Raw genomic sequence first — 49,888 nt, 5'->3', positions numbered from 1 at the left:
TGAGGATGGTTTCGAGGGCAACCCGACTCCGATTCAGTACACGGTTGAGGATGTCAATGGCAACGAGACCGGTGCCACGGTGACCATCACGTATGTGCCGGTCACCCCGACGCCGGACCCGAGCGAGGACCCGACTTCGGATCCGAGTCAGGACCCGACTTCGGATCCGAGTCAGGACCCGACTTCGGATCCGAGTCAGGACCCGACGAAGGATCCCAAGCCAAATCCGGGCGACCCGGGCGACCCGAACGATGATGGGAAGCCTCTGCCGCGGACTGGTGTGACTGGCTTCACGGCCTTCGCGCTGGTGAGTGGGCTGGTACTGCTGTCGGCAGGAGGTGTGATCATGTGGGCAGCTCGCAGGCACGACGCACCGTGACCTGAGGCGCTGAGGTAGAAGCTGCGGGGTGAAGCATCGCACGATGTTTCACCCCCGCAGTGACGTCTTCGTCTCCGGACCTCAGGAGGACATATTCACTCGTCATTCTGTAGCGCAGGTCACGCGGTAGGCTCCTGCTATGTCGGAATCGTCAGCATCGCGCGCTCAGTCCATCCGATCCGCAAGCAAGCGGCTCGACTCCTTCCACTCCGCCTCCTACTTCTCCGCGGCGGTGGCCCAGGCGCTCGCCGAGGCCGGGCTCAGCCCCCGCAACCAGTACCTCGCGGTGCGGAGCGCGCCTCTGGGCGCCGCTTCGCCGGAACTGGTGACCGCGACCTTCTACAGCTTCTCCCCGGCCTTCGTCGCCGCGCGCGTCCCCGCGTGCTGGGACGAGGCCGCGCCGTCGGAGGTGTGCGCGGCGCGCCTGGCGGGGGTCGAGGCGATGTGCGCCGAGCTCTTCTCCGCCTCGGCGGCAGGCTCCGCGGACTCGCTCGAGGAACTCCGCGCCGCGGCGGAGCGCGTCCGTGAGGCCCTTGCCCCGGTCCTCGCGGCACAGGATCTCAGCGGTCGCGCGCTCTACGCCGGGCATAGCGCCGCGCTGCGGCCGGAGGCCGTCCGCGCCCACGACGGGACGCTGCAGGTCTTCCTCGACCTGTGGGCGGACATCACGCTGCTGCGCGAGTACCGCGGGGACGGCCACCTCGCCTCGCTCATCTCCGGCGGGCTCACCGGACTGGAGGCGATCGTGCTCGACTCCGCGACGGGTAGGAGCTTCACCCCGACCGCGATGCGGAAGTCACGCGGCTGGAGCGAGGAGGAGTGGCGCGCCACGGCGGAGGTCCTCGCGGACCGCGGCCTGCTCACGGACGGCACGGACTCCGCCGATCTCGCGGAGGAGGGTCTGGAGCTCAAGGCGGCGATCGAGGATCTCACCGACGACTCCGTGGCCGCGGCCTGGGAGGTGCTCGACGACGCCGCGCTCGCCGCGCTCAAGACGGACGCGAAGGCGCTCGCGGTCCGGGTGGCCGAGTCCGGGACGATTCCCCGGAAGCTGTTCGGCCACGGCTGAGCTCAGCCCTTCGCCGCGTACTCCGCGACGACCTCGGCGGCGATGGTCCTGGCCTCCTCGGACGTGGGCTCCTCCGGGCGGAACGCCGCCCGCCGGTAGTAGGCGAGTTCGCGGATCGAGTCCTGGATGTCTCCCAGGGCGCGGTGTCCGCCGGTCTTCTCCGGGGACTGGAAGTAGGCGCGCGGGAACCAGCGCCGGCTGAGCTCCTTGATGGAGGACACGTCGATGATCCGGTAGTGCAGGTGGTCCACGAGCTCCGGCATCTGCTTGACGAGGAACGCCTTGTCCGTGCCCACGGAGTTGCCGCCCAGCGGTGCCCTGCCGGCCTCCGGCACGTGCTTCCGGATGTAGGCGAGCACCTGCGCCTGCGCGTCCTCGACCGTCGTCCCGTCGTCCAGCTCCGTGATGAGTCCGGATGCCACGTGCATCTTCGTGACGAAGTCGTTCATGTTCTCACGTGCCGCCCGGGACGGGCGGATGACGACGTCGATCCCCTCATCGAGGGGCTCGAGGTCGAAATCGGTGACGATCGCCGCCACCTCGATGAGCTCGTCGACCTCGAGGTCGAGGCCCGTCATCTCGCAGTCGATCCAGACGATTCTCTCTGCAACCATGCCCACGATCTTATGCCCCGATGAGACGGTGCCCGGCACCGGCTGAGTAGTACTGTGAGCGTATGACGCTCTCGCGCTCCGGCGCCGCCCGCCCGCTCCGCATCCTGCTTCCCGCGCTCCTCGTCCTCGCCTGGCTGGGTGCGGCCGCGGTGGGAGGGCCGTACTTCGGCCGGGTCGACGAGGTGTCCTCGAACGACCGGACCGCCTACCTGCCGTCCTCGGCGGAGGCCACCGTGGTCCAGGAGCGCCTGTCCGACTTCACCTCGGCGGAGGCGGTGCCTGCGGTGGTGGTCTTCACCTCCGAGGACGGCGGAGCACTCTCCGGGCCTGCGCTCGCCGCGATCGGTGAGGCGGTCGAGGACGCGGGAGACCTTCCCGTCGTCGCTGCCGATGTCTCGCCGGCGATCCCCTCGGAGGACGGCCGCGCCGCGCAGGCCTTCGTACCGGTGGACGTGGCCGCGGACGCGGGGGAGGCGGTGACCGCGCTCGGTGACGAACTCCGCGCCGAGGTCCCGGCCGGAGTGGCCGTCCACGTCACCGGCCCCGCGGGCTTCTCCGCCGACCTGGGCGAGGCATTCAGCGGCATCGACGGTCTGCTGCTGGGCGTCGCGCTCGCCGCGGTGCTGGTGATCCTGCTCCTCGTCTACCGTTCGCTCCTCCTTCCGTTCGCCGTGCTGGGAACCTCCGTGTTCGCGCTCTGCGCCGCACTCCTCACCGTGTGGTGGCTGGCGAAGTCCGGTGCGATCCTCCTGTCCGGCCAGACGCAGGGCATCCTGTTCATCCTGGTCATCGGCGCCGCGACGGACTATGCCCTCCTGCTCACGGCCCGTGCCCGGGAGGCGTTCGCGCACGAGGCGCGTTCCTGGGACGCCGTGCGGACGGCGGTGCGCGGCACCGTCGAGCCGGTCCTCGCCTCCGGCGGCACCGTCATCGCGGGGCTGCTCTGCCTGCTCCTCTCGGACCTGCGGTCCAACAGCGCGCTGGGGCCGGTGGCGGCGATCGGCATCGCCTTCGCCATGCTCTCCGCCCTCACGTTCCTGCCGGCCGTGCTCGTCCTGCTGGGTCGGGCGGCCTTCTGGCCGCGCATGCCGCGCCCGCCTGCAGCGGACAGTGCGCAGGCGGCCGGCGGGATCCGGTCGCGCCCTGCGCAGGCGACCGGCGCACGCCTCCTCACGGCGGATCGTCGTGCAGCTGCCGGTCCCGGCGGCGTCGGCACGGCACCGGCAGGCGACCTCGGCACGGGCCTGTGGGCGAGAGCGGCCCGGTTCGTGGGCCGGCGTGCCCGGTCCGTGTGGATCCTCACGACCCTCGTGCTGCTGGTGGGTGCGGCCTTCGTCCCGCAGCTGCGCGCGGACGGCGTGCCGCAGTCCGACCTCGTGCTCGGCTCCTCCGAGGCGCGCGAGGGGCAGGAGAGGCTCAGCGCGCACTTCCCCGGTGGGGCGGGATCCCCGGTCTACGTGCTCGTCGAGGAGGGACGGAGCGCCGAGGCCGCTCGGATCCTCGAAGGTGCCGCAGGGGTCGACTCCGTCGCGCTCACCGCCGCCGAGGCCCCTGCGGGCTCTGTGCCGGTGGATGCCGTGGGCGCACCTGCGCCGACGGTCTCCCGCGGCGAGGTGCTCCTGCAGGCGACGCTGGCCTCGGCGGCGGACTCCGCCGAGGCGGAGGAGACGGTGCGTGCTCTCCGCGCGGCCCTCCACGCACTCCCGGGGGATGTGCGCGTGGGCGGGGTGACGGCGACCGCGATCGACACGAACGACGCCGCCGTCCACGACAGGACCCTCATCATCCCCGTCGTCCTGGGTGTGATCCTGCTCATCCTCGTCGTCCTGCTGCGCTCGGTGCTCGCACCCGTGCTCCTCATCGCGACGACGGTCCTCTCCTTCGGCACGGCGATGGGCGTCTCCGCGCTCGTCTTCAACCACGTCCTCGGATTCCCGGGCGCGGACCCCGCGGTGCCGCTGTACGGCTTCGTCTTCCTCGTGGCGCTGGGCATCGACTACAACATCTTCCTCATGACCCGGGTGCGGGAGGAGGCTCGCACCCGCGGCACCCGGCGCGGGGTTCTGCGCGGCCTGGTGGTCACGGGCGGAGTCATCACCTCCGCCGGGATCGTGCTGGCGGCGACCTTCGCCGCTCTGGCCGTGATCCCCATCCTGTTCCTCGCGCAGCTCGCCTTCATCGTCGCGTTCGGAGTGCTCCTGGACACGTTCGTCGTGCGGACGCTGCTGGTGCCAGCACTGGTGTGGGACATCGGGCCGCGGGTGTGGTGGCCGGGCCGGGAGCGGGCGGGCGCACACGCGGACGGAGCCTCTGCGGCGGACCCGCCGGCCGGCGCGGCGTCGCAGGCTGAGCGCCGGCGAGGAAGACGCTGACCGCCTCCTCGTAGGGGACTCGGAGGGTGCTTCGCTAGACTCGGAACGCTGTTGACTTCTACGAAGGGACGCGCGTGCGCTACGTGCTGCCGGCCGTGCTGATTGTGCTCGGCCTCCTCTCCGGGACACTGGGCGTGCTCCAGAAGACCCTCTGGGCGCCCTCGGACACCCTGGTCGCGAGTGCTCAGCTCGACGATCCGGGGCCCGTCCTCGTGGTGGAGCCCGGTGTGCTCAACCTCTACGGCACTCCGGCGGAGCTGGAGGTCACCGCTGCGGACGCCGAGCAGGAGATCACCATCTCCCGCACCACCAAGGAGAACGCGGACGCCTGGGTGGGAGCCTCCGACGTCAGCCGTGTCACCGGCATGGCGGACGAGGACGCCCTCGCCGTCACCACCACGAAGGGAGGGGAGGGAGCGCCCGCCGAGGACGCCCCCGCCGAGGGCGAGGAGGCTCCCCCCGAGGAGCAGGAGGCCGATGCCGAGGCACTGGCCACCGTTCCGGCGCCCGGCTCCTCCGACCTGTGGGAGTCCACCGTCTCCGGCACCGGCAGCGCCTCGCTCACCTTCGACGAGGAGGCCGGACGGACGGCGTTCGTGATCGGCACGGACGGGGAGCAGCCCGCCGCGGCCGAGGTCTCCATCACCTGGCCCGCAGACGACTCGACGCCGTGGGCTCTCCCGCTCCTCATCGCGGGCGGAGTGCTCATCGTGGGAGGAGGGATCATGGGGTTCTTCGCGATACGCAGGACCCGGTCGGAGGCGGAGCGCCGCCGCAGCCGCCAGGAGCGGCGCCGCAAGCTCGCGGAGACCGGTGCGGCCTTCGCGATCGTCCCCGTCATCGCGCTCGCCGGCTGTGCTCCCGAGGAGCTGCCCGTGGCAGAGCCCGCGCCCTCTTCCACCACCCCCGCGGCCGCCGTCACGGACGCCCAGCTCACGGAGATCCTCTCCCGGATCTCCGCGGAGGTCTCCGCCGCGGACGAGAAGCTGGACGAGAAGAAGCTGTCCGCACGCGCCTCGGGCCCGTTCCTCGCCCAGCGCGAGGCCGCCTATGAGGTGAAGGACAAGGCCGGGGACAAGGCCAGCCTGCCGCCGGCGGTGGCGACGGACGAGGTGCTGGTCAACCACACCTCGGCGACGGACCAGTGGCCGCGCGTCACCAGCGCGGTCACCCGTGACGCCGAGTCCGGCACCACCCAGCTCCTGGTCCTCGCGCAGAAGGACGCGCGCGCCGACTACACCGTGTGGTCGCAGACCGCGCTGCAGCCGGGCACGGAGCTGCCCGAGGTCCCGGACGCCCGCGCCGGAGCGGAGCTCCTCCCCCCTGAGCAGGACGGTCTGCGCCTGGCGCCGGAGAAGGTGGCCGAGGCGTACGCGGACGTGCTGGGCAAGGGCGAGGAGTCCGAGTCCGCGAAGACATTCACGGAGGACGCCTTCCGCAAGCAGGTGGCAGACAACCAGAAGAAGCAGCGCGACGCCCTTGAGGAGGGCGGCGCGAAGATCGACTTCGAGTACACCGGCAGCACGGACGAGCTGACGGCCATGGCCACGGCGGACGGCGGCGCCATCGTCACCGGGGTGATCGGCACCAAGACGACCATCACGCCGGACAGCACGGAGTCGACCACCGGATCGCTCACGCTGCCGTCGCCGGCGAAGGAGGTCACCGGTGAGGAGAAGACCTCGAAGAAGCTCGAGCAGACCACCGAGCTCGTCATGACCTGGGTGGTCCCGTCGGGTGAGGACGATCCCATCACCATGGTGGGCATGAACGAGGTCTACACCGGGGCCAAGCTGGTCTGAGGCGCCCGCCTCCGCGCCCGCAGACCCTCGCCCCACAGGCAGCAGAGCTGCACACGACAGAGAATGCAGAGTTCGCAAGGAGTGAGACACGTGAGCCAGACTCCCGGATCCCTGGGACCGGATCCGCACGCACAGCAGGACGGAGCCGCACCGCAGGGGCTCGATCTCTCCGCCGTCCGCGGCCGCCCGCCGGAGGCTGGGCAGCCCGGAGCCGCCGCAGCCCAGGGCGGCCCTGCCGGCGGCGCGCTGCCGGACAACGCCGTCGAGGTCCCCGGCCTGGTGTTCGACGTCGACGAGGCGCAGTTCGAGGCCCTCGTCCAGCTCTCCGCCCAGGTCCCCGTGGTCATCGACCTCTGGGCCGAGTGGTGCGGACCCTGCAAGCAGCTGTCCCCCGTGCTCGAACGCGTCGTCGAGTCGTACGAGGGACGCGTGGTCCTCGCGAAGATCGACGTCGACGCGAACCCGCGCATCCAGCAGGCGTTCGGCGTGCAGTCCATCCCGACCGTCGTCGCGCTGCTGGCCGGTCAGCCCGCTCCGCTGTTCCAGGGTGCGCAGCCGGAGGCGCAGGTGAGGCAGGTCCTCGACCAGGTCGTCACGGTCGCCGCTCAGCAGGGCATGAACAGGATCGCGGTGCCTGCCGGGGGAGCGGCTCCGGCAGAGGACCCCGGCCCGGCCCACCCCGAGGCCCTGGCGGCAGTGGAGGCCGGTGACCTCGCCCGTGCGGAGGAGCTCTACCGGGCGGCACTCGCAGAGGCGCCCGCGGACGAGGACGCCAAGCTGGGCCTCGCCCGCGTCGAGCTCCTCAAGCGCACCGGGGACACCGATCCCGCCGCGGCCGTCGCCGCTGCGGACGCGGACCCGAGCAGCATCGACGCCGCGCTCGCCGCGGCGGACGCTCAGCTGGCGGCCGGGGACGCGGAGGCCGCGTTCTCCCGTCTGCTGGCACTCCTGCCGGGAGCCGCGGCGGAGGACAAGGAGCGCCTGCGCGTACGGCTGCTCGACCTGTTCGAGATCGTGGGTCCCCAGGATCCCCGCGTCGTGAAGGCGCGCGGTCGTCTCATGCGCGCGCTGTTCTGAGGCGAGTGCGATGATCCGATTGGCGATGGGCATAGTCTGCGCGCTGTGCGGACTGGGTCTGGCCGGCCTCTCCTTCTCCGCGCTGTCCGTGGTGGGCACGGAGAAGGAGACGACGACCAAGGCGTTCTCCGCCGGTGACGGGGCGTACGCGCTCGTCCTCGACGAGGCGATCGTGCCCTTCGAGCACACGGAGGCCACGCTCACCGTCACCTCGGATCAGGAGCTGTTCCTCGGGGCGGCCAACGGCGTCGACGTGGACGACTACCTCACGGGCGTGGCCCATGAGGAGATCACGGACGTCGACTTCCCCAAGACCGCCCATCACCGGCTCATCGCCGGCGAGCCGCAGCCGGAGGCCCCGGCACCGGAGCGTGACTGGTGGACGGCGGAGGACACCGGCACCACGGTGAGCCGGTCCTTCGACCTCGACGCCGAGCCGCAGGTCATCGTCGTCACGCCCGCGGAGCCCGCGGGCACTCTCGAGGGCGCGCAGGTCACCCTGTCGATGAAGGTGGGCGAGGTGCTGGGCATGGCGCTGCTGGGCTTCGCCGGAGCCGCGGCGTTCCTGGGTCTGGCCGCCTTCGTCTTCCTCCGCATGTGGGTGAGCCGCTTCCGCCCGAGGCCCAAGCGCGTGAACGGTGCAGGCCCGTCCGGCGTACTAAGGCGCCGGCGCGCGGAGTCCGCGGGAGCGGCGAGGCGCGGGCCCGGGAGCGAGGCGGGAACGGACAGCGGGAACGGCGATGGCCTCGGCGACAGCACTCGACGCTCACGGAGACGCGGCGGCGCGGCACCGGCTGGCGGCGTGAGCACGCTGCGGGGCCGCTCCCGCCGGTCCGTGAGAGCGCTCGCGGGCCTGAGCGCGGGGGCGCTCGTGCTCAGCGGCTGCGGTACGGACTTCCCGCAGCCCACACGCCCGGAGCTCACCCCCTACGAGCGCCCGGCGCTGGAGCCCGGTCAGGCGGGCCCCTTCCTCGCTTCCTACTCCGAGCGCCTGGACGAGGCGCTGCGTGGGGAGCCGGAGGCGCTCGAGGCCGTGCAGACCGGGCCGCTCCTCGAACGCACGCGGGCGGAGATGCTCATGGCCGAGCACAGCGACTCGACCCTGGGCGCGGCCTCCTACGCCGATGTGCGCGCAGGCGGTCCGATGTTCGAGTCCTACCCGCTGTGGTTCATGGCCTTCGCCACGCCGCGCGACGAGGACATCGACGACGCCGAGGCCATGCTCGTGACCCGGGACTCCGCAGCCGGCGAATGGACGGTCGCGCAGTCCGTCTTCGTGCCGCAGGAGTCCGTGCCCACCGTGCTCGCCGATGAGCGCGGAGCGGTCGAGGAGGCGCCGCCGGAGCATGAGGAGGCGGCGGCCCGGGTGGTGGACGGCGCCGTCTCCTACCTCACGGACGGGAAGGCGCCGGAGGGAGGTCCGGACTACGCCGCGGCGGGCTTCAAGGACTTCCGGGACTACGTGGGCGGCCTGGGCGCGGAGGACACTGGATTCGAGGATCTCGAGGTCGAGTGCTCGCCGTACGACGGCATGCCGCTGAGCGACTACGCACTGGCGACCGAGGGCGGGGGAGCGAGCTTCGCGGAGGTCCGCTGTCAGATCACGGTCAACGTGCCGGAGGACTACTTCGTGGACCTCGGCGACGAGATCGAGGCCGTCATGACGACCGACGACGAGGGCTCCACCATCCGGATCGACATCAGCCAGCCCATGCTCGTCACGACGGAGGGCGCGAGCGCCGAGGTCGCCTCGCCGGGCTGGTACATGCTGGCCAGCGCCACCTCGGACTGAGCGCGCTCGGACTCGGTGCGTGGCCGGCCGCTCCCGGCCGGGTCACTCCGAGCGCGCTGCGGACCCGGCGGCCACGGTGCGCTGCACGCGGTAGAGCCACCAGAGGCCGATGAAGGGCAGTAGGAGGGGGACGAAGCCGTAGCCCACGCCGAACATGGACCACACGCTGGGGTGGTCGAAGTACTCGGCATGGGTGAGGCTGAGTGTGCCGACCACCAGCACGCCCACCGCCTCGAAGACGCAGGCGGCGACGGCGATGTGGTGCGAGGTGCGGCTGCCGATCACCAGGCAGACCGTCGCGAGGATGTACACCGCCGCGGAGAGCGCGGACAGCGTGTAGGCGAACGGGGCCTCGGGGAACTTCTGCGGCAGCAGCTGGTAGGTGGCGCGGCCGGCGGCCGCGAACGCGAGGATGCCGTAGACGGCTGTGAGGACGCGGCCCGGACCGGTGTGGGTGGCGGCGTAGGGCGACCGCGCGCGGCGCAGGGCCCGCTTCTCCTCCCGCGCCGCGGCGCGGGCCTGCCTGGTGCTCAGCTGCTGCACGTGCGCACTCCTCCTAGATCCAGATCTGGTCCATGCGGACCACCATGACCGCCACCGTGACCCCTGCGGCTGCGAGGACGGCGGGTCCCCACCGTGAGAGCTCCGCATACGCCCAGCCGCCGGCCAGCGGGACGACCACGATGGCGGTGAGCAGGTAGCCGAAGAACAGGATGCCGTCCGTCTCCGGGGAGTCGCCCCAGAGGACGATGGACACCACGGCCTGGGCCAGCAGCAGGAGCAGGATCAGTGCGGTGCCGATGAGGGTCCAGCGGCCCGCTGCGCGGTTGCGCGCGGCCAGCACCAGCGACACGACGGCGAGGAGCAGTGCGCAGCCCACCAGGGTGTACGTCAGCAAGGGAATCACCCGGACATTCTACGGGACCTGGCACTGCCGCCGGGCGGGCACCGGGTGCCGCCACGGCGCGTCCGCGAGCGGTTCCGTCCTGGGCACGGCGGCGGGGAGCTCTAGTAGAATCGCGCCGGTGCGAGCATATTTCGACCACGCCGCCACCTCGCCCATGCCGGAGCATGTGCTCAACACCTATGTCCGGGAGCTGCGCGAGTGCGGCAACCCCTCCTCCCTCCACGCTGAGGGCCAGGAGGCGCGGATGCGCATGGAGTCCGCCCGGGCACGTCTGGCCGCGGCCGTGGGTGCGCAGCCCGCGGAGGTCGTCTTCACCGCCGGCGGCACGGAGGCGGACAACCTGGCGCTGCAGGGCCTCCACGCCGCTCGCAACCGCGAGGCGGTGCGTCCGCGGATCCTGGTCTCCGGCATCGAGCACCACGCGGTACTCGAGACCGCCGAGCACATGGAGTGCGGGGTTCCGGAGTCCCAGCGCGCGGAACTCGTGGTGCTGCCGGTAGACCGCACCGGCTTCCTCGACCTCGCCGCTGCCGAGGCCGCACTCGCGGAAGCTCCCGAACGGACCAGCCTCGTCTCCGTCATGCTCGCGAACAACGAGGTGGGCACGGTGCAGCCCGTCCATGAGCTCGTCCGGCTGGCACACGCCCACGGGATCCCGGTGCACACCGACGCCGTCCAGGCGCTCGGTCAGGTGCCGCTGGACTTCGCCGCCCTGGGCGTCGATGCGATGAGCCTCTCCGCGCACAAGGTGGGCGGGCCGGTGGGGACGGGCGCGCTCGTGCTCGCGCGAGGGCTCAGCCCCGTGCCCGTGCTCCACGGCGGGGGACAGGAGCGCGGCGTGCGCTCGGGAACGCTCGACGTCGCCGGTGCGACGGCCTTCGCCGTCGCCGCCGAGACCGCGGTCGCCCATCTGAGAGACGGCACCGCCGCGCGGATGGCACAGCTGCGCGACCGCCTGCTGGACGGCATCGCCGCGACGGTCCCGGACGCGGTGATCACGGGGCGCTGGAGGGGGGCGGGTGCTGTCGCCGGGGCGGGCAGCGGCCTGGGCACGGAGAGGCCCGCGGTCTCCGCGGCGGACTCTGCGGTGGAGAGCGGGAGCGCAGGGCTTCCGGAGGGCCGGCCCGTCTGCCTGCCGGAGGGCTGGCCCACCCGCCTGCCGGCCAATGCGCATGTGATCTTCCCCGGCTGCGAGGGTGACTCGCTCCTCTATCTGCTGGACATGGAGGGCTTCGCGACCTCGACCGGCTCGGCCTGTCAGGCCGGGGTCTCCCGCCCCTCCCACGTGCTCCTGGCCTGCGGCTTCTCCGAGGACGACGCCCGCTCCACCCAGCGCTTCAGCCTGGGGCCGGAGACCACGCAGGAGGAGGTGGACCGGCTGCTGGCCGTGCTGCCGGAGGTGGTGACGCGAGCGAGGAAGGCGGGTATGGTGTCGGCGACGCCGCGGTGGGCGGAATGACACCCGCGAAGGGCGCGGCGCCCGCGGTGTGCGGGTGGACTGCAGGCGGTGCCCGCCGTGCGGGGTGCACCTGCTGCGCCGCCCATGCCTGCCGCGCCGTCTGTGCAGACCGGCCGACTCGTACACACCCCAGGAAGGGGCCCTGCTCATGAAGATCCTCGCGGCGATGTCCGGAGGCGTGGACTCCGCAGTGGCGGCGGCCCGCGCCGTGGACGCCGGCCATGAGGTGGTGGGAGTGCATCTGGCGCTCTCGCGGATGCCGGGGACCCTGCGCACGGGTTCACGCGGCTGCTGCACCATCGAGGATTCGCGTGACGCGCACATCGTGGCCGGCCAGCTGGGCATCCCCTTCTACGTCTGGGACTTCTCCGAGCGGTTCAAGGAGGACGTGGTCGACGACTTCATCGCCGAGTACGCCAACGGCCGCACCCCCAACCCGTGCATGCGCTGCAACGAGCGCATCAAGTTCGCCGCGCTTCTCGACCGCGCGCTGGCTCTGGGCTTCGACGCCGTGGCGACGGGGCACTACGCGGAGATCGTCCCGGCCTCCGACGGCACCCCGGAGCTCCATCGCGGTGCGGACCTCAACAAGGACCAGAGCTACGTGCTGGGAGTGCTGACCGCCGAGCAGCTCGCGCACTGCTACTTCCCCATCGGGGCCTCGGCCTCCAAGTCGGAGGTGCGGGCGGAGGCGGAGCGCCGCGGCTTCCCCGTGGCGAACAAGCCGGACTCCTACGACATCTGCTTCATCCCGGACGGCGACACCAAGGCGTGGCTCGCGGACAAGATTCCCATGCGCCCGGGCCTTATCCGGGACGAGTCCGGCGAGGTGCTCGGCGAGCACGAGGGTGCGACCACCTATACGGTCGGCCAGCGGAAGGGTCTGGGGATCGAGAAGCCGGCGGCGGACGGGAAGCCCCGGTACGTCGTGGGGGTGGATCCGCGGGAGAACACCGTGACGGTGGGCCCGCGCGCCTCGCTGGCGATCGAGGAGCTCGAGGGCATCCGCACCAGCTGGGCGGGGCGGCCGCCTGCGGACATGGGTGCCACCGAGGAGACGGGGATCGACTGCGAGGTGCAGATCCGCGCGCACGCGGATCCGGTTCCCGCGCGCGCCTGGCTGGGAGAGGCGCGCGAGGAGGTTCCCGCCGCCGAAGCCGACCCCCTGGGCCCCGTCGTCCCCCGCCCGCGCCCGGCGGGTCAGGTGCTGCGCGTCCGCGTCGAAACGCCGCTCACCGGGGTGGCTCCGGGCCAGACGATGGTCGTCTACCGCGGCACGCGCGTGCTCGGCCAGGCGACGATCGACCGCACCGTCCACGCCTGAGGCGCGCTCGCTTCTCTTCGGTGTGACGCCCGCAATGTGCCTAGGCACCCGCTTCTTCCTCCGCGCGCCCGCTTCTTTCCGGGCTGGCACCCAGTTCTCGCCTGGACACCCGCTTCTCTTCGTAGAAAGGCGGGTGTCCAGGCGAGAAGCGGGTGTGGTCACTCTGTGTCACAGGTGCCGTGGCATTCACGGACGTGTCACTTCTGTCCACAGATGGGCATACAGGTCTTGTCGATGAATGCGGAATGATGCAGTTTGATGCCATGTACCTCATTCTGCGCAGGAATCAGCTCACGGCGATGGGCATACGGGAGAAGGAGCTCCGGCGTGCGCTGCGCTGCTGCCTGGTACGGGTGCGGCGCGGCCGCTACACCCTCTCTCAGCTGTGTGAGGATCCTGCCCACAGTGTTCTGCACGCGGCAGCAGGCGATCCGGCGGTGACGCTGGCGCGTGAGGAGGGCGGACTGCGCGGGGAGACGGAGGCGCTGCGCAGGCAGATCGCCACCCGCCGTGAGGATCTGCCTCCCGGTGCGGTGTTCTCGCACCTGAGCGCGGCACTCATCCACGACCTGCCCCTGGTGACGGTGCCGGGGACCACCGTGGAAGCGGTGCAGGCGGGCAGGGCACGGCGCCGTGCGGGGTGGCGCATCTGGGACAGAGAGGTTCCGCCCGACCAGCGGGAGGTGAACGGCGGCTACCGGGTCACGACCCGGGTGAGGACACTCGCAGACGTCGCGCGGGATCATCCTCTGCTCCTCTCCGTTCCCATGCTGGACAGCGCCTTCCGTGAGGAGCCGGCCCTCATCGCTTCCTTCCGTGAGCTCACGGCGCGGGAGGTGCCGCTGCGATTCCGCTCCGCGGCAGATGCGGCATTCGTCCTGTCGGACCCGCTCCGGGAGTCTCCGGCTGAGTCCGTGTGCGCCGTGCGCTTCCTGGAGTACGGGCTCTGCGGCTTCGAACCGCAGGCGCGGATCGTCGGCGCGCAGGGGGAGGAGACGGCGCGCGTGGACTTCCTGCACCGTGAGTCGAAGGTGGTCGTCGAAGTCGACGGGGAGGCCAAGTACACCCTTGGCGGCAGGGACCGCGACGACTCCTTCAGGGCGGAGCGGGAACGGGAGTACGCGATCAGGAACCTGGGCTACCGCGTGTACCGGCTCCGGTGGAGCGACTTGTTCCGTGCCAAGGTCTTCCTGCAGATCAGGCACGCGATGATGACGGAGAGCGCAGCGGCGGGCTAGACGCGATGTGGGGGCTGCACACATGGACTCCATGCGGAAGGCAGGCGGCCGGACAGCGGGTGGAGCATCGCGGTGAGAGTGGATCGCCGGGCCGCGGAGCGAGAGAATGGGGCGGTGAGGGGCAGCACCGCGAGAGCTGCCGACCGAGCGGAGGCCGCGTGAGCGCACACACTGAGGGCAGAGGGGGCCCGGAGCAGGATCCCGGCGTGCGGATCGTGCCGTACGGCTCCTGGGAATCACCCATCGACGAGGAGGTCGTGAGCACCTGGTCCGCCACGGTGGGCCAGGGGCGATTCGGGGCGGTGGCAGGCCGCCCCGGTGTGTGGTTCACGCAGCGCCCTGCGGACTCCGGCGCTGCAGGCTCCCGCACTGTGAGCTCCGGCCCTGCGGGCTCCGGCGTCGCGGGCGCCGGCACTGCCGGCGCGGACGCTGCGCGCTCCGGTGCACGTGGGACTGCGCTGTTCTGGACCTCGCTCGTCGATCACACCGCGCCCATCCGCCTCACTCCCGCCGGCATGGATGTGGGATCCGCGCTCAGCGTGGTGGCCGCCGGCCCTCCCACCGCAGGAGCCGGCGCTGCCACTCCGGTCTGCGGCGCGCCCGCAGCGGAGGCCGGTGGCGAATGGGCGGTGATGCAGGGGACGGGCGACGTGGTCTGGGTCGACGCGGGCACACAGCGGCTCCGCGCCCTCAGCGGCTCTGCGATCGAGGAGCACGTGCGCACCGGCGTGCCCCTGCCCATACCGCTGCTCCTGCCGGACGGTGCATCTGCGCCGCACTGCGAGGAACCTCGCCCCGGATCCGCGGAGCGTCCGGGACCGTTCCGCTACGGCGACCTCACCGTCACGCAGGGGGTCCTCCTCGCCGTCCGTGAGGATCCCCGCGCCGGCTCCGTCGCCGTCGTGCGGCTGGACCCCACCGGGACGCACCCGCCCCAGTTCCTCGTCGAGGCTCCCACGCGCTTCGCCGCCTGGCCCAGGCTCTCACCGGACCGGTCGCTGCTGCTCGTCGCGGGGTGGGACCCGCCCCGCACGCCCTGGGAGGAGACCGCGCTCTTCGCCGCCTCGCTCAGTCATCTGCCCGCATCCGCGACTCATGCACCCCGGCCCCCCGTGAGTCTCCCGCCGGAGCCGGAATTCCCTCCGGCCCATGCGCGTCAGATCTGGAGGCACCCGGATGCCGCGGCGCTCCAGCCCGAGTGGGTGTCCGGCCGCAGCATCGTCTTCACGGAGGACTCGCGCGCCACCTGGCGTCCTGTGCTCATGGATGCGAAGGCGGCCTTCGCCCGCGCCTCGGGAGAGCCCGGGGTGCCGCTGGCGGACGCGGTGCCCTTGCTCCCGGACGAGGCGATCCGGGAGGCGCTGGCGGATGAGGAGCGCAGGCTCCGCCGCACGGACTCCGCGCCGGAGCTGACCCCGCTGCTGGGAGAGGACGGTGTGGGCGGTCCGCTCCGCAGCCTCGGCGAGCGGTGGTTCCTGCCCGCAGGCGGGGGCAGGCGGCTGCTGGCGCAGTGGCGCAACGGCACCGCGGCACTGCTGTGGGCATATCCGGAGACCGGTGACGTGCGGGCCATCGGCAGTGACCTCGACTGGCTGCGGCTGCAGGATCTGGACGAGGAGCGCGGTCTCGCGCTGGTGACGGGCGGGGGCGGACGCAGGGCGGACGGTCTCTACCTCTGCAGCCTCGTCTCCGGTGAGCTCGTCCCCCTGGTGCTCGAGGCCGCCCCCGGCTCCCTCAGCCCCTGGGTGCCGCTGCCGTTCGCGGACACGGTGGGCGGGGTGCCGGTGGTGATCTACCCGCCGCGGAGCGGGGATCACAGGGCTCCTGCGGACACAGCGCCTCCCTTCGTCGTGCGAGCGCATGACCATCCGGCTGACCAGGCGGTTCCGCGAGTGCATCCGCAGATCGCCTACCTCACCTCCCGCGGGATGGGCGTGGCGGTGGTGAACGGCACGGGCTCCTCCGGCTTCGGCAGGGCGTATCGCGACGATCTGCGCGGCTTCGAGGGCGAGCGGGAGGTGCAGGACCTGCTGGCTGTGGCTCGCGGCCTCGCGGCGGAGGGACGGGCGGACGCGGACCGGATCGCCGTGTGGGGTGCTCGGCTCGGCGGAGTGGCTGCGCTGCGAGCGCTCGCTGACCCGGACACGCCCTTCGCCTGTGGTGTGGTGCAGGAGGCTGCGCCCGCCGCCGAGGCGCCTGCGGGGGAGGGGCCGCAGCGCCCGGTCGCGCTCCTGTGGGGTGAGGCGGGTGCCGCCTCGGCGGAGACCGCTCACGCGCTCGCCGCCGATCTGCGCAGGGCCGGCCTCCCCTTTTCCCTCCATTTCCTGGCGCAGGGGAGCGCACCGGACGCGGCGGCCGTGACGTACGGATATGCGTTCTGCGCTGCGATCATGGGATTCTCCGCCGCCCCGGGCTCTGTCAGGTCTGTCCTGCAGGGCCGCGGGAGAGGCGGTGCGGGCGGCGCCGCTGCCGCACACGGGTGAGTGGTCCGCGCACAGGCGCTGGAGCGCGGCGGGAGGGCAGGCGCAGGACGGATAATCTGCGGGGTGCTGTGAGGCAGGTCTGCCGGAGGGTGCAGCGCGTGGCTCACCCCGGGCGCCGTCCGATGTGCAGCGGTGTCCGGACCTGCTGGTTGAATGGCGTGTGCGCCGGGACGGGCCGGGCACATGCCGGCGGACACGATGACACGGGAAGGGACGAGTGCTGCGATGAGCATGTTCTCCACGACGGGGATCTGGGCGGACGAGGACCCGCGCGAGGCGGTCTCCCGTTCCGTCACGGCGGTGGAGGGAGCGCCTGACGCTCCTCCCATACCCTTTCCGCTCATGGCGCAGCCGGCTGCGGGCGGCACGCGGTGGGCCGTGGATGCGCTCGGATTCGCCGCACAGCTGCTGCTGGAGCTGCCGGTGGACATCGGCCCGGCGGGGTGGAGGCTGCTGGGTGCCCGGGCGGCCACCGGCACCCGCGCCCTCGACTCGCGCCGGGAGGCCTCCCGCCTGGGCCGGGCCGTGGACGCGCTGAGCGAGTACGCGGAGCGCTCCGGCCTGCCGGTGCTCCTCTCCGCACCGGGGCCCTGGACGCTGGTGCGCAGACTGGGCCTGCCGGACGAAGCGCCGGTGCTGGGGGATGCCGGCGCACGCAGGGACGTCATCCAGGCCTATGCGGAGGGCCTGCGTCAGTTCCGCTCGCGGCTGTCCGCGCTCACCGGAGGCCGCGTCCGCGTCCGTCTCGTCGAGGAGGAGCTCGACGCTGTGCTCACCGGCACGGTGCCCACGGTCTCCGGCTATCGGACGCTGCCCGCCGTGCCGGACGCCCAGGTCACGGCGGCGCTCCGCTCGCTCGTCGCCCGCACCGGCGAGGACACGCTCCTCTCCCTGCCCCGAGCGGACTCCGTGCGGATCGCGGGCAAGGAGATCCCCCACACCCGGCTCGCCCGGGAGGCAGGGGTGTCCGCGCTGGCGGTGGGCGGCCTCGCGCGCGGGGGCGCACTGCGCAGTCCGCAGAATCCACAGGACCGGCAGGACTCACAGGACCGGCAGGAGCCGCAGGTCCCGCGGAGCGAGGCGGCGGTCCGCGGCCCGCAGAACGCGCGCGCGGTGAGGCGCTGGGAACAGCTCGCGGAGTGGACGGAGGCCGGCGGTGAGCTGTGGCTGCGGATCCCGCCGGAGGCGGCCGCCGCTCCGGAATCCGTGAGCGCCTGGGTGCAGGCGGTGCGCGAACCCTGGGAGGCGGTGGGGATGAGCCCTGAGGGTCTCTCGGGCTTCGGTATCCTCACGGGTGACGAGCTGCCCCTGGGCGCCCACCCGCTGCTGCCGGAGGAGGCGGGCCCGGAGCGCAGCCGCAGGCACCTGCGGATGGCGGAGTCCCTGGCCCGCGCCTTCGCGGACCAGGCCGGCTGACCGGCGCGGAGCAACACGAGCGAGCGCGGACCTACACGAGGAGAACGAGCGATGAGCGGTCAGTCGGAGAACCCGGTCCACGGGGACGGTCAGGTGCCCGCGGACGCCGTGGAGAGTGCGAAGGCGGAGGACGCCGATGCGCTCGCCCGCCGCGTCCATGACCTCACCGCGCGGATCGAGGAGCTGCGCGAGGCCTACTACCAGCAGAACGAGTCGCCGGTGCCGGACGCGGACTACGACGCCCTCGTCCGGGAGCTCGAGGAGATCGAGGCCGGGCATCCGGAGCTGCGCCGCGACGACTCGCCCACCCAGCACGTGGGCGGGTCCGTGGACACCACGACGTTCGAGGCCGTGGACCACGTGGCCCGCATGTACTCCCTCGACAACGTGTTCTCCCACGAGGAGCTGCGCGCCTGGTTCTCCCGCGAGCGCAATGCGGTCCCGGAGGGCACCCGGTGGCTCACGGAGCTGAAGATCGACGGCCTGGCGGTCAACCTGCTCTACCGCGACGGGGAGCTGGTGCGGGCGGCGACCCGCGGCGACGGCACCACCGGCGAGGACATCACCCCCAATGTGCGCACGCTCGCGGACGTCCCGCAGCACCTGGACGCGGAACACCCGCCTGCCCAGGTGGAGATCCGCGGCGAGGTGTTCTTCCCCGTGGAGCGCTTCGCAGAGCTCAACGCGGCCCTCGTGGAGGCCGGCCACAAGCCCTTCGCCAACCCCCGCAACGCGGCCGCGGGGTCCCTGCGGCAGAAGAACCCGCAGATCACCGCTCAGCGACCCCTGCGGATGCTGGTCCACGGCATCGCCGCCTGGATCCCCGCGGACGATTCCCACCCGGAGCCGGAGACGCAGTCCGAGGTCTACGAGCAGCTGCGGGCCTGGGGGCTGCCCATCAGCGAGTATTACCGGGTGTGCGAGGGCCCGGACGAGGTGATCGAGTACATCGAGCACTACGCGGAGCACCGCCACTCCGTCACGCACGAGATCGACGGGGTGGTCATCAAGGTCGACGACCTCCACACACAGGAAGAGCTCGGATACACCTCGCGGGCACCGCGCTGGGCGACGGCCTTCAAGTACCCGCCGGAGGAGGTCACCACCCGGCTGCTGGACATCCGCGTGCACGTGGGCCGGACCGGCAGGGTGACGCCGTACGCCGTGATGGAACCGGTGCTCGTCGCCGGCTCGACGGTGGAGCGGGCCACTCTCCACAACGCGCACGAGGTGAAGCGCAAGGGCGTGTACATCGGCGACCTGGTGGTGCTGCGCAAGGCCGGCGACGTCATCCCCGAGGTGCTGGGGCCGGTCGCGGATCAGCGCGACGGGTCCGAGCGTCCCTTCGTCATGCCGGACACGTGCCCCGCCTGCGGTGCGGAGCTCTACGAGCAGAAGGCCGGGGACAAGGACCTCCGCTGCCCCAACGCCCGCTCCTGTCCGGAGCAGCTGGTGGGGCGCGTCATCTACCTCGCCTCGCGCTCCGCGCTGGACATCGAGGCACTGGGGGAGCAGGCGGCCTACGCGCTCACCAAGCCGGACCAGTACATCCGTGCCGGGGACGATCCGCGTGCGGACGGCGGGGCGGAGTCCGGGGCCGAGGCCGCGCCAGAGGTTCAGGCCGCAGCCGGTACCTCACCCGCGGACGGCGGGGCTCCGGACGCGGACCCAGCCGGAGGCGTGGCCGCGCCGCTCACCTCCGAGGCCTTCCTCTTCGACCTCACGGCCGAGGACCTGCGCGGGGTGCTCACGGAGCAGACGGTCCGCGAGAACGGCGAGGAGCGCTCGGAGCTCGTCCCCTACTTCTGGACCCGGCCGGAGCTGTACAAGACGAAGGCCCGCCGCGGTGAGGTGAAGACCCCCTCGCGCCCGCGCAAGAACACGCTCACGCTGCTCGAAGAGCTCGAGAAGGCCAAGCGCAACCCGCTCTGGCGGGTCCTCGTGGCGCTGTCGATCCGGCACGTGGGTCCGGCCGCGGCACGGGAGATCGCGGCGGCCTTCGGCTCCATGGAGGCCGTGCGCGCCGCCTCGGTCGAGGAGCTGGCGGCGGTGGAGGGCGTAGGCGAGGTCATCGCCACCAGTCTCCTGGAGTGGTTCGAGGTCGACTGGCACGTGGAGATCGTCGAGCGGTGGAAGGCCGCGGGGGTGGTCATGGACGACGGCGTGCTGCGCGGGGGTGCGCCGGGCTCTGCCGGTCCGCGCGCGGGCGGCGACGCGGGCACGGACCCGGAGGCTGCGGCGGCGCTCGTGGGCGAGATCGAGGGCGTCGCGGAGCCCGCGGCCGCGGTGGTGGCCGAGGCCGCCCGCCGGCAGGTCCTCGCCGGGCTCACGCTGGTGGCCACCGGTTCCCTGGAGAGCTTCACCCGCGACGGCATCGCGGAGACGATCCGTGCGACCGGCGGGAAGTCCGCGAGCTCGGTGTCCAAGAAGACGGACTACGTGGTGGCCGGTGCGAAGGCGGGGTCCAAGCTCACCAAGGCCGAATCGCTGGGCGTGCCCGTCCTCGACGAACAGGCCTTCCTGGAGCTGCTCGCCCACGGACCGGCGGCGGAGGAGGGCGAGGAGTCCGCCAAGGGCGAGGCAGCTGTCGCAGGGGAGAGCACCGGCGCCGGCTGAGTCGAGCGCCGGAGCGAGGAGTCCGCGGGCTGATCTCTCAGCGCTCATTCAGCGGCGACCTGCCTCTCATTCAGCAGTGGGTGGGAGAGTGGGGCGCATGAACATCGGAACGCGTCTCCTCATCTCCGCGGCTCTCGCCGTCGGTTCGACGGTGGGGGCCGCCGCACTCGGAACCACGCTCCAGCGTGACGGTGCCGCCGGACTCGCCGCGGAGTCCTCCGCCGTCCAGAGCGCCGCTGAACTCGACGAGGACAGCCCCACGGCACGGGCGGACGGCGTCCGCGCGGAGCTCCTGGCCGCCGCGGCCGCGGGCGACATCTCCTGGGAGGCCGCGCACCGCGTGAGCGACGACCTGGGCTCCTACATCCTGGGCGAGCGCGACGCGGCGGCCATCGCCGTCTGAGCTGAGGCTCCTCCCCAGATCACAGCCGTGCGTGCCGGTGCGAGGCGGGCCAGCAACTAGACTGTCCTGCGGACCAGTACGGACGAACAGATGGGGTGAGGATGGCGGAATCAGCCGCGATCACCGCTGAGCAGGTCAGGCACCTGGCTGAGCTGGCGAGGATCGCCATGACGAGCGAAGAACTGGAGCGCACGGCGGGGGAGCTTGAGGAGATCCTGTCCCACGTCGCGCGGGTGTCCGAGGTGGCGACGGACGACGTGCCGGCCACCAGCCACCCCATCGCGCTCACCAACGTCCTCCGTGAGGACGTCGTGGGGACCACCCTCACCGCGGAGCAGGCGCTGGCCGGCGCACCGGCCTCGGACGAGGGCAAGTTCCTCGTCCCGCAGATCCTGGGGGAGGAGTGAGCATGAGCGAGACGAACCCCCAGAGCGGCGCCGCACAGGGCGGCACGGGGCTCACCTCCCTGACTGCCGCGCAGCTCGCCGCAGGACTGGCCGCAGGCGAGTACACGTCCACGGAGGTCACCCGGGCCCACCTCGACCGCATCGAGGCCACGGAGGAGCAGATCGGATCCTTCCTCACCGTGACCCCGGACGTCGCGCTCGCCACCGCTGCTGACGTGGACCGCCGCCGCGCCGCCGGAGAGCAGCTCCACCCCTACGCCGGTGTTCCCGTGGCCCTCAAGGACCTCGTCGTCACCGAGGGCATCCGCACCACCGCGGCCTCGAAGATGCTGGCGGACTGGGTGCCGCCCTACGACGCGACCGTCTACGCGAAGATCAAGGCCGCGGGCCTGCCGGTCCTGGGCAAGACGAACCTCGACGAGTTCGCGATGGGCGCGACGACGGAGCACTCCGCCTTCCACGTCACGCGCAACCCCTGGAACACGGACACGGTGCCCGGCGGCTCCTCCGGCGGGGCGGCCTCGGCGGCGGCGGCCTTCCAGGCACCGCTGTCCGTGGGCACGGACACCGGCGGATCCGTCCGCCAGCCGGCGGCCTTCACCGGCACCGTGGGTGTGAAGCCCACCTACGGCTCCGTCTCCCGCTACGGCATCATCGCGATGGCCTCGAGCCTGGACCAGGTGGGGCCCATCGGACGCACCGTGGCCGATGCCGCCGCGCTCCACCAGCTCATGGCCGGCCACGACCCGCACGACTCGACGTCGCTGCGCGAGCCGGTCCCGGACTTCCTCGCAGCGGCCGCCGTCGGTGCCCAGGACGGTTCGCTCAGGGGCACCCGTCTGGGTGTGGTGAAGCAGCTGACCGGTGAGGGCTACGCCGCCGGCGTGCAGGCCGCCTTCGACCACGCACTCGCGCTCGCCCAGGCGGCGGGCGCGGAGATCGTCGAGATCGACATGCCGTCGCTGTCCTACGCGCTCGACGCCTACTACCTGCTCATGCCGTCCGAGGTCTCCTCGAACCTGGCCCGCTACGACGGCATGCGGTTCGGCCTGCGGGCGGAGCCGGAGTCCGGACCCATCACGGCGGAGACCGTCATGGCCGCCACGCGTGCCGCAGGGTTCGGCGACGAGGTCAAGCGCCGCATCATCCTCGGCACCTATGCGCTCTCCGCCGGCTACTACGACGCCTACTACGGCTCCGCGCAGAAGGTGCGCACGCTCGTGCAGCGTGACTTCGCCGCGGCCTTCGAGCAGGCGGACGTGCTGGTCTCGCCCACCGCGCCCACCACGGCGCTGCCGTTCGGCAAGGAGGAGTCCGGGGACCCCATGGCCCTGTACCTGGGAGATGCCTCGACCATCCCGGCCAACCTCGCCGGCATCCCGGGCATGAGCCTGCCCGCCGGCCTGGCGGACGGGATGCCCGTGGGCTTCCAGCTCCTGGCACCCGCCCGCGAGGATGCCCGCCTCTACACGGTGGGCGCCGGCGTGGAGGCGCTCGTCTCCGCGGACCGGGGCGCACCGGTCTGGCAGAGCGCCCCCGTGACGTACTCCTCCGAGGCCGCTGCCGCGACCGCCACGAACGCCTGAGGAAGCAGATATGAAGTACCAAGACGCAGTCGCGAAGTTCGACCCGGTGCTGGGCATCGAGGTGCACGTGGAGCTGGGCACGGCGACGAAGATGTTCGACGCCGCCCCCAACACCTTCGGCGGCGGCCCCAATGAGAACACCACCCCGGCCTCGCTGGGCCTGCCCGGCGCCCTGCCCTCCGTGAACGGCAAGGCGGTGGAGTACGCCATCCGGATCGGCCTGGCACTGGGCTGCGAGATCGCGGAGTCCTGCCGGTTCGCCCGGAAGAACTACTTCTACCCGGACGTGCCCAAGAACTTCCAGACCTCGCAGTACGACGAGCCCATCGCCTTCGACGGGCAGCTGGACGTGGAGCTCGAGGACGGCACCATCGTGCCGGTCCGGATCGAGCGTGCGCACATGGAAGAGGACGCGGGCAAGAACACGCACGTGGGCGGCTCCGCCGGGCGCATCCACGGCGCGGACCACTCCCTCGTGGACTACAACCGCGCCGGCGTGCCGCTGGTGGAGATCGTCACGCGCCCCATCGAGGGTGTGGGCGAGCGCGCGCCTGAGGTGGCGGCGGCCTACGTGCGCACGCTGCGTGACATCTTCCGCGCACTGGGGGTCTCCGAGGCCCGCATGGAGCAGGGCAACGTCCGCGCGGACATCAATGTCTCGCTGCGTGAGTCCCCGGAGGCCCCGCTGGGCACTCGCACGGAGACGAAGAACGTGAACTCGTTCCGCTCGATCGATCGAGCGGTGCGCTTCGAGATCTCCCGCCAGGCGGACCTGCTCTCCGCGGGCGAGGCCGTGGTCCAGGAGACCCGCCACTTCCACGAGGACACCGGCGGCACCAGCTCCGGCCGTCCCAAGTCGGATGCCGACGACTACCGCTACTTCCCGGAGCCGGACCTGGTGCCGCTCGCCCCGCCGCGGGAATGGGTCGAGGAGATCCGCGCCGCGCTGCCGGAGCTGCCCGCGGCCCGTCGCCGTCGCCTGCTGGAGGAGTGGGGCATCAGCGAACTGGAGATGCGCGACATCATCAACGCCGGTCTGCTCGACCAGGTGGAGGCGACGGTGGCGGCCGGTGCCAAGCCGGACACCGCGCGCAAGTGGTGGATGGGTGAGATCGCACGTCTGGCCAAGCAGCGCGAGGTCTCCCCGGAGACCCTGACCACGCCCGAGGCCGTGGCCGAGCTGCAGCAGCTCGTGGACGCCGGCAAGCTCAACGACAAGCTCGCCCGGAAGGTGCTCGCAGGAGTGGTCGAGGGGAAGGGCTCCCCGGCCGAGGTCATGGCCGCCGAGGGCCTCGAGATCGTCCAGGACGACGGCGCGCTCGAGGCCGCGGTGGAGGCCGCACTCGCGGACAACCCGGACGTGGTCGAGAAGATCAGGGGCGGGAAGGTGCAGGCCGTGGGCGCGCTCATGGGCCCCATCATGAAGGCCACCCGGGGCCAGGCGGATGCCGGCAAGGCGCGGGAGCTGATCCTCGCCAAGATCAACGGCTGAAGCGCACGTCCGCCGCCCGGCCGGGTGCCGAGCGGCGGACGTGCGCTGTGTCGCGGGCGTGTGCAGCGCCTGAGTGCGAGCAGAGATGCGAGACCGGGCCGTGGGCAGCTTCCCGGAAGCCCACGGCCCGGTCTCTGTCTGTGAGCAGCGGTGTTCCCTCAGCGCAGGGAGACGGCCGCCGCTTCGGAGAAGATGCCGCCCTGGAACTCCAGCTGACTGGGAGAGACATCTTCCGGCACGTCGAACACGAGCACTCCATCAGCGGTGTTGCCCGGGTTGATCTCTTCGAGGAAGAGGGCGTCCTCGTCGGCGTAGATGCCTGCCTCCGAGTCCGAGTTGTAGGAATTGCCGTTCTCATCGCTGAGCGTGATGTTGTCCTCGAAGAAGTACTCGGGGGTCGAACCGGCGTTCTTCACCGAGAGGTCGACGACGACGAACTGGCCCTGAGCGCTGGCCCCCAGGTACTCGTTGCCCACCTCGGCCACTCCTTCCTCCACCGCGTTGACCGTGACCTCCCAGTCACCGGAGACCACGGTGTCCCCCAGGCCGTACTCGGCAGCCGGTTCCTCCTCGGCGGCCTCGGGCTCTTCTGCGGCTTCCTCCGCCGCTGCGTCGTCCGCTCCAGCGGAGGAAGCGCCGCCGGTGTCGGCGGCGTCGTCCTCGCCCCCGCCGCCCAGTGCTCCGCCGATGATGATGACCGCCAGCACCACGAGCAGCCAGAACCACCAGCGCTTCAGCAGCGGCTTCTTCGGCTTGCCCGCCTGCGGCACGGGTGCGGGGTGACCGGGCTGGGCCTGCCACTGCTGGGACTGCTGGGATGCCCACTGCGGGGAGGGTGACCCCGCACCGGGAGCGGGGGACGGCGCCTGCGCTCTCGGGGAGTGCTGCGGGTCGTGGGGCGGCTGAGGGTTGTGGGGGACGGACATCGTGCTCCTTCAAGAACGGTGATCGGCGCTCGCAGCGCTGTGCCCCCGTGCCGACGTGGCGGGACACAGGGGTGCTGCTGTTGACATGAACAGCATTCCGCGGTCAGTCGTCCGCGGGCATCGGCCGATAGGCTCGACGCGTGCCGCCGATCGGCTGGGATCGTCACCCGGACGGATGACCGTCCGGTGCCGCCCCCGGGGATACGGTGTCGTCTGTGCCAGATCAGCAGTTCCCACCGCAGCCGGCCGGCCGGCAGTCGCCTCCTTCCGCATCCGCGGGGCCCCGCCAGGGCCCTCCGTCGGGGGTGCCTGTCGACTCGCACGCGGTCTCACCCTCGCCTCGGACCGGACCGCGTCCGGACGTGCGGCACTCGCCGGCGGAGGTGCACGGGTCGGAGAGCTCCGCGGAGCGGCGGAAGCGCAGGAGGCGGGGAGAAGCACCGCCGAGGGGACTGCGCCGCGCCGGGAAGGTGGGTTCCGGCATCCTCGTATTCGTCCTCGGCATCTGCGGTTCCGCGATGGGGCTCGTCTCCGTCCCCGCCGCCATCAACGAGGACGGCGGCCTGAGCGACGTGGGAGTGCTCGTCTTCCTGCTCACCACGATCGCGTGGGGTTCCGTGTTCCTGCGTTCGCGGCTGCCGTGGGTGCCGTTCGCCGCCGGATGCGTGCTCGCGGCGGGCTGGAGCGATTCCGTGCTGCTCCTGGTGGGCATGTTCCACCTCGTGGTGCGGGGCAGGCGCGTTCATGCGGTCATCGCCGCTGCGGCGGGCGGGGTGCTGGTCGCGGCGGGCGTGCTCCGTCTGTGCCTCGGCCCGGTGGCGAGGAACCCCTTCAGCCTCTTCTTCACGGAGGACCCGGACAATGTGTTCGTCCGCAGCGCTCCGCCTCTCGCCGACGAGTCGCTCCTCGCGATGAACCTCATGACGGTCCTGGCCGGCGTGGTGGGACTGGGCGTGAGCATCGGCTTCGGCATCCTGCTCAGGCGCACGCGCCGCATGAAGGACGTGGAGACGTTCGCGCAGCGGGAGACGGCTCGGAACGAGTCGCTGTCCGCGGAGCTCGCACGCCACTCCGAGCGTGAGCTCCTCGCCCGTGAGCTGCACGACACGCTCTCGCACCGGCTCTCCGTTATCTCCCTGCACAGCGGTGCGCTGGAGGTGAACGGCCCGGGGCCGGATGCGGCGGAGACGGTGACGGCGCTGCGCCGGGAGGCCAAGGCCTCGCTCGCGGATCTGCGTGATCTGGTGGGCGGTGTGCGCGAGGGCACGCTCGGCCGGCAGGGGCCGCTCGCGGAGCAGGCGACGCCGCCCAGCCTCGCGTCGATGCGTTCGCTTCCCCAGCTCGTGGCCTCCGTCCGGGCGACGGGGACCGCGGTGCGGCCCATGATCATCCTCCAGGACGTGGAGAATGCCCCCAGCGTCCTCGACCGGGCGGTCTACCGGATCGCGCAGGAGTCCCTGACGAACGCCATGAAGCACGCTCCCGGTGCTCCGGTGACCCTGGAGGTCGAGGTGTCCGCGGGCGGCGGAGCACGCATCCGGGTGGAGAATCCGATCGTGCAGCCGGCCTCGGCGTCCGGCCCCGGCCACCGTGACCTCGCCGCCTCCGGCTCGGGATCGGGCCTGGAAGGCATCCGCGAGCGCGCCGCGGTGCTGGGCGGCACGTCGGAGCTGGGTCCGCGCGGAGACTTCTTCGTCGTGGACGTGACGCTTCCCCCATTCGGCCGTTGAGCGCAGCCCGGACGGCCTCGTCTAGAGTCGTCTGCATGCCTGAGAACTCATCTGCCGTGCGAGTCCTGCTCGTCGACGACGACCCGATGGTCCTCACCGGTCTCGAGCAGATCCTCCGCGCACCCGCGGACATCGAGGTGGTGGCACGGGCGCAGGACGGTGAGACCGCTCTGGGGCAGGCGGCGCTGCACTTCCCGGACATCGTGCTCATGGACGTGCGGATGCCCGGCATGGGCGGCATCGAGGCGACCAGCCGGCTGGCGAACAGCGCCAGACCTCCCCGGGTCGTGGCGCTCACCAGCTTCGACACGGACGACTATCTGTTCCGCGCCCTCGAGGCCGGCGCGGCGGGGTTCCTCCTCAAGGACATCGGGCCCGCCGAGCTCGCGGAGGCGATCCGGACGGTGCACCGCGGGGAGGGGATCCTCGCGCCGCAGGCCACGCGACGCATCATCCGTGCCTATTCCGCGAAGAAGGATCAGCGCGCCCGGCGCGAGGCGGCGGAGCTGGTCGCCTCCCTCACGGCCAGGGAGAGGGAGGTCGCGGTGCTCGTGGCGCAGGGGCTGTCCAACAGGGAGATCGCAGCGGCGACGTTCTCCAGCGAGGCGACGGTGAAGACTCACCTGGCCAAGGTCAACGCGAAGCTGGATGCGGACAACCGGGTTCGCGTCGCCGTGCTCGTGGAACGGGCCGGTATCGTGGGTGCATGAGAGCGATAGTCCCCACCCTCTGGGCCGATGGCAGCGCCGCCGCAGTCGCAGACTTCTACACGTCCGTCTTCCGGGATGCGCGTGAGACCAACCGCACCCACTATCCCACGGAGGGCCTCCCGGACTTCCAGCAGCACATGGCCGGCGAGATCCTCACCCTCGACCTCGAGATCCACGGTCTCCGGATCTCCGTCATCAACGCCGGGGACGAGTTCCGGCCCAACCCGGCGGCCGGCTTCATGGTCAACCTGGACCCCGCCTTCCTGGAGGATCCGCGCGGCTACCTCGACAGCCTCTTCGCCGCGCTCTCCGAGGGCGGACGCGTGCTCATGGAGCTGGGGGAGTACCCCTTCTCCCCGCGGTATGCGTGGGTGGAGGACCGGTTCGGGGTGAGCTGGCAGCTCATCCTCACCGATCCCACCGGAGAGCCCCGGCCCACCGTCCTTCCGGCCCTCATGTTCTGCGGACCCGCGCAGAACCGCGCGGTCGAGGCCGGTCGTGCCTATACGAACCTCTTCCCCGGGTCGCGCCTCGGCACCGCTGTGCACTACCCGCAGCAGACCGGGCCGGCGACCACGGACGGCGTCATGTTCTCGGAGTTCCGCCTGGGCCCGGCCCAGGACGATCCGCGGGAGGAGTTCTGGGTGACGGCGATGGACTCCGCCGTGGAGCAGGACTTCACGTTCACGCCCGGCTTCTCCCTCCTCGTGGAGGCGGAGGGGCAGGAGGAGATCGACCGGCTGTGGGCTGCGCTCTCCCGCCACCCCGAGGACGAGCAGTGCGGCTGGTGCCGCGACGCCTTCGGCCTCAGCTGGCAGATCGTCCCGGCGGACCTGGGTGAGCTCATGCGGGCGCCGGGCGCGCACCAGGCGCTGATGGGCATGAAGAAGATCGAGATCGCCGGCTTCGGCACCCACGGACTCCTCAGCAACCCTCACTAGAATCGGCAGGAGGTCCGCGCGCGAGGAGCAGACGAGCAGCTGGAGGACACCATGGCCGCATCCCACCCGTGGCGAGCTCTGTGGAAGGAGCACTGCGCACGCAGCATGCCGGTGTACCGCGTGCTCGTGCCGGACTCCGTCCCGCATTCGGTGAGGGCGGCGTGGAGCGCCCGGGGCTACTCCACCGGCGCCTCCCGCCAGACGGGGCCCATGCGGCTGCTCCGCAATCCGGGAGAGACCCGCAACCTCATCCGCTCCAACCTGGTCTTCAAGGGTCTCACCGGTGCGGGAGCGGCCGGCACAGGCATCGCCGGTCTGAGCACCCTCGGTGTCTCTCTCGCCGCTGACGCCGTCGCCACGGGCGGACTCGTCACCACAGGCGTCTTCGCCGTACTCACCGGTGTGACCGGCGGCGTCACCGGCACCACCTACCTCCGCGACCCCAAGCGCCTCTCGAAGAAGGACCGGCAGAAGGCTCAGGAGGCGCGGTGGATCACCCCGGCGACCCTGGGATACGTACCGGGAGGCCGCTCCGCGCAGGACACGGACGAGCAGAGGCTCTTCCACCTCGCCGTCACCCTGGCCGCACGGATCGCCGCGACGCGGTCGTGGACCCATCCCGTCCTCTCCGATCATGTGGCGAGGGTGGACCTCGACAGCATCATCGGCACCCTGGGCGTGCGGCTCGCGGAGCTCTGCGAGGTCCGCATCCAGCTGGAGGAGATGCGCGACTCCGCCGAGGCCGGCCGCGTCGCCGCCTATCTGCGGCGACTGGCGGGCGCCTTCGCCTCGGTGGCGGACCGGGTGGTGAGCATGCACGAGTACCTCGAACATCTGCGCAGCCTCGACGCCCAGCTCATCGCGCTCGACCATTCCGAGCGCACGCGTGAGATGGGGGAGCGGGTGCTCGACGTGGTGGCCCGCACCGCCGGCGACGACGTGGTGGGCACCCACTTCCGCGATCTCAACCTCGAGGCGGAGTCCCACGCGGAGTCCATCCAGCAGCTCCTGGGGGAGCTCGACGAGACGGCGGACGAGTTCGACGATCTGGACTCCCGCATCGCCCAGGCGGCGAAGGGGCTCCCGGAGCGCTGACCGGAGCGTCGGGCGGCGGGTAGCACCTGTGGCTCGGCTGCGGGGATGACGACAGAGCGCGGGCCGCTCTCTCCTATGGTGCGAGATTCAGAGCAGACGGGCCGTGTCCCCTGCTTCGATGGGAATACCTGCTCGGCGCAGAGCAGGGACCCGACGAGAGGACCGTACGTGGAACTCCCCATCGATCTGCTCCACTGGACCCTGGCGGTGCTGCCCATCGCCGCACTCGCGTTCTTCATGATCCAGCTCCGCTGGACCGCCCAGCAGGCCGGGGCGATGGGCGTGATCGTGGTCGCCGTGATCGCGCTTGCCTTCTTCCGCACCCCGGCGGAGACGCTGGGCGTGGCCGGCGCGAAGGGCGTCTGGGACGCGATCTTCATCCTGCTCGTGATCTGGCCGGCGCTCCTCCTCTACCAGTTCATGGTGCGCTCCGGCGGCTACGAGGCCATGCGCCGCGGGATCACGGCGATGAGCCGCAACGAACTCTTCATCGTCGTCGCCCTGGGCTGGGTCTTCACCTCGTTCCTGCAGTCCGTGGACGGCTTCGGCACACCCATCGCGATCGTCGCACCGCTGCTGGTGGCCTTCGGACTCAAGCCCGTGTACGCCGTCGCGATCCCCATCATCGCCCACGTGTGGGCCAAGTTCTTCGGCACGCTCGGCGTCGGCTGGCTCGCCACGCTCCAGGTGGTGGACCTCGATCCCGGCACCGCGATGGCCACCGCCGTCGAGTCCTCCGTCATGCTCACCCTCACGGCGCTCATGGGCGGCCTCACGGTCGTCTGGATGTACGGCCGCTGGGCCGCCGTGCGCCACGGCTGGCCGCTCGTCCTCATCCTCGCCGGCATCCAGGGTCTCGGGCAGTTCCCCGCCCTGCTGGTGGATCCCGTGCTGGCGGCCTTCCTGCCGGCCACCGCCGCGCTGCTCGCGCTCTGGCCGCTGTCCCGGTGGAAGCGGTTCGCGGAGCCGGCGCCCGGCATCGTGGATCGTCCGGCCATGGCCTCCGAGGCGCTCGCCTCCTCTGCCGCGGGCACGGGCCCCCAGCCGCCCATGTCCACGGCCATGGCCTTCTTCCCCTACATCCTGCTCAGCGTCATCGCCGTGCTGACCTCCGTGATCACCCCTCTTGCGGACCTGCTGGGCCGCTTCACGGTGGGCTTCCCCTTCCCTGCCGTGGGTACCGGATACGGGGTGGAGACGGAGGCCGAGTCCGCCTTCTCCGCGCTCGCCCCGCTCAGCCACCCCGGAGCGGGCCTGCTGCTCACTGGGCTCGTCACCTGGCTCGTCTTCTCCGCCCGCGGGTACTTCCGCTCCTGGCAGGTGCAGAAGGAGACGCAGGATCCCGGCGCGCTCCGCGGTCTGCTCGCCTCCGCGATCCCGGCCTCGGTCCCCATCGTCACCTTCCTGGTGATGGCCTCGATGATGAACCACAGCGGGCAGACGGCCACCATGGCGCTGGGCATCTCCGCCGTCGCACCCGCGGCCGTGTACGCGTTCCTCGCCAACGGGATCGGCGTGGTGGGGGCGTTCGCCACCTCCTCGCAGACCTCGTCCAACGTGCTCTTCTCCGCGCTGCAGGTGAACATGGCGGAGCTCAAGGGCCTGCCGGTGTCCACGGTGCTCGCCGCCCAGTCCGCAGGAGCTTCGATCGGGAATGCCGTCGGCCCTGCCAACGTGGTCATGGGCGCCTCCACGGCGGGCATCATCGGCCGTGAGGGCGACATCCTGCGCAAGACCCTGCCGTGGACCCTGGCGGCGGCAGCGGTGACGGGCATCGTCACGGTGGTGATGGTGTATGTCTGAGAGAGGAAACCGCATGACCCATCTGCTCCGCAGCAAGACCTTCTACCTGGGAGTCTCGTTCGTGCTCCTGCTCGCCTCGCTGCCGCTCATCAGCGCCGGTGCCATGGCCGAGGCCGAGGGTGCCGGCACCTCCGCCCTCCTCTGGGCGGGGACGGCCAGCGGCGCCCTGGGCACCCTGGTGCTGCCGCTGCAGCGCTTCCTCACCGGCACGGACCGGACCGGGGACGAGGACGAATGAACGCCCGCACCCTGACAGAGACCCACACCCGGACAGAGACCCGCACACACTGAGATCGAGGAGGATCCCCATGGCCCATCACGCAGCTCCCCGCACCGGTCGTCCGCCCGTCGTCGCCGCGCGCGGCATGGTGACGGCACCGCACTACCTGGCCTCGGAGGCGGGCAACGCGGCCCTGCGCCGGGGCGGGTCCGCCGTGGACGCGGCGATCACCGCCAATGCGGTCCTCGCCGTCGCCTACCCCCACATGGCCGGCCTGGGAGGTGACTGCTTCATGCTGATCGCAGGCGGTGCGGTCCAGGGCGTGGAAGCGCTCGAGGCCAACGGCCCGGCCGCCGCGGCCGCCACCCGGGAGTTCTACCGGGACCATGCCGACATCCCCGTCCGCGGTCCGCTGAGCGCTCTCACCGTTCCCGGCGCGGTCGACGGCTGGCGCCTGGCCCACGAGCGGTACGGACGCCTGCCCTGGAGCGCGCTCTTCGACGACGCCATCGCGCTGGCGGAGGACGGAGTGGCGGTGAGTCGCTCGCTCGCGGACTGGATCGCTGCGGACTGGGACCTTCTCCGGGCGGACGCGCGGATCGCTGAGGTGTTCGCCTCCGGCGAGCAGCCGCTGCGCGAGGGCGCGGTCCTCCGCCAGTCGGCGCTCGCCGTCACCCTCCGGGCACTGGCCAGTGGAGGCGCACGCGGCTACTTCTACGAGGGGGAGTTCGCGCAGCGCTTCGCCCGGGCGCTCGAGGAGCAGGGCTGCCCGCTGCGGGCGGACGACTTCGCCGGCTACACGGCGCGGTGGGTGGAGCCCATCTCCACGACGTACCGGGGCAGGGAGGTCTTCCAGCTCCCGCCGGCCACACAGGGCATGGCGGCGCTGCAGATCCTCAACCTGCTGGAGGGCTTCGACCTGGCGAGCATCCCTGAGGGCGGCGCGGACTACTACCACCTGCTCGTGGAGGCGGTGAAGGTGGCGTTCGCGGACCGCGACGAATGGCTCAGCGACCCCGCGCACGTCGAGATCCCGCTCCGGACCCTGCTGTCCAAGGAGTATGCGGAGGAGCGGCGCGCCCTCATCGACCTCACCCGCGCCCTCGACGGGTCCGCGGTGGAGCCGGGGCTGCGGCGCGGCGACGACGCGCAGAGGCGCACGGCCTCGGGAGACACCAGCTACTTCGCCGCCGCCGATTCCGACGGCATGGTCGTCTCGATCATCCAGTCGCCGTACCACGACTTCGGCGCCGGCATCATCGCCGGGGACACGGGTGTGATCCCGCAGAACCGCGGCTCCTTCTTCTCCCTGGACCCCGCGCATCCCAACACCCTGGAACCGGGCAAGAGGACGTTCCACACCATCATCCCGGCACTCGTGATGGAGGACGGGAAGCCGCTGCTGGCCTACGGGACGATGGGTGGGGAGGGGCAGCCGCAGACGCAGGCGGCGGTGCTCACCCGCATCCTCGACTACGGCTACGACGTGCAGCAGGCGCTCGAGGCTCCCCGCTGGCTCTACGGGCGCACCTGGGGTGAGGACTCCTCCGATCTGAAGCTGGAGGCCCGCATCGACTCCGGCACCGTGCGCGAGCTGCGGCTGCGCGGGCAGCCGGTCGCGATCGCACCCGCATGGGACGGATCGCTGGGGCACGCGGCGGCGATCCTCGTCAACCGGGAGACGGGCATGTACGAGGGCGGGGCGGACCCGCGCGGGGACGGGCAGGCCGTGGGGCACTGAGACGCAGGGTACGGCGCTCCGGCTGACTTGCGAGCCGGCCCACAGCGAGCCGCGTGCTTTCGACAGATGTCGAAAGCACGCGGCTCGCGTTTTGACTCCTGACTGAAGACCGCGCGAGCGGGGTCTGATTGCATGAGAGCACCGTGTGTCGGAGGTCACGCGGTCAGTGCGAATGAGGAGTCTCAGACACATGACGAAGCCCAGAATCGGTGTCATCGGCGTGGGGTCCATGGGCAGCATGGTCCTGTGGCAGCTGGCGAAGGCGGGAGTCGAGGCTGTCGGCTTCGAGCAGTTCGGGATCGGCCACGACCGCTCCGCGGCGGGCGGAGAGTCCCGCATGTTCAGGACGGCTTACATGGAGGGCGCCGACTACGTCCCGCTCCTCAAGGCCTCGCGGAAGCTCTGGGAGGAGCTGGGGGAGGAGACGGGCCTCGAGCTTCTCACCCTCTGCGGCGGACTCATGATCGGGCCGCGCGATCACCCCAGGATCGCCAATGTCATCCGCTCGGTGCGCGAGTTCGCGATCGACCACGAGATCCTCGAAGCGGAGGAGACGATGCGCCGGTACCCGCAGCACCGGCTCGGCGAGGGTGAGATCGCGGTCCTGGACCGGGAGGCGGGCTTCATGCGCCCGGAGCTGGCAGTCTTCGCAGCCGCGGAGCGGGCAGAGACCCTGGGCGCGGTCATCCACCGGCACACTGAGGTGGAGGCGATCGAGGAGACGGCCGCGGGCGTGAGGGTGAGCGCCGGAGGGCGCAGCCACGAGTTCGATCGCGTGATCGTCACGGCCGGACCGTGGACGGCGCGGTTCTTCCCGGCACTGGAGGAGAACCTCGTCCCGCGCAAGATCGTCATGACCTGGTATCTCTCCTCCGAGCCGGCGCGGTTCGCCTCCGAGAGCTTCCCGGTCTTCGGCAGGGTGGGCGGTCCCATCGACATCTTCGGTGTGCCCGCGCTGGAGGGGACGATGACGAAGATCGGCAGCGTCGACACCTTCGGCGACGTGCCCGACCCGGGCGCTCTCCACCGCGATGTCGAGCTCGCAGAGCTTCGCCACATCAACGGCGAGGTGGAGCGCTGCATGAACGGCCTGCGACCGGATCCCGCACGAATCTCGGTGCACATGGACGGGTACACGACGGACGAGCACGCAGTGGTGGGTGCGGTCCCCGGCAGCGAACGGCTGTTCGTCATGGGCGGCTACTCCGGCCACGGCTTCAAGCTCGCACCAGTCATGGGGGAGATCGGGAAGGATCTCGTCCTCACCGGATCCACAGCGCACGGCATCGATCACCTGGCACCGGGGCGCTATCTGTCCTGAGTGGTGTGCTCGTCCAGCGAATGCGGGGATCGCCCCCGAGGAATCGAGGAGTCATGAGAACGACCATGTACACACGTGCCGCGGGCGTCGCAGCAGCGTTGGCCCTGGGCATCGCCGCAGCCGGCTGCGGCAGCACCGATGGCGGTGGAGGAGGCATCACCCTGCGGGTGGCTGGGCAGAACAACGAGGAACACCCCAACACCACGGAGCTCGAGGCGATGGCCGAGGCCGTGGCGGAGGGGACCGACGGTCGGGTGACGATGGAGATCTACCCGAACAATCAGCTGGGTGACTACACCCTCATGTACGAGGAGATCAGTCAGGGAACGGTGGACATGGGGCTCATCTCCACGCCCACCCACCTGGACAGCAGACTGGAGATCCAGTTCCTGCCCTATCTGGTCACCACGTACGAGGACGTGCACGAGCACTACACCCTCGACTCCGTCCTCGGGCAGTCGATGCGGGAGATTCACCAGGATCAGGGCATCGAGCTGCTGGGGCTCTTCGCGGAGGGCTTCGGGGGGATAGCGACGAACAAACCGGCGGCAGACCCGGCCGACCCCACCGTCGACAAGGGCGTGCAACTGCGGGTCCCGGAGATCGCCATCACCGCGAAGAACACGCAGGACCTCGGGTTCAGCACTGTCTCCATGGCATACGCCGATGTCTACCAGGGGCTGCAGACCGGCGCGGTCGAGGGCTGGACCGGGGGCCATCCGCTGGTGAACTACCTTCAGTTCCGGGATGTCATCGACCACTACTACCAGTACAACAACTTCTTCGAGACGACACATGTCCTCATCAACCAGGAGACCTTCGAAGGGCTGTCCGTCGAGGACCAGGAGGTCATGCGCGAGGCCGGTCTGCAGCTGACCGAGAACAGCTACGAGATCGCGGAGTCGATGGAGGAGGAGTACCGCGGAAAGCTCGCAGACGAGGGCACCGAGGTCGTCGAGTTCAGCGAGGAGGAGCTGCGCTCCCTCGCCGAGCATTCGCGCACCCAGTCGTGGCCGGCCCTCGACGACCCGCAGCAGGTGGAGCTTTTGGAGAAGGTCGCTGAGTCCATGGGCCTGGACTACTGAGAGCTGGCCCCGAGCGGTTGGAGGTGGTGCATATGAAGACTGCATTGGCAGCAGGCGCGCGAGGGCTCCTCGCAGTGCAGCGATGGATCATGTTCCTGTCCTGCGCGCTCATCATCGTGGGGCTCTTCAGCGAGGTCGTGCTCAGGTACGCCTTCGGGACGAGCATCCTGGGGATGAACGAGCTCATCGTCATCCCCGCCCTCTGGATGTACTTCATCGGTGCGTCGTATGCCTCCCATCAGGGCAGCCACATCTCTGCGAACGTGCTGCAGGTGTACCTGCGCGGGGAGCGGGCGCGGGCGGTGCTCAGGCTGGTGATCGCGGTCATCAGCCTGGGTCTGGCCCTCGTGTTCACCTGGTGGGGTGTGCTCTACCTCGTCAGCAGTGCGGAGCGAGGAGGGACCACTAGCGTGTTCGGGCTGCCGCTGCTGCTCTCGCAGAGCGCCGTCACCTGCGGATTCGTGCTCATGACCCTGTACGCGCTCACCGAAGTCCTCAGAGCGGCGCGCGAGGTGCGCGATGCAGGGGAAGACCGTGCGCTCGCACGGGAAGAAGGAGAGGACTGACCATGGAGATTCTCATCGGACTGCTCCTGCTCATCGTCATGCTGGTGGTGGGAGTGCCAGTCTTCTGGACGTTCCTCGGTGTGGCGATCTTCCTCGTGGTGAGCCTCGACTACGACCCGATCTTCCTCCTGCCCTACGGCTACAGTCAGCTGAACTCGCCTCTGCTCCTTGCGATCCCTCTGTTCATCATCGCAGGGAAGCTGATTGAGCGCGGAGGGTTGGGCGATGTCATCGTCGAGTGGACGGAGGTCTTGCTGGGGCGTATCAGAGGTGGTCTGGGAGTCACGACCGTCGTCGCGTGCGCCATCTTCGGTTCCATTTCCGGCAGCGCACTCGCCGCTCTCTCCACCATCGGCTCGATCATGTTCTCCAAGCTGCACCGCGCGGGGTATCCGCGAGGGTTCGCGGCGGCACTGGTGGCGAACGCCTCCATCCTGGGCCTGCTCATCCCTCCCAGCGGCATCATGATCCTTTACGCCTGGATCGCCAACGTCTCCGTACTGGCCGCGTTCCTCTCGACACTGCTGCCGGGGATCATCCTCCTGGTCCTGCTGAGTGCGATCAATCTGATCTTCATGCGAGGCAGGATGCGTCGTGGGGTCTCGGTGGGAGCGAAGGCGGGGGCGATGGGCAGGATGGGAGAGACGCCGGTCTCCCCGCAGGTCCCGGAGCGGATGCCGTTCGGAACGCAGGCGAAGGCGTTCGGGGCGAAGACGGTGAAGGGGATTCCTGCACTCGTCCTCCCGGTCATCATTCTGGGCGGAATCTACGGTGGTGTCTTCACTACCGTCGAAGCCGCTGTGGTGGCTGCGCTGTATGCGATTCCGGTGGGTCTGTGGGTGTACCGCCGCCTGCGCGTCTTCGAGCTCAGGGAGGTGCTCATCGAGGCGGCGGGCACCACCGGCGTGGTGATGGTGATGGCCTACGCGATGATGATCCTCAGCCGGGTCTTCACGATGGAGAACCTGCCTACGGCAGTGGGGGACTTCCTCTTCGCGATCTCGGAGAGCCCCGTCGTCATCCTCATCATGATCAATGTCTTCATCATCATCCTGGGCATGCTCATCGACGATGTGAGCGGCACGCTGCTCATCACGCCCATCCTGCTGCCAGTTGCGGTGGGGATCGGAGTGGACCCCATCCACTTCGCGGCGATCCTGGGGGTCAACCTCGGCATGGCGAACATCACTCCGCCCACGGCCCCGCTGCTGTACTTCGGCAGTCAGCTGGGCAACGCACCCATCAACGAGATGATGAAGCCCACGCTGGTCATGATCTTCTGCGCCTGGATTCCCACCCTCATTGCCACGACGTACATCCCGGAGCTCTCGCTCTGGCTGCCACAGATGATCCTCGATTACTGAGCGCACGCGCGACCGACCGTGGATCGGCGCGGGCGAGAACGGAGCAGACATGCAGCGAGCCGAGTTCGGCGTCATCGGAACCGGCACTCTGGGTGCCATGGCGCTGTGGCACCTTGCCCGGAGCGGACGGGAGGTCGTCGGCTTCGAGCAGCACTGGCCCGGCCACCAGAGGGGTGCAGCCGCGGGCGATACACGGTGGGTGCGCACGGCTTCCGAAGAAGCAGGCTGCGTGCCTCTCATGCAACGCGCCATCCCGCTCTGGCGGGAACTCGAGGAGGAGACGGGGCAGCGGCTCCTCGATCTGTGCGGAGGCCTGTACGTGGGTCGCGCGGACTCGTCCTTCATCCGAGGCGTGGCGCAGAACTGTCAGGAGTTCTCGCTCGCGCATGAGGTCCTCACCGCAGGGGAGATGCGTCGGCGGTTCACGCAGTTCGCCGTCGTCGACGACGAGGTGGGCATCTTCGAAGAGGCGGCAGGGCAGGTGCATGCGAGCCTTGCAGTCGCTGCGGCCGCCGGTGCTGCCCAGCGGCGCGGGGCGCGTCTGCTCAGCCGCACCCGCGTCGAGGCGGTGGACCTGACGGCAGACGGCGTTGTCGTCCGAGCTGCGGGCGAGGACTGGTGCTTCGACAAGGTTCTGATGGCCACTGGGCCTTGGGGCCGCGACCTGCTCCCGGATCACATTCCACACCTGGAGGTCGAACGCTTCCTCGTGTCCTGGTATCCGCTTGCTCCTGCGCATGAGCGAGGAAGCGCGCGTGAGCCGATTCTGGAACGCCAGGGTGCTGAGCACATCTTCGGGAGCTGGCCCTCTGTCGACGGACTGACCGCAAAGGTGGGCTTCGCTGCCCCTGTCGATCGGCTTGCGCACGCTGCGGACATGCACCAGGAAATCGCTGCCTCGGTAGTCGAGCTCACCGACGCTTATGTGCGCCGATGGCTGCCTGGGCTCCTTCCGCACAGTGTGCGCCATGCGGTGGGTATGGATGCACATGTCTCGGACCGAGGATTCCTGCTCGGCCCGAGTGGGCGTGACCCTCGGGTCGTGCTGGCGCTGGGAATGGCCGGGCACGGATTCAAGATGAGTCCGGCGACGGGATCCGCTGCTGCGGACTACCTCATGCATGGTGAGTCCCACGCAGACCTCGCCGCCTATCTGCCTGAGCGGTTCCCGGTGCTCCCCTTCCTCGACTATCGGGTGTGAGTCAGGAACCGCACCGGCGGGGGACACGGCTGATCACCGGACACGGTCGCGGAGCACGAGCCAGAGATGGAGCATGAGCCGATCGTGTCCGGAGCTGAGATCCGTTCCGGTCGCCTCCTCGAACTGTCGGAGTCGGTAGTAGACGGTCGTCCGGTGGAGGTGCATCTCCAGTGCCGTCGCGGCGGCGTTCCCTCCGGCGTCCAGAAAGGACCGCACAGTCGCGAGCGACTCGGCAGGCTGCGCGTCCACCGTGCTGCGCAGAAGTGCAGGCAGACCGGCGGACGGGATCTGCGCAGGCACCGCGCAGTGCAGGAGACCCCAGAGAGGATGATCGTCCCAGAAGATGCGCCGGTCGGTCTGTGCCTCCGTGAATGTGAGGGCAGCTCGGGCCTGGTCGTAGGAGACACGGGCATCTTCGGGAACCACAGGCCCTCCGATTCCGATGCGGGTGCCGGTTGCGGCATCGGGGCGCAGGGCCTCAAGACGCCGGAGCAGAGAATCGGTGACGATGCGGGCGGCGCCTCCGTCGGCCTCGACGGTGTCGAGGAGCGCGAACACGTGGTCTCCCACGAGGGTGAGCGATTGGCAGTCCCGGGCTGAGGTGCTCTGACTCCATGCGCGCCGCAGAGTGGAGAGGACGTCGGGATCCGTCGCCGCTGCCTGTGCTCCCGGAGCGGAGCCGATGACCACGGCGACAGCATGCCGACCAGTGCCGAAGAGACCGCGGGCGCGCAGCGTGTCCAGGGCAGCGGTGCGACAAGTGGATTCCTCGGAGAGGAGAGAACGCAGTGCTTCGCCTATCTCCTCATCCGTCTCCACCCGGCGGACCGCACGATCCAGCATCAGTTCCACGAGTTCCTCCTCCGCCTCCCGGCATGCGGCATAGTCGCTCTCGGAAAAGGCGTCGTCGTGGATGATCCACATGAGCCCGAGCAGTTCGGTTCCCGCGCGCAGCGGATAGATGAGCCGGTCGTTCTCGAACCCGAATCTGTGCATTGCCGGCAGCAGATACGGTTCCGTCCACGTGCGCAGACCATGGGAGAAGACGTATTCGCGCACAGGCCCCGGAGTCTGCCGTTCGACCAGGGTGCGAAGGCGGATCATGTCCTCGTCACCGAACTGGTGAGAGCTGTGCCCGATGTAGTTGAGATCCTCGTCGTCCACGGCGACGCTGCGGCGGATGCGATGGGCGAGCCTTTCGATCACATCCATGATCGTGTCTCTGTTCGACATATGTCGAAGGTACCGCGCAGGTCACCGCGATGGAACACGGCGTCCCTGCGTTGCGGCCACTGTTCGCGGGTGGGGACGTGGTGATCAGCTCCCCGCGGGTCCGTCTGCACGCGCGAACGGCGGTCGAGGCGAGCGGCGCTGGTCCTCGAGAACCTGCCCTGCCTCGAAAGCGGGAGAGCCTGGCCCGCCAGATCGACGTCGCTGCGGTCTGCGACGAGGGTCGGTCTCACGGAAGCCCTTGAGGTGCTCGCGGAAGCGCCCAGCGCCTATATGATCCCTTCATGCCACACGACAGCAGCGCGCCGGCAGGCGCTCCCGGCGGCAGCGCAGCCGCCCAGCAGGACGCCGTGACGGAGAAGCGCATCCTGCGCAAGGTCACGCTCCGCCTCATCCCGTTCATCATCGCGATGTACTTCATCAACTACCTCGACCGGACGAACCTCAGCATCGCGGGTCCGGGCGGCATGAACGAGGAGCTGGGGCTGACAGCCACGCAGTTCGGCTTCGCCGCCGGCGTCTTCTTCTTCGGCTACCTCCTCCTCGAGGTGCCGTCGAACCTCGCTCTCCACAAGTTCGGCGCGCGCGTCTGGCTGGCCCGCATCCTCATCAGCTGGGGCATCCTCGCCTCCGTCATGGCGTTCGTGCCCAACGCCGGCTGGCTGTACGTGGTGCGGTTCTTCCTGGGCGTGGCCGAGGCCGGCTTCTTCCCGGGCATCGTCCTGTACCTCACCTACTGGTTCCCCAACAGCGTGCGTGCCCGGGCGACCGCCCTCTTCATGCTTGCCATCCCGCTGTCCAACGTCGTGGGTGCGCCGTTCTCCACCTGGCTCATCGAGGTGGGCAACTCCCTCTTCGACTTCTCCGGCTGGCGCTTCATGCTCTTCATCGAGGGCCTGCCCGCCGTGGCGCTGGGCATCATGTGCATCTTCTACCTCACGGACCGCCCCAAGGACGCGAAGTGGCTGACGGCGGACGAGCGCACCTGGCTGCAGGGCCGCATGGACGCCGAGGCCGATGCCACCGCCGCCTCCCACCACACCGGTGTGAAGGCCTCCCTGGGCAATGTGCGCGTGTGGGCGCTGGGCTTCGTGTACTTCGGCTCCGTCTACGGCCTCTATGCCCTCAGCTTCTTCCTGCCCACGATCATCACCGGGTTCTCCGAGCGGTTCGGCACGGAGTTCAGCCTGGTCCAGGTGGGTCTCATCACCGCCATCCCCTACGCGTTCGGCGCGGTGGCGATGTTCCTCTGGTCGCGTCACGGCGACCGCACGGGGGAGCGCGTCTGGCACGCCGCACTGCCGCTGTTCGTGGGCGCCGTGGCGATCTCCGTGGCCCTCTACCTGACCTCGCCGTTCACCACCATGATCGCCGTCACCGTCGCCTGCGTGGCGATCTGCTGCGCGCTGCCGTGCTTCTGGCCGCTGCCGCAGGCGTTCCTCACGGGCGCGGCCGCGGCAGCCGGCATCGCGCTCATCAACACGATCGGCAACTCCGCGGGTTTCCTCGCCCCCTACGTCACGGGCTGGCTCACGGACCTCACCGGCACCTCGAACGCGGGCATGTGGGCGGTGGGCGGCGCCATGGTGGTCGCCGGCATCATCGTCCTGGCGCTGCGCGGCGGCGCGCCGGTGCAGAAGACCGTCCCGGCGGAGTGAGTGCAGGAGTAGCCTTACCGGGTCCGGCACCGTGGATGGGCGCCGGCACCCGCCCCCACACGTGAAGGAGACCTCGTCCCATGGACAGCGCGCGGATGGACACGGCACGGACGGACACAGCTCGGGCGAGCGCCGTGCGGATGGGGCCGGCGCAGATCGCCGAACAGCTCGGCCCCCGCCTCGGCGACGGCGTCCTGGTGGTCGACCCGGACGTCATCAGCGCACACTCCAAGGACGAGGCCCTGTTCTGCCCGCACGACGGCGCGGTGGCGCTGGTGCGGGCGAAGACTCCGGAGGACGTGCAGGAGACTCTGCGATTCGCCCACGCGCACCGCGTCCCCGTGGTGCCCCAGGGCGCGCGCACCGGCATCTCCGGCGGCGCGAATGCGAGCGAGGGTGCGATCCTCCTCAACGTCTCCGCGATGAACGCGGTCCTGGAGGTCAACACCGCCGAACGCACCGTGCGGGTGCAGCCGGGCATCATCAACCAGGACCTCAAGGACCACCTGGTGCCGTTCGGGCTGTCCTACCCGCCGGACCCGGGCTCGGTGGCGATCTCCTCGATCGGCGGCAACATCGCCACCAACGCCGGCGGGCTGTGCTGTGTGAAGTACGGCGTCACCAGGGACTACGTCCGCAGCATCGACGTGGTGCTCGCAGACGGCACGCGCACCACCTTCGGCCCGCAGACGGCGAAGGGTGTGGCCGGTCTGGACATGCGTGGGCTGTTCATCGGCTCCGAGGGCACACTGGGCGTCGTCGTCGAGGCCACACTGCGGCTGATCCCGCTGATGCCGGAGCCCGTCACCGCGATCGGCATCTTCCCGGACGAGCGCTCCGGCCTGCAGACGGTCGCGGACTTCATGGCAGCCGGCGGGCAGCCCAGCCTCTTCGAGTTCCTCGACGGCACGAGCATCCGGATGCTCACCGCCTACGGGGACTTCGGTCTGGACGAGGAAGCCGGCTCGATGCTGCTGGTGCAGTTCGATCAGACGCCGGCCGAGGCCTCGGCCATGCTGGAGCAGTTCCAGGCCGTCGCCGAGGCCGCGGGCGCGCTCGACGTGGCCGTCTCCGATGATCCCGCGGACTCCGCCGCACTCATCGCCGCGCGCAGGATGATCCAGCCCGCGTACGAGAAGTTCGCGCACGCCCACGGCGGCGGACAGCTGCTCGACGACGTGTGCATTCCGCGTGCGGCCATGCCGGAGTTCTGCGAGCGGCTCACGCAGCTGCGGCAGCGGTCCGACCTCACGATCGCCCTGGTGGCGCATGCCGGTGACGGCAACACGCACCCGTCCGTGTTCTTCGACGCGAACGATCCCGCGGAGACGGAGAAGGCCCAGTCCGTGTTCGGGGAGATCATGGGGATCGGCCTGGAGCTGGGCGGCACGATCACGGGCGAGCACGGGGTGGGGCACCTCAAGGCGAGCTGGCTGGCGAAGGAGCTGGACGAGGGATCCCGGTGGGCCCAGCGGGCCGTCAAGGACGCCCTCGACCCGCACGGGATCCTCAACCCGGGGAAGATGCTCTCCCACATCTGAGCTGCGTGCCCTGGGCGGCTGCCTGCTGCCTGCCGCCGCGCGGTGAGTCGACGCACGGACGCTCGCGCTGTGCGGAGCCAGTGTCTCGGACCTGCCGGGAGTGTTCGCCTTGCCTTCTCGCGGAGTGCCGTGGAGGATCGTGTCAGCAGGACGATCTGCCCGCAGGCCAGCGCGGCAGGCACAGACGATCGCCGAGGTGGCCCATGCCGGAGCCCATGCACGACCCGTCCCCGCAGGGAGCAGGGGCGCAGCCGCAGGGTGCTCAATGGCCCCAGCCGCAGGAGCAGGGACCCCAGCAGCAAGCGCAGTGGCCTCAGGCTCAGCCCCAGCCCCAAGCGCAGCGGCCCCAGCCGGAGCCGCCTCATGCAGGCTCGCAGCAGCCGCGCGGACCGGACGCACAGCCGTCGGCCTCCGGTGGGTGGCGTGAGCGCGGCGCAGCACTGGTGGATCGCGGCCGGACAGCCGCCGCCGGGGGCGCGCAGCACCTGCAGGGCGCTGCCGCAAAGGCCGCCGGCGCAGCGCGGGAGGGCTGGCAGCAGCGAGACGCGATCCGCGAGAACGCCGCGGACCGTGCCCGTCGCTGGACGGACTCGGGGGCCTCGGCGGCGGATGCGGTCTTCACCAGAGCGGCCGAGCACTCCTCAGCGGCGGCCGCACGCGGACAGCAGGTCGTCGACACCGCCGCCGCGCATTCCACCGCGGCCTGGGAGCGGAGCCAGGAGGCGTACCGGGCCGCGAGCTCCGTACCCGTCGACGCACAGGGCCGGCCGCTGCGCCCGTGGGAGGTGCGTGCTGCTGCAATCCTGGGGCTCGTCGCGCCGCTGTTCGTGGTCGCGGCGATCATCATGATGGCGACCACGAGCGGACGGACGCTGCGCATGCTCGGATTCCTGCTGCAGAGCGCGGGGAGCACGACGGAGGCCGAGGCGCTCACCACCGCCGGCGAGGTCTCCTCCGGGCTCGCCCAGGTGATTCTGGCAGTGGGCATCACGATGGGCGTCGTGGTGATCGCCGCCTTCGCGCTCTACGCGTGGCGGGTCCTCGCCGGCCGAGGCCGCGCGCGCTGGATCGCGCTCGCCGCGCTGGTGCTGGCGTTCTTCCTGGTCACACCCCTCAGTCCGATCCTCATGACCTGCTTCCTGCTGCTCGGCACCGCGAGCGTGGTGTGTGCGTTCCTGCCGCGCGCCTCGGCCTGGTTCGCCCGGCACCGTACCTTCGCCGGACCGCAGTCCACTCCGCACAGCGCACCTCTCACCTGAGTGAGGTGCCCGTGGAGCGCTCCACCAGCAGGTCGATCGCCACGCCGGGAGGCAGTGCGCCGTACTCGCGGCCCCGGTCCGCGCCCAGGCGCGCGAGCACGAACGACTCGGCCACGGCCTCGGGCGCGGACTCCTGCAGCACGGCGGCCTGCAGGAGCAGCGCCATCCGTTCCACAAGCACGCGGCCGCCCTGCTGGAGCTGTGCCATCGCACCCGCGTCCCCGCCCTCGATCACCGTCGCGGCCCGGGTGAGATCAGCGGCGAGGCGTTCGTAGGCCGCATCGAAGTCCGCGTACCGCCCCAGCCCGGACTCCAGGTAGGCGAGGAACGCCTTGGCACTCTGCGGGCTGCGGGAGAGCGCGCGGATGACGTCGAGGACGATGACATTGCCGGAGCCCTCCCAGACCGCCATCACAGGCTGCTCCCGGTAGCGCATGGCCAGCGGGAAGGACTCCGTGTAGCCGTTGCCGCCCAGGCACTCGAGCGCCTCGTAGGCGTGCTCTGGCCCGCGCTTGCACACCCAGTACTTGGCGACGGCAGTGGCGATCCGGCGGAACTCCGCGGCGTCACCGGATTCTGCGGTGGCGCCGGTGCCCGCGGGAGCGCGTGTGCCGGAGGCGGTGTCCTGACCTGCGTGTGCGCCCGCGCCCACGGCGTCGTGCGCCGAGGCGATGTGGAGTGCGGTCCAGGTGGCGGCCTCGGCCTCGAGCTGGAGGTCTGCGATGACAGCGCGCATGAGCGGCTGGTCGATGAGCCGCGCGCCGAACGCGGAGCGGTGCGAGACGTGCCAGGCGGCCTCCGCGACGGCCTGCCGCATTCCCGCCGCGGAGCCGAGGATGCAGTCCAGGCGCGTCCGGCTGACCATCTCGATGATGGTGCGCACGCCGCGGCCTGGCTCTCCCACGAGCCAGCCGTGCGCGGCGTCCAGCTCGATCTCGCTCGAGGCGTTGGACTTGTTGCCCAGCTTGTCCTTGAGGCGCTGGATGCAGAGCGGATTGCGTTCTCCGCCGGGCAGGATCCGGGGCACCAGGAAGCAGCTGACCCCTTCCTCCAGCTGTGCGAGCACGAGGAAGGCGTCCGACTGCGGCGCGGAGCAGAACCACTTGTGGCCCGTGAGCAGGAAGTGCCCCTCCGTGACGCCGCCGAATCCCTGTGGGGCGCCCTCGTACGGCACAGCGCGGGTGGTGTTGGCCCGGACGTCGGAGCCGCCCTGCTTCTCCGTCATCGCCATGCCGAAGGTCACGGCGTCCTTCTCCGCGGCGTCGACGAGGCGGGGGTCGTACTCCCGGGAGAGCAGGCGCGGCACCCAGAAGTCCGCGTGCGGGGTGCCCTGCAGGGTGGCGACGGCCGAATGCGTCATCGACACCGGGCAGCCGTGCCCCGGCTCCACCTGGCTGAACAGCATGAATCGCGCCGCGCGTTCCGCGTTCGCACCGGGCCCGGTGGCCTGCCAGGCGGCGGAGTGGGCACCCGCTGCGAGCGCCTCGCCGATGATCCGATGGTAGCCGGGGTGGAACTCCACATGGTCCACGCGGTGGCCCCAGCGGTCGTGGCTGGAGTGCCGGGGCGTGCTCTCGTGGACGAGGGCGGCGTCGTGCTGGAACGAAGCGCTGCCCACGAGCATGCCGATCCGTGAGAGCTCTGCGAGATCTGCCGCGGGCGCGTACGTGCGCACGGCCTCGACGAGTGCGGTGTTCGCGGCGAATTCGTCGACCTCCGTGCGCGGTGCCGCCTGGTTCTCTACGGTGTGCGTGGTCATGGTGAGACTCCTATGGCTCGATGGGTGAAGACGGTCATGTCCGCGATGAGCGCTGCGGCCTCCGCCTCGCTGAACTCGCTGCGTCCGGAATCGTGGATGGGCTCCTGCAGGCAGCCGCTCAGGGCCCCGGACAGCGCGCGTGCCGTGAGGCCGGTGTCCTGCTCCGGGATCTCGCCGGCGTCCACGCCGGCCTGCAGACGGGCGGCGATCGCCGCGGCATAGCTGGTGCGGAAGGAGAGCCGCTCGGTCTCGACGTCCGCGGGCAGGGCCTCGAAGAGGAGGGCGTCGGCCAGGCGTGCGCCGGCCAGTGCGCGGGAGATGAAGGTGGAGACGAGGCCCGAGGCGGCCTCGGCGACGGTCTCCGCCTCCTCCAGCGCGCGGGTCACGGCCGCGAGCTCGTGCCCCGCGGCGTGGGCGAAGGCGCCGCGCAGGAGCGCTGCCCGGTCCGGGAAGTACGTGTAGAGCAAGCCGGGGGAGCAGCCGGCACGGGCGGCGACGGACTTCACCGTCGCGCTTGCGAAGCCGGATTCCGTGAGGAGCGCGCGGGCGGCCTCCGCGATGGAGGCGGCGCGGTCCGCCGCGTTCTGCCGCGTGCGCGGGGTGGATCTGTACAGGGTGCTGCGCTCCTTTCCGGCAAGAATTGAATCGTGGTTCAATAGACGCATTGTGACACCTAGCACAGGGAGTGGGCAATGAAGCTCAGCACGATGCTGCGGACGACCGTGAGGCGCGTTCCGGAGGGAGAAGCACTGGTCAGCGGTGAGCGACGGTGGACCTACCGCGCGCTGCTGGAGGACGCGGAGAAGGCCGCCCGTGTGCTCGCGGACCGCGGCGTGAAGCCCGGGGACACCGTGGCGGCGATGTCCTTCAACGAGCCGGAGTTCCTGCTCACCGCCTTCGGCTCCTGGATCCTGGGTGCCACGTTCGTGCCGGTGAACCACAAGATGCAGGCGCCGGAGGTGGAGTACACCGTGCGGCATTCGGGCACAGTGCTGGGAGTGGTGAGCGGGGAGCTGGCGGAGATCGCCCGGAAGGGCGGACCGGACATCGGATGGCTCACCACCGCCGAGCTCTCCGCACTCATCGCGGAGGCGGAGCCGTGGGAGGAGACCCACGACGATGACGAGGCACCCGCCCAGGTCCTCTACACCTCGGGTACCACGAGTGCGCCCAAGGGGTGCGTGCACCTCCACCGCACGCTGGTGCAGCTCGCCACTCAGCTCTCCCTGAACCTGGGCTACGAGAGCGACGAGCGCATCCTCGTGGCGATGCCCATCTGGCACTCAGCACCGCTCAACGTCTGCACGCTGCCGGTCCTCTTCATGGGCGGCACCGTGGTCCTGCAGCGGGAGTACCACCCCATCGGCTCGCTGGAGATGATCGCGCAGGAGTCGATCACGACCTTCTTCGGCCCCACGGTGGCGTACCTGGCGCCCTTCCGCGCCTGCCAGGCGGCGGGGCGGGACTTCGCGGACTTCGACTTCTCGACCGTGCGGCGCTGGACGTTCGGCGGCGCGCCCATCGACGCAGCGGCGACGGAGAAGATCGTCAGCAGCTATCAGCCGGGCGGGCACTACCAGCTCTTCGGGATGTCCGAGACCGGGCCCAGCGGCTCCGTGCTCAGGCCGGAGGAGCAGCTGCGCAAGCCCGGCAGCATCGGCCGTGCCGCGATGCTGGGCGTGCAGATGCGCGTGGTCACCGCCGCAGGGGAGGACGCAGATCCGGGGGAGTCCGGGGAGATCTGGTTCCTCGCGGACACCACCATGAAGGAGTACCTGGGCAATCCGGAGGCCACCGCCGCCGCGTTCGAGGGGCGCTGGTACAAGACCGGGGACATCGCGCGGGTGGACGAGGACGGTTACCTGTACGTGGTGGACCGGATGAAGGACGTGGTGATCGTGGGCGGGGAGAACGTCTTCTCACTCGAGGTCGAGGAGGCGATCGCGCTCCACCCGGAGGTTGCGGACGTCGCCGTGGTGGGCAGGCCGGACCCGGAGTGGGGCCAGCAGCTCGTCGCGTTCATCACCCCGGTGGAGGGGGCCGAGGTGACTGCGGAATCACTGCGCACGTTCCTGGAGCCGCGGCTGGCCCGGTACAAGATCCCGCTTGAGGTGGTGCTGCGGGAAGCGCTGCCGCGCAATCCCTCCGGCAAGATGCTCAAGCACAGGCTGCGCGAGGACGCGGCGGAGCTGGCCGGCTGAGGCATGCCTGTGATGGGGGCGCTCAGCCGGCGGTGAGCGCCCCCACCGCCTGCACGATCACGATGGCCGCGCCCAGCACGGACGCGATCACACCGATGAGGAAGAGCGCTCTGCTGCTGATGCGCGTGATCACGAGTGAGGACAGCAGGAGGCCCACGACCATGAAGGGGGCCAGCCAGGCGGCGGCGAGGACGTGGTGGAGCGTGAGCGCGCCGCCCAGGGCCAGACCGGTCAGCGACATCGCGGTGCCGAAGGTGAAGTAGGCGTTGATCGTCGCGCGGATCTGCGAGGGCGCGAGGCTGCGCATCACCAGGGCGATGGGCGGTCCGCCGATGCTCGTGGAGGTGCCGAAGAGTCCGGAGGCCGCTCCTGCGATCATCACGTTTCCCGTGGTGGGCGCGGGCTTCCAGCCGACCAGGCTGAAGGCCACGCCGCCCAGAACCGCTGCTGCCAGGATGAGTGAGAGCGCGGCGCTGGGCAGGAACGCGACGGCCAGCGCGCCCAGCACCACACCCGGAATCCGCCCGATGAGCGCCCACATCACGATCCGCCAGTCCACGCTCGTGCGCTCGCGCAGGAACATCGCGACGGACAGCGCCACCGTCAGCAGGATGAGCGTGGCGGGGAGGAGGTCCGGCCGGATGATCGCGAGGACGGGAGCGGCCATCATGCCGAGGCCGAAGCCGATGGCGCCCTGCAGGCACGAGGCCGCGAGGATGACGAGTCCTATGCCGATGATCTCCACGGAAGCCAGAATAGTCAGCTCTGACCGGATTGCTCTCGGCTGCCCGCCATGCGGAGGGGTGGGCTGCGGAGCTCGACCTCCATGCTGCCTTGGTGCGGACTGTGAACCGGCTGGACAACATGCGTGAGGTTTGCCACTATCGAACGCTGACCAGCCACACCACTGGAGCGATCCAGGCGAATACGGGAGACCCGATGACCCAGCAGGCACCGGCGGCGAACTCGCCGGCGACCAACAGGAGGGTGCTGATCGGCAGCCTCAGCGGCAGCGCGATCGAGTGGTTCGACTTCTTCCTCTACGCCACCGCCGCGGCGATCATCTTCGACAAGCAGTTCTTCCCCTCCGACGATCCTCTG

The 49,888-nt window shown here is 70.6% G+C and carries 41 protein-coding genes (1 of these 41 cut by a window edge); 33 read left to right on the top strand and 8 right to left on the bottom strand.

The features are described from left to right. Both ABD240_RS14935 and ABD240_RS14930 read left to right on the top strand, forming a co-directional pair. The coding region (locus ABD240_RS14935; protein ID WP_344338133.1) for an LPXTG cell wall anchor domain-containing protein at window positions 1-379 on the top strand (379 nt) is incomplete at its 5' end. A gap of 139 nt (window positions 380-518) precedes the next feature. Then, window positions 519-1,448 carry an SCO6745 family protein gene (locus ABD240_RS14930; RefSeq protein ID WP_344338131.1) on the top strand — a complete coding sequence of 310 codons (930 nt, stop codon included), beginning with the start codon at window positions 519-521 and terminating at the stop codon, window positions 1,446-1,448. 2 nt (window positions 1,449-1,450) lie between these two features. Here the strand turns inward: ABD240_RS14930 and orn are convergent, their stop codons facing one another. Continuing rightward, window positions 1,451-2,062 (bottom strand): oligoribonuclease, encoded by a 612-nt coding sequence (gene orn / locus ABD240_RS14925; protein ID WP_344338129.1) that lies wholly within the window; start codon window positions 2,060-2,062, stop codon window positions 1,451-1,453. 62 nt (window positions 2,063-2,124) lie between these two features. Here orn and ABD240_RS14920 point away from each other — a divergent pair, with 62 nt between their 5' ends. The 4 genes from ABD240_RS14920 to ABD240_RS14905 all read left to right on the top strand — a co-directional run bounded on the left by ABD240_RS14920 (window position 2,125) and on the right by ABD240_RS14905 (window position 9,105). Then, entirely contained in the window at window positions 2,125-4,434 is a 2,310-nt protein-coding gene (locus ABD240_RS14920) for an MMPL family transporter (protein ID WP_291795966.1), read from the top strand. A 74-nt stretch (window positions 4,435-4,508) separates the two neighbouring features. Continuing rightward, window positions 4,509-6,236, top strand: a complete 1,728-nt coding sequence (locus ABD240_RS14915; protein ID WP_344338126.1) for a DUF8094 domain-containing protein — start codon at window positions 4,509-4,511, stop codon at window positions 6,234-6,236. A gap of 90 nt (window positions 6,237-6,326) precedes the next feature. Then, a complete protein-coding gene (locus tag ABD240_RS14910; RefSeq protein ID WP_291796336.1) occupies window positions 6,327-7,313 on the top strand; it encodes a tetratricopeptide repeat protein in 987 nt (328 codons plus the stop codon). Between the two features lie 10 nt (window positions 7,314-7,323). Further along, window positions 7,324-9,105, top strand: coding sequence for a DUF8094 domain-containing protein (locus tag ABD240_RS14905; protein WP_344338124.1), 1,782 nt, complete (start codon window positions 7,324-7,326; stop codon window positions 9,103-9,105). Between the two features lie 42 nt (window positions 9,106-9,147). On the opposite strand, the gene ABD240_RS14900 is transcribed toward ABD240_RS14905, so the two are convergent. Beyond that, window positions 9,148-9,648 (bottom strand): hypothetical protein, encoded by a 501-nt coding sequence (locus ABD240_RS14900; protein WP_425547038.1) that lies wholly within the window; start codon window positions 9,646-9,648, stop codon window positions 9,148-9,150. Window positions 9,649-9,661: 13 nt separating this feature from the next. Further along, window positions 9,662-10,012 carry a hypothetical protein gene (locus ABD240_RS14895; protein ID WP_291796330.1) on the bottom strand — a complete coding sequence of 117 codons (351 nt, stop codon included), beginning with the start codon at window positions 10,010-10,012 and terminating at the stop codon, window positions 9,662-9,664. A 118-nt stretch (window positions 10,013-10,130) separates the two neighbouring features. Between ABD240_RS14895 and ABD240_RS14890 the strand changes: the two genes are divergently transcribed. The 10 genes from ABD240_RS14890 (at window position 10,131) to gatB (ending at window position 24,436) form a co-directional block, all read left to right on the top strand. After that, window positions 10,131-11,471 carry a cysteine desulfurase family protein gene (locus ABD240_RS14890; RefSeq protein WP_344338121.1) on the top strand — a complete coding sequence of 447 codons (1,341 nt, stop codon included), beginning with the start codon at window positions 10,131-10,133 and terminating at the stop codon, window positions 11,469-11,471. Window positions 11,472-11,619: 148 nt separating this feature from the next. Next, window positions 11,620-12,795 (top strand): tRNA 2-thiouridine(34) synthase MnmA, encoded by a 1,176-nt coding sequence (gene mnmA, locus ABD240_RS14885; protein WP_344338119.1) that lies wholly within the window; start codon window positions 11,620-11,622, stop codon window positions 12,793-12,795. A gap of 245 nt (window positions 12,796-13,040) precedes the next feature. Next, window positions 13,041-14,033 carry a hypothetical protein gene (locus tag ABD240_RS14880; RefSeq protein ID WP_344338117.1) on the top strand — a complete coding sequence of 331 codons (993 nt, stop codon included), beginning with the start codon at window positions 13,041-13,043 and terminating at the stop codon, window positions 14,031-14,033. 158 nt (window positions 14,034-14,191) lie between these two features. Beyond that, window positions 14,192-16,516 (top strand): prolyl oligopeptidase family serine peptidase, encoded by a 2,325-nt coding sequence (locus ABD240_RS14875; protein WP_344338115.1) that lies wholly within the window; start codon window positions 14,192-14,194, stop codon window positions 16,514-16,516. 225 nt (window positions 16,517-16,741) lie between these two features. After that, complete coding sequence (locus ABD240_RS14870) at window positions 16,742-17,932, top strand: hypothetical protein (protein WP_344338113.1); 1,191 nt, start codon at window positions 16,742-16,744, stop codon at window positions 17,930-17,932. Between the two features lie 51 nt (window positions 17,933-17,983). Then, entirely contained in the window at window positions 17,984-20,548 is a 2,565-nt protein-coding gene (ligA, locus tag ABD240_RS14865; protein WP_344338111.1) for an NAD-dependent DNA ligase LigA, read from the top strand. A gap of 97 nt (window positions 20,549-20,645) precedes the next feature. After that, a complete protein-coding gene (locus ABD240_RS14860; RefSeq protein WP_291796888.1) occupies window positions 20,646-20,951 on the top strand; it encodes a hypothetical protein in 306 nt (101 codons plus the stop codon). 101 nt (window positions 20,952-21,052) lie between these two features. Next, window positions 21,053-21,358, top strand: a complete 306-nt coding sequence (gene gatC, locus ABD240_RS14855; protein ID WP_291796885.1) for an Asp-tRNA(Asn)/Glu-tRNA(Gln) amidotransferase subunit GatC — start codon at window positions 21,053-21,055, stop codon at window positions 21,356-21,358. A gap of 2 nt (window positions 21,359-21,360) precedes the next feature. Beyond that, complete coding sequence (gatA, locus tag ABD240_RS14850; protein WP_344338108.1) at window positions 21,361-22,944, top strand: Asp-tRNA(Asn)/Glu-tRNA(Gln) amidotransferase subunit GatA; 1,584 nt, start codon at window positions 21,361-21,363, stop codon at window positions 22,942-22,944. 10 nt (window positions 22,945-22,954) lie between these two features. Beyond that, entirely contained in the window at window positions 22,955-24,436 is a 1,482-nt protein-coding gene (gene gatB, locus ABD240_RS14845) for an Asp-tRNA(Asn)/Glu-tRNA(Gln) amidotransferase subunit GatB (protein WP_344338106.1), read from the top strand. A 158-nt stretch (window positions 24,437-24,594) separates the two neighbouring features. On the opposite strand, the gene ABD240_RS14840 is transcribed toward gatB, so the two are convergent. Continuing rightward, window positions 24,595-25,362 (bottom strand): DUF4352 domain-containing protein, encoded by a 768-nt coding sequence (locus ABD240_RS14840; protein ID WP_291796876.1) that lies wholly within the window; start codon window positions 25,360-25,362, stop codon window positions 24,595-24,597. 470 nt (window positions 25,363-25,832) lie between these two features. On the opposite strand from ABD240_RS14840, the gene ABD240_RS14835 reads away from it, so the two are divergent. From ABD240_RS14835 to solA (ABD240_RS14780), 12 genes are all read left to right on the top strand, one after another. Further along, window positions 25,833-27,092, top strand: a complete 1,260-nt coding sequence (locus ABD240_RS14835; RefSeq protein WP_291796873.1) for a sensor histidine kinase — start codon at window positions 25,833-25,835, stop codon at window positions 27,090-27,092. Between the two features lie 35 nt (window positions 27,093-27,127). After that, window positions 27,128-27,802, top strand: coding sequence for a response regulator (locus ABD240_RS14830; RefSeq protein ID WP_344338103.1), 675 nt, complete (start codon window positions 27,128-27,130; stop codon window positions 27,800-27,802). After that, window positions 27,799-28,743, top strand: a complete 945-nt coding sequence (locus ABD240_RS14825) for a VOC family protein (RefSeq protein WP_344338101.1) — start codon at window positions 27,799-27,801, stop codon at window positions 28,741-28,743. Before ABD240_RS14830 ends, ABD240_RS14825 begins: the two co-directional genes overlap by 4 nt. 51 nt (window positions 28,744-28,794) lie before the next feature. Then, window positions 28,795-29,838 (top strand): hypothetical protein, encoded by a 1,044-nt coding sequence (locus ABD240_RS14820; RefSeq protein WP_344338099.1) that lies wholly within the window; start codon window positions 28,795-28,797, stop codon window positions 29,836-29,838. Window positions 29,839-30,006: 168 nt separating this feature from the next. Beyond that, window positions 30,007-31,641 (top strand): L-lactate permease, encoded by a 1,635-nt coding sequence (locus tag ABD240_RS14815; RefSeq protein WP_344338097.1) that lies wholly within the window; start codon window positions 30,007-30,009, stop codon window positions 31,639-31,641. A 13-nt stretch (window positions 31,642-31,654) separates the two neighbouring features. Further along, window positions 31,655-31,879 (top strand): hypothetical protein, encoded by a 225-nt coding sequence (locus tag ABD240_RS14810; protein WP_291796858.1) that lies wholly within the window; start codon window positions 31,655-31,657, stop codon window positions 31,877-31,879. Between the two features lie 70 nt (window positions 31,880-31,949). After that, on the top strand, window positions 31,950-33,602 hold the full coding sequence (gene ggt, locus ABD240_RS14805; RefSeq protein ID WP_344338094.1) for a gamma-glutamyltransferase: 1,653 nt from the start codon (window positions 31,950-31,952) through the stop codon (window positions 33,600-33,602). A gap of 190 nt (window positions 33,603-33,792) precedes the next feature. Further along, window positions 33,793-34,923 carry an N-methyl-L-tryptophan oxidase gene (gene solA / locus ABD240_RS14800; protein WP_291795772.1) on the top strand — a complete coding sequence of 377 codons (1,131 nt, stop codon included), beginning with the start codon at window positions 33,793-33,795 and terminating at the stop codon, window positions 34,921-34,923. A 53-nt stretch (window positions 34,924-34,976) separates the two neighbouring features. Further along, window positions 34,977-36,008 (top strand): TRAP transporter substrate-binding protein DctP, encoded by a 1,032-nt coding sequence (gene dctP / locus ABD240_RS14795; protein ID WP_291795775.1) that lies wholly within the window; start codon window positions 34,977-34,979, stop codon window positions 36,006-36,008. Between the two features lie 32 nt (window positions 36,009-36,040). Further along, complete coding sequence (locus ABD240_RS14790) at window positions 36,041-36,574, top strand: TRAP transporter small permease (protein ID WP_291795778.1); 534 nt, start codon at window positions 36,041-36,043, stop codon at window positions 36,572-36,574. A 2-nt stretch (window positions 36,575-36,576) separates the two neighbouring features. After that, a complete protein-coding gene (locus tag ABD240_RS14785; protein WP_291795780.1) occupies window positions 36,577-37,938 on the top strand; it encodes a TRAP transporter large permease in 1,362 nt (453 codons plus the stop codon). A gap of 49 nt (window positions 37,939-37,987) precedes the next feature. Then, a complete protein-coding gene (solA, locus tag ABD240_RS14780; protein WP_291795782.1) occupies window positions 37,988-39,139 on the top strand; it encodes an N-methyl-L-tryptophan oxidase in 1,152 nt (383 codons plus the stop codon). Window positions 39,140-39,172: 33 nt separating this feature from the next. Here the strand turns inward: solA (ABD240_RS14780) and ABD240_RS14775 are convergent, their stop codons facing one another. Next, window positions 39,173-40,372 carry a PucR family transcriptional regulator gene (locus ABD240_RS14775; RefSeq protein ID WP_344338091.1) on the bottom strand — a complete coding sequence of 400 codons (1,200 nt, stop codon included), beginning with the start codon at window positions 40,370-40,372 and terminating at the stop codon, window positions 39,173-39,175. A gap of 281 nt (window positions 40,373-40,653) precedes the next feature. On the opposite strand from ABD240_RS14775, the gene ABD240_RS14770 reads away from it, so the two are divergent. The 3 genes from ABD240_RS14770 (at window position 40,654) to ABD240_RS14760 (ending at window position 44,827) form a co-directional block, all read left to right on the top strand. After that, a complete protein-coding gene (locus ABD240_RS14770) occupies window positions 40,654-42,027 on the top strand; it encodes an MFS transporter (protein WP_291795788.1) in 1,374 nt (457 codons plus the stop codon). A 140-nt stretch (window positions 42,028-42,167) separates the two neighbouring features. Beyond that, a complete protein-coding gene (locus ABD240_RS14765) occupies window positions 42,168-43,568 on the top strand; it encodes an FAD-binding oxidoreductase (protein ID WP_344338150.1) in 1,401 nt (466 codons plus the stop codon). Window positions 43,569-44,011: 443 nt separating this feature from the next. Further along, the gene (locus tag ABD240_RS14760; RefSeq protein ID WP_291795791.1) at window positions 44,012-44,827 is read left to right on the top strand and encodes a hypothetical protein; all 816 of its coding nucleotides are present in this window, start codon (window positions 44,012-44,014) and stop codon (window positions 44,825-44,827) included. On the opposite strand, the gene ABD240_RS14755 is transcribed toward ABD240_RS14760, so the two are convergent. After that, window positions 44,820-46,586, bottom strand: a complete 1,767-nt coding sequence (locus tag ABD240_RS14755; protein WP_291795794.1) for an acyl-CoA dehydrogenase family protein — start codon at window positions 46,584-46,586, stop codon at window positions 44,820-44,822. The two genes, ABD240_RS14760 and ABD240_RS14755, sit on opposite strands and share 8 nt — an antisense overlap. Continuing rightward, the gene (locus tag ABD240_RS14750) at window positions 46,583-47,251 is read right to left on the bottom strand and encodes a TetR/AcrR family transcriptional regulator (protein WP_344338086.1); all 669 of its coding nucleotides are present in this window, start codon (window positions 47,249-47,251) and stop codon (window positions 46,583-46,585) included. Before ABD240_RS14750 ends, ABD240_RS14755 begins: the two co-directional genes overlap by 4 nt. 27 nt (window positions 47,252-47,278) lie before the next feature. Here ABD240_RS14750 and ABD240_RS14745 point away from each other — a divergent pair, with 27 nt between their 5' ends. Further along, window positions 47,279-48,787, top strand: a complete 1,509-nt coding sequence (locus ABD240_RS14745; RefSeq protein ID WP_344338084.1) for a class I adenylate-forming enzyme family protein — start codon at window positions 47,279-47,281, stop codon at window positions 48,785-48,787. A gap of 22 nt (window positions 48,788-48,809) precedes the next feature. Here ABD240_RS14745 and ABD240_RS14740 read toward each other — a convergent pair whose 3' ends face one another. Next, window positions 48,810-49,532: a sulfite exporter TauE/SafE family protein gene (locus ABD240_RS14740; RefSeq protein WP_344338083.1), complete on the bottom strand. Its 723-nt coding sequence runs from the start codon at window positions 49,530-49,532 to the stop codon at window positions 48,810-48,812. A gap of 194 nt (window positions 49,533-49,726) precedes the next feature. Here ABD240_RS14740 and ABD240_RS14735 point away from each other — a divergent pair, with 194 nt between their 5' ends. Then, a protein-coding gene (locus ABD240_RS14735) for an MFS transporter (protein WP_344338082.1) crosses the window boundary here: on the top strand, window positions 49,727-49,888 show its start. It continues 1,182 nt past the right edge of the window; the window shows 162 of its 1,344 coding nt (coding positions 1-162); the start codon lies at window positions 49,727-49,729; its stop codon lies beyond the right edge, outside the window.

The sequence above is a fragment of the Brevibacterium salitolerans genome, from assembly GCF_039531405.1.
Lineage (GTDB): Bacteria > Actinomycetota > Actinomycetes > Actinomycetales > Brevibacteriaceae > Brevibacterium > Brevibacterium salitolerans.
The sequence above is the reverse complement of the archived record's forward strand: the minus strand, read 5'-3'. Positions and strand labels throughout refer to the sequence as shown.

Excerpts from the sequence above, each read along its gene's own strand:
- ABD240_RS14825 (WP_344338101.1), top strand. The coding sequence starts at position 27,799 with ATGAGAGCGATAGTCCCCACCCTCTGGGCCGATGGCAGCGCCGCCGCA.
- ABD240_RS14745 (WP_344338084.1), top strand. The coding sequence starts at position 47,279 with ATGAAGCTCAGCACGATGCTGCGGACGACCGTGAGGCGCGTTCCGGAG.
- ABD240_RS14905 (WP_344338124.1), top strand. The coding sequence starts at position 7,324 with ATGATCCGATTGGCGATGGGCATAGTCTGCGCGCTGTGCGGACTGGGT.
- dctP (WP_291795775.1), top strand. The coding sequence starts at position 34,977 with ATGAGAACGACCATGTACACACGTGCCGCGGGCGTCGCAGCAGCGTTG.
- ggt (WP_344338094.1), top strand. The coding sequence starts at position 31,950 with ATGGCCCATCACGCAGCTCCCCGCACCGGTCGTCCGCCCGTCGTCGCC.
- solA (WP_291795772.1), top strand. The coding sequence starts at position 33,793 with ATGACGAAGCCCAGAATCGGTGTCATCGGCGTGGGGTCCATGGGCAGC.
- orn (WP_344338129.1), bottom strand. The coding sequence starts at position 2,062 with ATGGTTGCAGAGAGAATCGTCTGGATCGACTGCGAGATGACGGGCCTC.
- mnmA (WP_344338119.1), top strand. The coding sequence starts at position 11,620 with ATGAAGATCCTCGCGGCGATGTCCGGAGGCGTGGACTCCGCAGTGGCG.
- ABD240_RS14880 (WP_344338117.1), top strand. The coding sequence starts at position 13,041 with ATGATGCAGTTTGATGCCATGTACCTCATTCTGCGCAGGAATCAGCTC.
- ABD240_RS14840 (WP_291796876.1), bottom strand. The coding sequence starts at position 25,362 with ATGTCCGTCCCCCACAACCCTCAGCCGCCCCACGACCCGCAGCACTCC.
- ABD240_RS14770 (WP_291795788.1), top strand. The coding sequence starts at position 40,654 with ATGCCACACGACAGCAGCGCGCCGGCAGGCGCTCCCGGCGGCAGCGCA.
- ligA (WP_344338111.1), top strand. The coding sequence starts at position 17,984 with ATGAGCGGTCAGTCGGAGAACCCGGTCCACGGGGACGGTCAGGTGCCC.
- gatB (WP_344338106.1), top strand. The coding sequence starts at position 22,955 with ATGAAGTACCAAGACGCAGTCGCGAAGTTCGACCCGGTGCTGGGCATC.
- ABD240_RS14820 (WP_344338099.1), top strand. The coding sequence starts at position 28,795 with ATGGCCGCATCCCACCCGTGGCGAGCTCTGTGGAAGGAGCACTGCGCA.
- ABD240_RS14790 (WP_291795778.1), top strand. The coding sequence starts at position 36,041 with ATGAAGACTGCATTGGCAGCAGGCGCGCGAGGGCTCCTCGCAGTGCAG.
- ABD240_RS14810 (WP_291796858.1), top strand. The coding sequence starts at position 31,655 with ATGACCCATCTGCTCCGCAGCAAGACCTTCTACCTGGGAGTCTCGTTC.
- ABD240_RS14870 (WP_344338113.1), top strand. The coding sequence starts at position 16,742 with ATGAGCATGTTCTCCACGACGGGGATCTGGGCGGACGAGGACCCGCGC.
- ABD240_RS14765 (WP_344338150.1), top strand. The coding sequence starts at position 42,168 with ATGGGGCCGGCGCAGATCGCCGAACAGCTCGGCCCCCGCCTCGGCGAC.
- ABD240_RS14860 (WP_291796888.1), top strand. The coding sequence starts at position 20,646 with ATGAACATCGGAACGCGTCTCCTCATCTCCGCGGCTCTCGCCGTCGGT.
- gatC (WP_291796885.1), top strand. The coding sequence starts at position 21,053 with ATGGCGGAATCAGCCGCGATCACCGCTGAGCAGGTCAGGCACCTGGCT.
- ABD240_RS14920 (WP_291795966.1), top strand. The coding sequence starts at position 2,125 with ATGACGCTCTCGCGCTCCGGCGCCGCCCGCCCGCTCCGCATCCTGCTT.
- ABD240_RS14830 (WP_344338103.1), top strand. The coding sequence starts at position 27,128 with ATGCCTGAGAACTCATCTGCCGTGCGAGTCCTGCTCGTCGACGACGAC.
- ABD240_RS14785 (WP_291795780.1), top strand. The coding sequence starts at position 36,577 with ATGGAGATTCTCATCGGACTGCTCCTGCTCATCGTCATGCTGGTGGTG.
- ABD240_RS14775 (WP_344338091.1), bottom strand. The coding sequence starts at position 40,372 with ATGTCGAACAGAGACACGATCATGGATGTGATCGAAAGGCTCGCCCAT.
- ABD240_RS14750 (WP_344338086.1), bottom strand. The coding sequence starts at position 47,251 with ATGCGTCTATTGAACCACGATTCAATTCTTGCCGGAAAGGAGCGCAGC.
- solA (WP_291795782.1), top strand. The coding sequence starts at position 37,988 with ATGCAGCGAGCCGAGTTCGGCGTCATCGGAACCGGCACTCTGGGTGCC.
- ABD240_RS14930 (WP_344338131.1), top strand. The coding sequence starts at position 519 with ATGTCGGAATCGTCAGCATCGCGCGCTCAGTCCATCCGATCCGCAAGC.
- ABD240_RS14755 (WP_291795794.1), bottom strand. The coding sequence starts at position 46,586 with ATGACCACGCACACCGTAGAGAACCAGGCGGCACCGCGCACGGAGGTC.
- gatA (WP_344338108.1), top strand. The coding sequence starts at position 21,361 with ATGAGCGAGACGAACCCCCAGAGCGGCGCCGCACAGGGCGGCACGGGG.